Genomic DNA, 43,194 nt, shown 5'->3' on the forward strand with positions numbered 1-43,194 from the left:
CTCCCTCGCCGGATCGATCCTCAGCGCTCCGGTCAACGTGTGGGGAACCGCCGTGCTCGAGCCCAACCCGGAAACCGGCGGATCGCGGATGACACTGCAGGCGACCGTTCAGGTTCGGGTCCCGTTCATCGGCGGGAAGTTGGAGCGTCTGATCGGCAACGAACTCGGCAACCTGGTGGCCATCGAGCAGCGCTTCACCACCTCGTGGATCGCCAGCGGCTAGTGCAGTCGCTCTAAGCTGGCGGTCATGCGCATCGCGTTGGCCCAGATCCTCAGCGGCACCGATCCGGCCGCAAATCTGCAGCTGGTGCGCGAGTACACCGAGCGTGCCGCCGATGCCGGCGCCAAGCTGGTGGTGTTCCCGGAAGCCACGATGTGCCGATTCGGGGTCCCGCTGGCACCGATCGCCGAACCGCTCGACGGACCCTGGGCCAACGGTGTCCGGCAGATCGCGCGGGACGCCGGCATCACCGTGGTGGCCGGCATGTTCGCCCCGACCAGCGACGGGCGGGTCACCAACACGTTGATCGCGGCGGGCCCCGGCACGCCCAACGAACCGGACACCCGATACGACAAGATCCACCTCTACGACGCTTTCGGCTTCACCGAGTCGCGCAAGGTCGCGCCCGGCCGCGAACCGGTCGTCATCACCGTCGACGGGGTCGGAGTGGGGTTGACCACCTGTTATGACGTGCGGTTTCCGGCGCTGTACACCGAACTGGCCGACCGGGGAGCGCAATTGATCGTCGTGGCCGCATCCTGGGGCGCCGGGCCCGGCAAACTCGAGCAGTGGACGCTGCTCACCCGCGCGCGGGCGTTGGACTCGACCAGCTACGTCGCCGCGGCCGGTCAGGCCGACCCGGGCGACTCGGCCAACGGCAAGGGCGCGCCGACCGGTGTGGGTGGCAGCCTGATCGCCTCCCCGCTGGGCGAAGTGGTGGCATCGGCGGGATCCCAACCGGAACTGGTGGTTGCTGACCTGGCTCTGGATGCGGTGGATGCGGCGCGGAAGAACATTGCGGTGCTGCGCAACCGCTCAAGCTTTGTTCAGCTTGATAGGGCAGAATCACCTGGGTGACGACTCCGCAGGGACCACGAAACGAAGGCCCATCCGGTTGGGCGCGTCCGGGCGATCAAGGCCCGCTCGGCCGACCCCCGGCACCGGGCGCTGGTCCCCAGGGGGGACCGCTACATCCCGGCGGACCCCGGTACCAGCCGCCGCCCGGCCAGCCGCAACAGCCGGCACAGGAGCAGGCGGCGGCCAATGCGGACACCAGGCGCATTCACACGCCGCCACCCAACCTGGCGGGCGACCGCACCACACCGATCGGCCGACCCCAGGAAGACACGGGCGAGGTCAAGAAGAAAAAGCGTAGGCTGCGCGATCCGCTGTCGATCCTGCTCGTCTTGATCATCGTGTTCGCGCTGGTAGTCGCGGGGCTCATCGGCACCGAGCTGTACGTGCGGAACGAGGCCAACAACAAGATCGCGGCCGCGGCGGCTTGTGTGACGAAAGACCAGGCGACCGCCTCGTTCGGGGTGACGCCACTGGTGACGTGGCAGGTGCTCACCGACCACTACACCAACATCACGGTCGAGACGGCCGGGAACCAGATCCGCGACGCCAAGGGCATGAAGCTGCAGCTCAGCGTCCAGGACATCAAGCTGGACAAGACCTCCGACTCCAAGGGCACGATCGGCGCGATCGACGCCACCATCACCTGGACGTCGCAAGGCATCAAGGAGACCGTTCAGAACGCGATCCCGATTCTGGGCGAGTTCGTCACCAGCAGCGTCACCACCCATCCCCAGGATCAGACCGTTGAGCTCAAAGGTTTGCTGAACGACATCGTCGCCAAGCCGGTGGTGTCCGACGGCGGGTTCAGGCTGGAGATCGTCAGCTTCAACACGCTGGGCTTCTCATTGCCGAAGGAGTCCGTGCAGTCCTCGCTGGACGAGTACACCTCGGGCCTGACCAAGAAGTTCCCACTCGGCATTCGCGCCGACAGCGTGCAGGTCACCGACAGCGGCGTCACGAGTCACTTCTCCAGCCGCAACGCCACCATCCCGGCCGGCGAGACCGATCCCTGCTTCGCCGATCTGTGAGTTCAGCCGCGGCTGAGCCCATCCAGCACGACGCGGGTTCCCGATAGGCCCAACCGGGTGGCGCCCGCCTCCAGCATCGCCAGGGCGTCGGCGGCGGTCCGGATTCCGCCGCTGGCCTTGACGCCCAGCCGTCCGCCGACGGTCGCGGCCATTACCTCGACCGCCCGCACGCTCGCCCCGCCGGCGGGATGGAAACCGGTGGAGGTCTTCACGAAGTCGGCGCCCGCGTCCGCGGCGACCCGGCACACCTCGCTCAGCATCCGCTCGTCCGCGTGGGCCAACAGCGCAGCCGACTCCAGGATCACCTTCAGCACCGCGCCGTCCGCCGCGGCGCGCACCGCCGCGATGTCCGAGTGCACCGCATCCAGCGCGCCGGCCAACGCGGACCCGACGTCGATCACCATGTCGATCTCGACGGCGCCGGCGGCCACGGCCGTTGCGGCCTCCTGAGCCTTGATCGCCGACACGTGCTTGCCCGACGGGAAACCGGCTACCGCGGCAACCCGGACACCGCCGCTGGCGACGGCGACCGGCACCATCGACGGCGATACACAAACCGCGTACACGCCGAGTTCAGTGGCCTCACCCACCAGCGCCGTCACGTCGGCACGGGTGGCCTCCGGCTTGAGCAGGGTGTGGTCGACCAGCGCGGCCAGCTGCTGCCGAGTGGGACCGACCGGCATCAGAACGGTTCTTCCGGGCTGCCGGGATTGCACCATGTCGCGGCCATCTCGGCGTCGTCGACCACCGGGCGCCACGGCTCGAGATTCCAGCTGGTCTTCCCGGGCTGCACGGTCTCGGCGAACTGCCAGTGACAGACGAACTGCGCACGCATGCCGGGGGTGTCGCCGTCGGGGGCCTGCGACAACACCTCGGCCCAGGCCGCGTCGACGGCGTGGCCGCTACCGGCTTTGGACGCGAGGCGCCCCGAGGGGGTCGGGTAGACCCGCAAACTGGATCCGCGCCCCCAGGACACCCATTCGGTGTGGTCGACGTACGGCGGCGCGTATCCGGGCCCGGAAGAGCCCGCCGAGTCAGCCGCACCGGCATCGGCCAGGGCGGATGGGGCGCCCAGCATCGAGAGCAGCGCCATCGTCGGCGCCAACAGCAGGAGTTTCATCCGCTAGTGCGACTTGCCCTGCACTTCGAGAAGCTTCGGCCGCACGTCGACCAGATACACGCCCGTTGCGATGGCGGCGATTGCCACGCCCAGCACTCCGAACACGACGCCGAGGATCGACGCGAGCGCGACCGCGCCGCCGAGCATCGCCAACCACACTGGCTTGGTGAGCTTCTCGGCCGCGGTGTACGCGTCGGAGCGCTGCATTGCCGCATGCACGAACGCATACACCGCCGTCACCAAGACAGCGACCTGCAAGACGTAGAGGACGATAGTCACGGCGCGCACGCCCATAAGACTATGCGGGCCGCGCCAAAAACGTCGACTCCGGGGCGCCCCAGCTGGGGCGCCCCGGACCAAAAAGGAAGCACTCGACTCCGGGGCGCCCCAGCTGGGGCGACCCGGAGTCGAGCGGTTCGTTCTCAGATCCCCGAACTACTTCTGGGTGACCTTCTTGGCGGCAGCCTTCTTGGCCGGGGCCTTCTTGGCCGGGGCCTTCTTGGCGGGAGCCTTCTTGGCGGCCGGAGCCGGCGCAGCCTTCTTGGCCGGCGCGGCGGCCTCGGCCTTCTTCGGCAGCTCGATGCCGACCAGCTTGGCGGCCCGCTCGCCCACGGCGCGCGTCTGGGTCGCAACGGTGCCCAGCGCCTCCTGGGTCAGCTCGACAGCCTGGTCGACGTACCCCTCGGCACGCGCGGACGCGTCCTCGAACGTCGACTGGCTGCGGAGCCGCTCGAGAGCCGCCTCGCCACGCTCGACCAGTTCGTTGTACCGGCTGGTGGCAGCCTCCACGTAGCCCTCGGCGGCCTTGCGCAGCTCCTCGGCGGTGAAGCGCTCACGCAGCTCGCTGAACTGCTCGGGCAGGTCCTCCTGCAGCTTGGTCAGGCGAGCGCGGCTCTCCTCAACGCGGCTGCGGGTGTCGGTACGGGTCTCCTCGGCGCGCTCGCGCAGGTTGGTGCGGGTCTCTCCGGCGCGCTCACGCAGGGTCACGATCAGGTCGTTGACGGTGGCCAGAGCCAGGTCGGCCGCGCCGAGCGCAGCAAGGAGCGGAGCCTTGAGGTCCTCGATGTTCGTGTTCTCAGCCATGATGTTTCCTTTCTCTGTTTTCGATATCGGCGTTATTTCCTGAAAGGTGTGGAAGTTGGTGCAAGTGGCGGCTCCCTGAGGGAAGAGTCAAGACCCGCTGATTGACATTGCCTCGCGACTTGCAGAAAACCTCCTGATTAGCCGGGTCGCTTGATGGTCTGTAGTCGAACGTCGCGCGCTGCAAAACGATCGACCGATCAGCCTTCGATCTGTTCGGTGCCAGAATCGCCCTGGCACTCCGCACCGTTGGCCTCGTTCTGCTGCAGGAACGACTCGTAGGTGTCCAGCAGCACCTGCTTCTGGGTTTCGGTGATCGCCGTGTCGGTGACGATCGCGTCGCGCACCTGGCTGGAATCGCGCGGTTCGAGGATCCCGGCTTGCACGTAGAGAACCTCGGCCGAGACCCGCAGCGCCTTGGCGATCTGGCGCAAGACGTCGGCCGACGGCTTGCGCAGTCCGCGCTCAACCTGACTCAGATAAGGGTTGCTGACGCCCGACCTCTCGGCCAGCTGACGCATCGATACCTGTGCCGTCTCGCGCTGTGCCCTGATGAAGCTACCGATGTCAGAAGCCTTGGTGGACACCTTGGTGCCCAGCTTCTCCTCCGGCGGCATTGGTGCACTCCTCGTTGGTGGTTGTTTGCTTACGGCCACCAGGCTACGGAGGAGTGCTTGCTATTGCAAGCGCATGTTAGCACCGTCTCAGAACAGCAACTGGGCGATGGTGTAGATCGCCAGGCCCGCCAGCGCGCCGACGACGGTGCCGTTGATACGGATAAACTGCAGGTCACGGCCCACATGCAGCTCGATCCGACGGCTCGCCTCCTGGGCGTCCCACCGCTCGATGGTCTCGGTAATGATCGCTGTGATCTCTACCCCATATTGCGAAACCAGGTGCTGGGCACCGCGCACCATCCAGTTGTCGACCTTGTCGCGCAGGTCCGCGTCGTCGCGCAACGACTCACCAATCTGGATCACCGCGTCGCCGATGCGGCTGCGCAACGCGCTGGACGGGTCGTCCACTCCCTCCAGGACCAGACGCTTGAGCGTCTTCCACGCGGTCGCGGCCGCATTGGCCACCTCTTCGCGCGCCATCAACTGCTCCTTGACGGCGTCGGCGCGGGCGATGGTGTCCGGGTCGTTCTGCAGGTCGTCGGCGAACTCGAACAGGAACCGGGTTGCCGAGCGGCGCAGTTCGTGGTCGGGATTGCGACGCACCTTGTCGGTGAAGTCCATCAGCTCGCGGTGGATGCGATCCCCGACCAGATGATCGACAAACCGGGGGGACCACGTCGGCGAGTCGCGCTCCACGACCCGCTGAATCACCACGCCGGCGTTCAGCGACCACTGGAACGCCCGATCGGCCAGCAGCTGGATCAATGCCTCCTGGCGGTTCTCGGCCAGCAGGGTTTGCAGCACGCGGCCCACCGGCGGCCCCCACTGCGGTTCGGCGATGCGCCGCACGATCATCTTGTCGATCACCTGTTGGACGTCTTCGTCCCGCAGGAGTTCGACCAGCACCCGCAGCACCGTGGACGTCTCGGCAGCCACCCGCTGGGCGTGTGCGGGTTCGGCGAGCCACTTGCCCAGGCGGCTGGGCACTTCGGCATCGCGCAGCTTGGCCTCGACGACCTCGGGGGACAGGAAGTTCTCCCGCACGAAGGTGCCCAGACCCTCCCCGAGCTGGTCTTTCTTGCGCTTGATGATCGCGGTGTGCGGGATCGGGATGCCCAGCGGGTGCTTGAACAGGGCGGTGACGGCGAACCAGTCCGCCAGCGCACCCACCATGCCGGCCTCCGCCGCGGCGCCGACGTAGCCGACCCACGCCGGCGCGGTGCCGTACGCATTGGCCCACCGGCAAGCCAGAAACACCACGGTGGCGCCGACCAGGAAGCTCAGCGCCACCACCTTCATCCGGCGCAGTGCGGTCCTGCGCTCGGCGTCGGCTCCGGCGTCCGCCCCGGCGAAAGACTCCGCCAGCGAGGGCCGGTTCTGACGCCCGCCAGGTGATCCTGCGCCGAGGCCGGGCCCCCGCGCCGGGCCCGGGGTATCGGCTCTGTGTGCCACCACACCATCATCCGTCATCGAAACCACCGGTTAGTGTTACCCACACTGTTCAGAAGCACTCACGCGCTCGTTGCGATCGGCACAGAGCGCCCCTGCAAGCCGTAGTATCGATGCGTCTATGTAGTGAATGGGAATCGCGACAGTGGCACAACACATGCCGGCTCAGACCGCCAAGACCGATGGTCGAAAGCGGCGTTGGCACCAACACAAGGTGGACCGGCGCAACGAGTTGGTGGACGGCACGATAGAGGCGATCCGCCGCCAGAGCCGTTTTTTGAGCATGGACGAGATAGCCGCGGAGATCGGCGTATCCAAGACCGTGCTCTACCGCTACTTCGTCGACAAGAACGACCTGACCACCGCGGTGATGATGCGGTTCGCTCAGACCACCCTGATCCCCAACATGGCCGCGGCGCTGTCGTCGAACCTGGACGGCTATGACCTGACCCGCGAGGTCATCCGGGTCTACGTCGAAACCATGGCCGCCGAGCCGGAGCCGTACGGCTTCGTGATGGCCAACAGTTCGGGCAGCAAGAGCAAGGTGATCGCGGACTCCGAGCGGATCATCGCGCGGATGATCGCGGTGATGCTGCGCCGCCGCATGCAGGAGGCGGGCCTGGACACCGGCGGCGTTGAGCCCTGGGCCTACCTGATCGTCGGCGGGGTTCAGCTGGCCACCCACTCCTGGATGTCGAATCCGAGAATGAGCAGCGACGAACTGATCGACTATCTGACGATGCTGAGCTGGAGCGCGCTGTGCGGGATCGTCGAAGCGGGCGGATCGCTGGAGAAGTTTCGGGCACAGCCGCATCCGTCGCCGATCGTGCCGGCCTGGGAGCAACAACGGGAGGGTTAGCGCCCCCGCCCGTCGTGTGACATTTGCCATGGCGCTCAGGACCGCCTCCTGGCCTGTTTCCGCCGTGTAACGCCAGCCCACCGGCTTGGACGCCGACTCTCTGTGAATGCCCTGGCAGGCGGGGCCACGATGACGAGGGGGACGCGCTCATCCGCAGCGGCTAGCATGCATGGAATGCACCGAGCGGTGCGCGGCATCCGATGTTCGTGAGCGCGCTCCCGGGTAAACAGAAAGGCTGAAATCGTTATGGCCGTGCAGCTCACGCCGCATTTCGGCAACGTACAGGCGCATTACGACCTGTCCGATGAATTCTTCCGGCTGTTCCTCGACCCGACCCAGACCTACAGCTGCGCGTACTTCGAACGCGACGACATGACCCTGGAAGAGGCGCAGCTGGCCAAGATCGACCTGGCCTTGGGCAAGCTGAACCTCGAGCCGGGCATGACGCTCTTGGACATCGGCTGTGGCTGGGGCGCCACCATGCGCCGCGCCATCGAGAAGTACGACGTGAACGTTATCGGCCTCACCCTGTCCGAGAACCAGGCCACGCACGTCCAGCAGACTTTCGATGCGCTCGACACTCCGCGCACGACCCGGGTGTTGCTGGAGGGCTGGGAGAAATTCCACGAGCCGGTTGACCGGATCGTCAGCATCGGGGCGTTCGAGCACTTCGGCCGGCAGCAGCTACCCCCGGTTTTTCAAGATGGCCCACGAGGTGCTGCCCAGCGACGGCGTGATGCTGCTGCACAGCATCGTGCGTCCCACCTTCAAGGAAGCGCGGGCCAAGGGCCTGTCACTGACCCACGAAATCGTGCACTTCAGCCAGTTCATCCTGGCCGAGATCTTCCCGGGCGGTTACCTGCCGACCGTGCCGGTGGTCGAAGAGCACTCGGCGTCAGCGGGTTTCACGTTGCAGCGAATCCAGTCGTTGCAACTGCACTACGCGCGGACCTTGGAGATCTGGGCCGCCGCGCTGGAAGCCAAGCGGGACCAGGCGATCGCCATCCAGTCAGAGAAGATCTACGACCGGTACATGAAGTACCTGACCGGCTGCGCGAAGCTCTTCCGCGAGGGCTACACCGACGTCTGCCAGTTCACCCTGGCCAAATAGGCGCTTCAATCGCTCTCAGTAGGTGTAGAAACCCTGGCCGGATTTCTTGCCCAGCAAACCTGCCTCGACCATGCGTAGCAGCAGCGGCGGTGGTCCGTAGTGCGGTTCCTTGAACTCTTCGTAGAGCTTGTCCGCAATCAGCTTGAGGGTGTCGAGCCCGACGAGGTCGGACAGCTTCAGCGGCCCCATCGGGTGTGAAAGCCCCGCCACCACAGCCTTGTCGACGTCTTCGACGGTAGCGAAGCCCGCCTCGACCATCCGGATCGCCGAGAGCAGGTAGGGCACCAGCAGCGCGTTGACCACAAAACCCGATCGATCCGAACAACGGACGACCTGTTTGCCGAGCACCTCACTCGCAAACCGCTCGACGCGCGCGGCAGCGGCCTCGTCGGTGACCAGCGTGCTGACCAGTTCGACCAGCGGCAGCACTGGGACGGGATTGAAGAAGTGCAGACCCAGCACCCGCTTCGGGTTCTGGGTGGCGGCGGCGATCTTCATGATCGGGATGCTGGAGGTGTTCGAGGCGAGCACCGCGTCGGGGTCGGTGATCACCCGGTCGAGTTCGGCGAACAACCCCGCCTTGACCGACTCGTCCTCGATGACCGCCTCGATCACGAGCTGCCGGTCGGCCAGGTCAGCGAGGTCGGTGGTGAAGGTCAGCAGGCTCAGCGCGCTGTCGCGCTCCCGCTCGGTGACCTTGCCGGCGCTGACACCGCGCTCCAGTGACTTGGTGATGCGGTTGCGCCCCGCGGTAACCAGGGCCTCGGTGGTCTCGAACACCGTCACCTCGACGCCCGCACGCACCGACACCTCGGCGATGCCCGAGCCCATCTGTCCCGCACCGATCACGCCGACCCGCTGAATTGCTGTGTCGCTCACTGCTTTTCTCGATTCTGCATGTTTCGAATTGTGTTGCACCGCAATAGGCCCCGCCCAGGGTTGCTGGGCGGGGCCTATGCTACTTCAGCGCTGGCCGAGGGTCGCCCGGCGCGGCACTGGCCTTTCACGCGCGAGCAGACACAGAATCGCAGCAATCGGGCTGCGAGAGTGCGACTCTGCGTCTGCTCGGCAACTAACTCAGTGGAACTGGCCCTCTTCGGTCGAACCGGCCAGAGCCGTGGTCGACGAGGTCGGGTCCACCGTGGTGGCGATGCGGTCGAAGTAACCCGCACCCACCTCGCGCTGGTGCTTGGTGGCGGTGTAGCCACGGCTCTCGGCGGCGAACTCGCGCTCCTGCAGCTCGACGTAGGCGCTCATCTGCTTGCGGGCGTAGCCGTGGGCCAGATCGAACATCGAGTAGTTCAGGGCGTGGAAGCCGGCCAGCGTGATGAACTGGAACTTGAAGCCCATCGCACCGAGCTCCTTCTGGAACTTCGCGATGGTGTCGTCGTCGAGGTGCTTCTTCCAGTTGAACGACGGCGAGCAGTTGTAGGCCAGCAGCTGGTCCGGGAACTCGCTCTTGACGCCCTCGGCGAACTTCTTGGCCAGCTCCAGGTCCGGAGTACCGGTCTCCATCCAGATCAGGTCGGAGTACGGCGCGTAGGCCTTGGCGCGGGCGATGCAGGGCTCGAGGCCGTTCTTGACCCGGTAGAAGCCCTCGCTGGTGCGCTCGCCGGTGATGAACGGGCGGTCCCGCTCGTCGACGTCGGAGGTGATCAGCGTGGCGGCCTCGGCGTCGGTACGGGCGATGACGACGGTGGGAACACCGGCGACGTCGGCGGCGAGCCGGGCGGAGGTCAGGGTGCGGATGTGCTGCTGGGTGGGGATGAGCACCTTGCCACCGAGGTGGCCACACTTCTTCTCCGACGCGAGCTGGTCTTCCCAGTGCGAACCGGCGACACCGGCGGCGATCATCGCCTTCTGCAGCTCGTAGACATTGAGCGCGCCACCGAAGCCGGCCTCACCGTCGGCGACGATCGGGGCCAGCCAGTTGTCGACCGAGGTGTCACCCTCGACCTTGGCGATCTCGTCGGCGCGCAGCAGCGCGTTGTTGATGCGGCGGACGACCTGCGGCACCGAGTTGGCCGGGTACAGGCTCTGGTCGGGGTAGGTGTGGCCGGACAGGTTGGCGTCGCCGGCGACCTGCCAACCGGACAGGTAGATCGCCTTCAGGCCGGCACGCACTTGCTGGACGGCCATGTTGCCGGTCAGCGCGCCCAGCGCGTTGACGAAGTCCATCTCGTGCAGCTGCTCCCAGAGCACCTCGGCGCCGCGGCGGGCCAGGGTGTGCTCCTCGACGACGTGACCCTGCAGCGCGACGACGTCCTGCGGCGTGTAGGTGCGGGTGACGCCCTTCCAGCGGGGGTTGTGGTCCCAGTCGTGCTGAATCGCCTCAGCGCTCTTCGGGGTGCCAACTTCGGACATGGCTGCTCCTAACAGTAATTCCGTACTGAATTGCGGATGGCCACCGCCATCCGGGAGGGGGAAGCTTCAGGCTCAACTTCCCTCTGAACTTCACTGGTGTGCTAACACGACCTTGGCACAGTGCATTCCCGCTGGTCTACCCATTTAACTTGCGAATTTAGTTATGACTTGTGGTCATTTTGCGAATCTTGCGAAGACCGCGTTTTACTTAACCGTTTCAGAAGCTACCCACTGGTAACAAAAATCCGCAGGTCAGCGGGGATTTAACGGGACAATCGTACGGTTAGAGCGAGAACAGCGCGGCAACGGCCTTCGTCTCGTCGCCGACGGCATATGTGAGCGTTGTAACAGTGCGATCGGCCAGGCCGGGTCCGAACTTCTCGGTCGAGCCGGCCGGGTGAATGTGGGAGATGATCTCCAACTTGTCGCCGAGCGCCACCGGCGCCTCGTGCTCGATGGTCACCCGCAGGGGTGCGTCCAGCAGCTCGGGGTGCGAGGCGAGGTAGTCCTCGACCACGCTCCAATAGACAGAGTTGTTCATGTGGTCGAACAGGTCGATGTCGGTGACGCGCACGGGAAACTCATGAATCTCGGTGGCGTCATCGCGGCCGCCGGGTTTCAGGTAACCCTTCCAGCGCAGCCGGTCCACCGAGGTGGTCTTGTGCAGACCCGCGAGGAAGTCATCGGCGATACGCGAGGGCATCTGGGTCTCACGGTTGATGTTGATCCAGAACGCCTCGGACTCGATCAGCCCGCCTTTGCGGCCGTCAATCCGGACCCGCATCTCACACCAGCGGTTGGAGGTGCCCGAGCACCAACGCCGGCAGCGCAGCATGTCCTGGAACTCGATGGGGCGGATCAGGTCGACCATGGTGCGGCGCACGATCCACAACGGGTGGGTTTCCTCGAAACCCATCTCCCGCAGTTGGTCCTGGCCGATGTCCTGGATGTGCCGGCATGCCGCGTCGAGTCGCAGCCTGCCGGTGCGGTCGATGTCGCCGACCCGCAGCGGCCATTCACGGTCGAAGACGTCGGGGTGACCGTCGGGCACCGGCATTAACTTCTTGTCCAGGCTCACGGCGCTGCTCCCCGTTTCCTCCTCGTGTGAACCCCCGGTTTACCCGGAGTCCTCGATGCGAATCATGCCAACGACAGCCCGCAAAAACCAAACGCCATGCCAGTCCCCTGGGCCTGCCAAGTCTGCGAAGCGCGCCTTCGCAAACCCCGGTAAGCTGCGTAAAGTGTCCAAGACGTTCGTGGGAGCACGCGTCCGCCAGCTGCGCAGCGAGCGCGGGTTCAGCCAGGCGGCGCTGGCGCAGATGCTGGACATCTCGCCGAGTTATCTCAACCAGATCGAGCACGACGTCCGCCCCCTGACGGTGGCCGTGTTGCTGCGGATCACCGAGGTGTTCGGCGTCGACGCGACGTTCTTCGCCTCCCAGGACGACACCCGTCTGGTCGCCGAACTCCGCGAAGTGACGATGGACCGCGACCTGGACATCGATGTCGACCCCGCCGAGATCGCCGAGATGGTCAACGCCCACCCGGCGTTGGCGCGGGCCGTCGTCAACCTGCACCGGCGCTACCGGATCACCACGGCGCAGCTGGCCGCGGCCACCGAGGAGCGCTACTTCGATGGCAGCAGTGGCAGCGGGTCCATCACCATGCCGCACGAAGAGGTGCGTGACTATTTCTACGAACGCCAGAACTACCTGCATCAGCTCGACACCGCGGCCGAAGAGCTGACCGTGAAGATGCGGCTGCATCACACCGACCTGGCGCAGGAGCTGACCCGCAGACTCACCGAGGTGCATGGGGTGCACATCACCCGGCGCATCGACCTGGGCGACAAAGTGCTGCACCGGTTCGACCCCGCTACCAAGACGCTGGAGATCAGCAACCATCTGGCCTGGGGACAGCAGGTGTTCAAGATGGCCGCCGAGTTGGCGTATCTGGAATTCGGCGACCTGATCGACGGCCTGGTCGAGGAGGGCAAATTCACCAGCGACGAATCCCGCAAGCTGGCCCGGCTGGGACTCGCCAACTACTTTGCCGCGGCCACGGTGCTGCCCTACCGGCAATTCCACGACGTCGCCGAGAACTTCCGGTACGACGTCGAGCGCCTGTCGGCGTTCTATGCGGTGAGCTACGAGACCATCGCGCACCGGCTTTCGACGCTGCAGCGGCCCTCGATGCGAGGTGTGCCGCTGTCCTTCGTCCGGGTCGACCGGGCCGGGAACATGTCAAAGAGGCAGTCCGCCACCGGTTTTCACTTCTCTTCCACGGGCGGCACTTGCCCACTGTGGAACGTCTACGAAACCTTTGCCAACCCCGGCAAGATCCTGGTACAGATCGCGCAGATGCCTGACGGGCGCAATTACATGTGGGTGGCCCGCACCGTCGAACGGCGCGCGGCCCGGTATGGTCAGCCCGGAAAAACCTTCGCGATCGGGCTCGGCTGCGAACTGCGCCACGCGCACCGACTCGTCTACTCGGAAGGACTCGACTTGTCGGGTGACATTGCGACACCGATCGGCGCGGGTTGCCGAGTCTGCGAACGCGACAACTGTCCACAGCGCGCCTTTCCCGCACTCGGGCGCGCGCTCGATATCGACGAGCACCGCAGCACGGTGTCGCCCTACCTGGTGCGCCAGGCATGAGTGGCAACGAGGTCGCGCGCATCCCGTCGGGCCGGTTCCGTCAACTCGGGCCGATCAACTGGGTGGTCGCCAAGCTGGCCGCCCGCAAGGTGCGCGCACCCGAGATGCACCTGTTCACCACCCTGGGTTCGCGCCAGTCGCTGTTCTGGACCTGGGCGGTCTACTCCGGACGCCTGATGCGGGGCCGGTTGCCGACGATCGACAGTGAATTGGTGATCCTGCGGGTGGCGCACCTGCGGTCCTGCGAGTACGAGCTGCAGCACCATCGTGGGATGGCGCTGAAGGCGGGACTGGATGCGCAGACGCAGGCCGCGATCTTCGCCTGGCCGGACGCACCGGACGGCGACGGTCCGCGGCGGGTGCTCAGTGCGCGCCAGAAGGCGCTGTTGCAGGCGACCGACGAGCTGATCCAGAACCGCACCATCACCGACGCGACCTGGCGCGAGCTGGCCAGTCACCTCAACCGAGCGCGATTGATCGAATTCTGTTTGCTCGCAACCCAGTACGACGGCCTGGCGGCCACCATCTCCGCGCTGGCGATACCGCTGGACAACCCGCAGTAGCGGCACGCCGGGCGTGCAGCGCTGAGGTACTTCAGAGGTAGAGGTTGGCCAGCACCGCCAACGTCAGTGCAACGGGAGCAATGGGCAGACCGAACGCGAACGCCGACCACCCGTACTTTCGGCGCCAGCGCATCAACAGACCGCCGGTCACCGCGCCGACCGCCAGCGCCACCGACAGCACCAGCACCGCCACGCTCCACTTGCTCACCGTGGTGACGTCGTCACCGATGGTGATGGCCGCCAGCCAGAAGACGTACCCGGCGATCAGCCCGCCGATCGCACCGATAACGGTCTCGGTCCGCATGCGCTAGAAGTTGATCATGTGACCGACCAGGCCGTGGAAGCACTCCTGCAGCGCCTCGGACATGGTCGGGTGCGTGTGCACGTTGCGGGCGAGTTCGGTTGCGGTGAGGTCCCACTTCTGGGCGAGGGTGAGCTCCGGCAACAGCTCGGACACGTCGTGCCCGACCAGGTGCCCGCCGATCAGTTCGCCGTACTTGGCGTCGGCGATGAGTTTGACGAAGCCGCTGGGGTCCCCGACGCCATGTGCCTTGGCGTTGGCGGTGAACGGGAACTTGGCGACCACCACGTCGTAACCCTCGTCGCGGGCCTGCTGCTCGGTGAGGCCGAAGCTGGCCACGTTGGGCTGGCAGAACGTGGCGCGCGGCATCATGCGGTAGTCGCCGAGCGCCAAAGTCTCTGCGCCGGCGATGGTTTCGGCGGCCACCACGCCCTGGGCCTCGGCCACGTGCGCGAGCTGCAATTTGGCGGTGACATCGCCGATGGCGTAGATGTGCGAGACGCTGGTCTGCATGTAGTCGGTGATGCCGATGGCCTTGCGGTCGGTCAGCTCGACGCCCGCCTTGTCCAGACCGTAGCCCTCGACATTGGGCGCAAACCCGATGGCCTGCAACACCTTTTCGGCCTTGAGCTCCTCGGACTTACCGTCCTTGCTGACGCTGACGGTGACCCCGCCTTCGCTAGAGCCGTTGTCGGTAATCGAATCGACCTTGGTGCCGGTCAGGATCTTGACGCCGAGTTTCTTGAACGCCTTCTCGATCTCCTTGGACGCGTCGGCGTCCTCGTTGGGCAGCGCGCGGGGCAGGAACTCGACGATGGTGACGTCGACGCCGTAGTTCTTCAGCACGTAGCCGAACTCCATGCCGATGGCGCCGGCGCCGGCGATGATGATCGACTTCGGCAGCTCCCGGGTCAGGATGAGCTTCTCGTAGGTCACCACGTTCTCCGACAGTGACGTGCCGGGGACGAGGCGGGTGCTGCTGCCGGTGGCGATGATGGCGTGGTCGAACGTGACCTCTTCGGTCCCGCCGTCATCGTTGAGTTCCACCGCCAGCGTGTGCGAATCGGTGAAGCGGCCGTAGCCGTGAATCTCGGTGATCTTGTTCTTCTTCATCAGGAAGTGCACGCCGGCCACCCGGCCCTCGGCCACCTTGCGGCTGCGGTCGTAGGCCACTCCGAAGTCGAAGGTGGCCTCACCGCTGATGCCGAAGACCTTGGCTTCCTTGGTGAAGATGTGCGCCAGTTCGGCGTTGCGCAGCAACGCCTTCGACGGGATGCAGCCGACGTTGAGGCAGACCCCGCCCCAATATTTCGGCTCGACGATTGCGGTGTTCAGCCCGAGCTGTGCGGCACGAATGGCCGCCACATATCCGCCGGGACCTGCTCCGAGTACGACGACGTCATAGTGAGAAGTCACCAGTTCACCCTAGTAGGGCGCGCGTTCGCCCTAATAGGGGAGGACACCCATCAAACACGGTGTCGTCACCCGCTCGCAGTAATAGGACCCGTACAGCGGCGCCGCCGCGGCCACGGACGCGAACGGCGCCGACATCACGGCGATCGACAGCGCGGCAATCAGCGGTTTACCTCTGACCATCGCCAGGACCGGTCCCGCCACCGAGCAGGCCGTGACGTAAACGAACACCGCAAACACCGGCGGCGTCTTGTCGATGGTGTGGTACCACCAGTAGTACAAACTCAGCCCGAACACCGCGGCGAAGAACCACACGCCCAACAGCACCAACACCAACTTCCACCACTTCAGGTAGAGGTACCGGCCCGGCACGGCCACAGGTCCCGGCGCCTCGGCCGTCGCGTCCGGCGCTACCGCGGCGGCCACGGGCGCGGGCTGTTCCTGCGGCACCGGCTCGGCCTTCTTGGCCGGCTCGTCCAGGCCGGGCAACGGGAGAACGGGCTGGGAGTCCGTGTCGTCGAAGTTCGGCACGAACGGCACCGAGGGCTCACCGGCGTCGTACTCGGCCGATAGCGGCACCTCGCCGCTGTCGAAGTCCGGCACGAAGGGTTCGGTTCCCGGGCTCGAGACGCGTTCGTCGTCCGCCTTCTCGTCAGCCACCGGCAACCACCCGCAACGCGACCAGCATGCCCAGCCAACCGGGCGCCAACGCAAGGATCCCCGCGCCGAGCATCGTCACCCACCGGCGTCCGGAAAACAGGATCACCGACAACCCGATCAGACTCGGGATCCCCACGACCAGGGCGATTGCCACGTCCGGGCGCATCCGGTGGACCAGCAGGCTGGACACCACGCCGAGTAGCTGCCCGACCGCACTCCCGATAAGCAGGGCGCTGGCCAGCAGCCACGCACGCGGAAGCGGAATCACGGTTTACGACTTTACTGAGTCTCCGCTACGGGATCGGGCACGTTCCCGGCGCGTCCTGCGCGTCCCGCGGATCCACCACGAAGCCGCGTACCGAGGGTCGCTCACCGCGTTCGTACGCCGCTCCGGTGATCACCGGAGCGACCTGAACCAGCTCCTTCTCGGCGTCGCTGTAGACCCGCCCCCGGCTGAGAAACCGCACCCCTTCGGGCGCCTCGAGGCTGAACCCGCCACCGCGTCCGGGCACCATGTCGATGACCAGTTGGGTGTGCTTCCACGTCTGGTACTGCGGACCCGAGATCCACACGGGCACACCCTCCTCCCCCACGTCGAGCACGCCCAACAGGACGTCGCGGTCGCCGACCAGAAAGTCGCCGCGCGGGTAACACATCGGCGAAGACCCGTCGCAGCAACCGCCGGACTGGTGGAACATCACCGGGCCGTGCCGCTCCTGCAGGCGAGTCAGCAGCGCGGCCGCCTCGGTGGTGATGAGTGCTCCGGGCGGAGCTTCCATCAGAAGAATCCCAGCGCCTTGTCGGAGTAGGAGGTCAGCAGGTTCTTGGTTTGCTGGTAGTGCTCGAGCGCCATCTTGTGGCCTTCGCGACCGAAGCCCGACTGCTTGTAGCCACCGAAGGCCGAGTGCGGCGGATAGACGTGGTAACAGTTCACCCACACCCGTCCGGCCTTGATCTCCCGGCCGGCCCGGTAGGCGGTGTTGCCGTCCCGGCTCCACACCCCCGCGCCCAGGCCGTACAGGGTGTCGTTGGCGATGCCCATTGCGTCGGCGTAGGTGTCAAACGGCGTCACCGCCACCACCGGGCCGAAGATCTCCTCCTGGAAGATCCGCATCTTGTTGTTGCCGGTGAAGATCGTCGGCTGCACGTAGTAGCCGCCGGACAAGTCACCGCCCAGCTCGGCGCGCTCGCCGCCGGTGATGATCTTCGCGCCCTCGCCCTTGCCGATCTCGATGTAGGACAAGATCTTTTCCAGCTGGTCGTTGGACGCCTGCGACCCAAGCATGGTCTCGGTGTCCAGCGGGTCGCCCTGGCGCACCGCTTTGGTGCGGATCGCGGCCAGTTCCAAGAACTCGTCGTGAATGTCGGACTGGATCAGGCTGCGCGACGGGCACGTGCACACCTCGCCCTGGTTGAGGGCGAACATCGTGAAGCCTTCCAGCGCCTTGTCCTGGAAGTCGTCGTTGGCGGCCATCACGTCCGAGAAGAAGATGTTCGGGCTCTTGCCGCCAAGCTCCAGGGTGACCGGGATCAGGTTCTGCGAGGCGTACTGCATGATCAGTCGACCCGTGGTCGTCTCCCCGGTGAAAGCGATCTTGGCGATCCGGTCGCTGGAGGCCAACGGTTTCCCGGCTTCGGCGCCGAACCCGTTGACGATGTTGACGACGCCGGGCGGCAGCAGATCACCGATCAGGGACATCAAAAACAGGATCGAGGCCGGGGTCTGTTCGGCCGGTTTGAGCACGATCGCGTTGCCGGCCGCCAATGCCGGTGCCAGCTTCCAGGCGCCCATCAGGATCGGGAAGTTCCACGGGATGATCTGCCCGACGACGCCGAGTGGTTCGTGGAAGTGGTAGGCCACCGTGTCCTCGTCGATTTGGGACAGCGCGCCCTCCTGGGCGCGGATCGCCGCGGCGAAGTACCGGAAATGGTCGGCGGCCAACGGGATGTCGGCGGCGATGGCCTCGCGAACGGGTTTGCCGTTGTCCCAGACCTCCGCGACGGCCAGCGCGTGCGCGTTCGCGTCGATGCGGTCCGCGATCTTGTTCAGGATGGCCGCGCGCTCCGCGGGCGAGGTCTTGCCCCACGCGGGCGCGGCGGCGTGTGCGGCGTCGAGCGCCTTCTCGATGTCGGTCTCGTCGGAGCGTGGGATCTCGCAGAACGGTTGACCGGTGACCGGTGTCGGGTTCTCGAAGTAGCGGCCCGCCGCGGGCGCAACCCACTCGCCACCGATGAAGTTCCCGTACCGCGATTCGTACGACATCAGGGCTCCGGAAGCTCCCGGACGTGCAAAAACAGGCATCTCTCGGCTCCTCTTATGGTTCATGTAATACAGCTCACAGTACCGCTGGGACCACAATGGCAGCTATGGCATCTGAGGCTGAAGACCCGTACCTGTGGCTCGAGGACGTCACCGGCGACGAGGCACTCGACTGGGTGCGCGCCCGCAACGAGCCGACCAAGGCGCAATTCTGCGACGACGACTTCGAGACGATGCGCGTGCAGGCTCTGGAGGTGCTCGACACCGACGCCCGGATTCCTTACGTGCGCCGGCGCGGCGAGTATCTGTACGACTTCTGGCGCGACGCCACCAACCCGCGCGGGCTGTGGCGGCGTACCACGCTGGAGAGCTATCGCACCGATTCCCCGGACTGGGACGTCCTGATCGATGTGGACGAACTGGGCCGCACCGACGGCACGAACTGGGTGTGGGCCGGCGCCGACGTGCTCGAGCCGGAGCTCACCCGCGCGCTGATCAGCCTGTCGCCCGGCGGGTCGGACGCGGTGATCGTGCGTGAATTCGACATGCAGACACGCAAATTCGTCGCCGACGGGTTCGAATTGCCGGAAGCCAAATCGCAGATCGGCTGGGACGACCCGGACACCGTGCTGGTGGGCACCGACTTCGGGCCGGACTCGCTGACCGAGTCCGGTTACCCGCGCATCCTCAAACGGTGGCGCCGCGGCACACCTCTGACAGACGCAGAGACGATCTTCGAGGGGCAACGCACCGATGTCAGCGCCGGCGGTTCCACTGACCGCACACCGGGATTCGAACGCACCTTCGTCGGGCGCTCGCTGGACTTCTGGAACCGGCAGCGATACGAGCTGCGGGGCACGGAACTGGTTTCCATCGATGTGCCGACCGACGCCAGCAGCATCTCGGTGCACCGCGAGTGGCTCCTGATCGATCTGCGCACGGACTGGTCCGTCGGGGGGACGACATATCGCGCCGGTTCCCTGCTGGCCGCCGACTACGACGAATTCCTCAGTGGCGCAAGGGATTTACAGGTTGTATTCGAGCCGAACGAACACACCTGCCTGTACCACTACGCATGGACCGAAGACCGGTTGCTGCTCGTTTCCCTGGCCGATGTGGCCAGCCGGGTCGAGATCGTCACGCCCGGGACGTGGCGGCGCGAACCCGTCCAGGGCCTGCCCGAGTCGACCAACACCGTGGTGGTCGCCGCCGACGACACCGGCGAGGAGTTCTTCCTGGACTCCAGCGGGTTCACCGCCCCGTCCCGCCTGCTGCGTGGCACGGGTTCGGGAGCGCCGGAGCAGATCAAATCCGCGCCGTCGTTCTTCGATGCCGAAAACATCTCGGTGACACAACATTTCGTGGAATCGAAGGACGGTACGTCGATCCCGTATTTCGTGGTGCGCCCCGATGACAGTCAGGGGCCGACCCCCACCCTGCTCTACGGTTACGGCGGGTTCGAGACGTCGAACACGCCGGGTTACAGCGGTGTGCTGGGCCGGTTGTGGCTGGCGCGCGGCGGCACCTACGTGCTGGCCAACATCCGCGGCGGGGGTGAGTACGGACCGGGCTGGCACACCCAGGCGATGCGTGAGGGCCGGCACAAGGTGGCCGAGGACTTCGCCGCCGTGGCAGACGATCTGGTGGCGCGCGGGATCACCACTGTCGACCAACTCGGCGCCCAGGGCGGCAGCAACGGTGGCCTGCTGATGGGCATCATGCTGACCAAATATCCGGAGAAGTTCGGCGCGCTGGTCTGCAGTGTGCCGCTGCTCGACATGAAGCGCTACCACCTGTTGCTGGCCGGGGCTTCCTGGGTGGCGGAGTACGGCGACCCCGACAACCCCGACGACTGGGCGTTCATCTCCGAATACTCGCCATACCAGAATATTTCGGGTGATCGGAAGTACCCGCCGATATTGATGACGACGTCCACGCGTGACGACCGGGTGCATCCGGGGCATGCCCGCAAAATGACCGTCGCGCTGGAAGCGCTCGGCCAACCGGTCTGGTACTACGAGAACATCGAGGGCGGCCACGGCGGTGCGGCCGACAATGAGCAACTCGCGTTCAAGTCGGCGTTGAGCTACTCGTTCCTGTGGCGGACGCTGGGCCGCCGGTCATAACCGTCGCGTGGTCAACCCGGCAATTGGCCATTCAGCCGCGCCTCGACCCGCTCGAGATCGGAAGCCGCATCGCTGTGGCCATATTCCGAAAGCACCCTGCCCAGTCCGGTCAGGGCCCGATCGAGGTCGGCGGTGAAGGGGTGCCTGGTTGCGGTCGGCAGCGCGTAACGCAGCTGCGTGGCCGCTTTGCGCTGGTCGTCCCCGGACAGCTGCGGGATGGCTTTGGCGAACACATCCAGCACCCGGGCACAGGTTTGATGCTGGCCTCCGTTGATCGCGCCGACCGCGATGCTCGACAACGCCGCAAGCACCTCGGGAATCGTGCGGTCGGTGTAGACGATCGGTAGCGGCTGTTCGCCGTTGCCGGTCCCGGCCGCCGATGCGGACTCGCGTGCCCAGCGGGCCAGCAGCACGTACAGGCCGTCGACGGTTACCAGGGCGGCCTCCGGATCCCGTTGCGTCGCAGCGGCCCATCCCATGCTGGCCAATTGGTGGACGCCGTAGGACGGCTCGCGGTCCAGCTGTCGCTCTCTGCCGCAGCGCAACGCACCCAGGACGGCATCGGCCAACCGGGCGCGTTCGCCGGCGTTCTCGGCCCGCACGGTGGCCAACTCCGACCCGGTGACGAAGTGGCTGCCCAGCCTGGCGATGAACTCGATCTCGGCTTCGCCCTGGGCGGCCTGGAGCGCGTGCCGCAGGGTGTCCAGGTGGATATCGACGAGATATCCGCTGCACTCCGACCGAACGGTAAGCGCGGGCAGGTGCTCGAGCTGTGGCTCGTGCCGCATCCGGCACAACCAGTTCAACTGCTGTGTGCGGGTGGCGATGGTGTGCTGCACGATGCGTTCGACCACCGAAGGCGGCCGCAACTGGTCGAGCACCAGGTAGCCGAACACCACCAGGCCCGTCAGCGCGAGCACGCTGAGCAGCAGGGCGGCGGCGGTGCTGAACACCGCATGCTCGGGATCGACGAGCGCGAGCACCACCACGTAATACGCCGAGAGACCGGCGAAATACCCGAAGAACGCTTGATTGACGCGGCGGCGCAGGAACTGCTCCACCACCACCCAGGTGAACACGTCTGCCATCCGGTGCACCAGGGTGAGCAGCAGCACGAAGGTGATGGTCATCAGCGTGAGCATCCCGGGCGCCACGGTGCGCAGCATCGACTGGTTCTCTTGCGGCGGCGCCAGTTTGGACAGCGCGTGTGCGGCGGGTTTGATCCATTCGGCATCGGAGCCGTCCAGCACGCTGGTGATCACCGCAAGCACAATGAAGCCGGCGATGATGGCCAGCGGCACCGATAAAAACTCTTGAAGCGCCCGCCGCAACCCGCTTTCGCGCCGCGGCCGCGCCGTTCCTGCCGTCGGGCGCATACCCGCTTACCTACCCGTTCGAGCCGGCGCCGAACCGATCGTGAGCGTCGCAACGTCTAGCCGCCGCGGACTTCGGGCACCCTAGGGTGATGTCCTCGCAGCTGCCCGGAGTCTTCCAGTCGTTCGCCCCAGCGCTCGACCGCTACGGCTACGCGGCGGTGGTCCTGCTGGTCGGCTTGGAGGGTATCGGCATTCCGTTGCCGGGCCAGATCATCCTGATCGCCGCGGGAATCTATGCCGGCGCCGGTGAATTGAGCCTGGCTCTGGTGTTGATCGCCGGTCTGCTGGCCGCCGTATGCGGCGACAACAGCGGCTACGCCATCGGGAGGTTCGGTGGCCGGGCGCTGGTGTTGCGGTTCGGTCGGTACGTATTTCTCACGGAGAAGCGCCTGGCGGCGACGGAACGCTTCTTCGGTCGACGCGGCGTGTTCGTCGTGCTCATCGGCCGGTTCGTGGACGGACTGCGGCAGGCGAGCGGAATCGTCTGCGGACTGGCCCGGATGCGGTGGCGGCGGTATCTGGCCTACAACGCACTGGGATCCACCGTTTGGGTGGTTGTATGGGTGTTCGCCGGCTATCTCGCCGGCAGTCACATCGCGGCGCTCTATGCAGTCGTCCATCATCACGCCAAGTACCTGCTGGTCGGTATGGCCGTGCTTATTGTGGCCGGGGTCGGCTGGGCGATCAGGCGCCGCGCCAACCGGCGGGCCGCTGCCGAGTGCTGACCTGCGGTGCTTGACACTCCCGGCCGCCACGGCTTCGCTTCGGGCTATGCCGACACCCGAATTCGAAACGCTGCTCTACCGCACGGCCGGCGCGGTAGCCACCATCACCCTCAACCGCCCAGAACAGCTCAACGCGATTGTTCCGCCCATGCCCGACGAGATCGAGGCAGCGATCGGGTTGGCGGACGGGGACGACAGCATCAAGGTCATCGTGCTGCGGGGCGCCGGTCGCGCGTTCTGCGCGGGCTACAACTTCGGCGAGGGCTTTCAGCATTGGGAAGACGTGATGAACACCGACGGACGCTGGGATCCGGGTAAGGATTTCTCGATGGTGACCGCCCGGACGGGTCCGCATCAGAAGTTCATGGCGATCTGGCGGGCCACCAAGCCCGTGATCGCCCAGGTGCACGGCTGGTGTGTGGGCGGCGGCAGTGACTATGCGTTGTGCGCTGACCTCGTCATCGCCAGCGAGGACGCCGTCATCGGCACCCCCTACAGCCGGATGTGGGGCGCCTATCTGACGGGGATGTGGATGTATCGGCTGAGCCTGGCCAAGGCCAAGTGGCATTCGCTGACCGGCCGACCGCTCACCGGCGTGCAGGCCGCCGAGATCGAGCTGATCAACGAGGCGGTCCCGTTCGAGCGGCTGGAGGCGCGGGTCGCCGAGATCGCCGGCGAACTGGCCCAGATCCCGTTGTCACAGCTGCGGGCGCAGAAGCTGATCGTCAACCAGGCCTACGAGAACATGGGCCTGGCCTCCACCCAGTTGCTGGGCGGCATCCTCGACGGGCTGATGCGCAACACCCCGGACGCGCTGGACTTCATCCGGACCGCGCAGCACGACGGCGTGCGCGCCGCCGTCGAGCGCCGGGATGGGCCGTTCGGGGATTACAGCCAGGCTCCCCCCGAGCTACGGCCGAACCCGTCACACTTGATAGTTCCTGATCGCGATGGGTAGTAAGATCGGCTAGGAATTCGCCTGGGAATTTTTCGCGACTCCGAAAGTGTTACGGTAATCAATATGTCTCGGCTAAGTAACTTCCTTCGTGCAGGTGCAGTTTTCTTTGCGCTCGCTATCGTCGCCGTGATCTTCGCGGGGTCCTTCCCGAAGGCGGCCATGGCCGATTCCACGGAGGATTTTCCGATCCCACGCCGGATGATCGCGACCACCTGCGACGCCGAGCAATACCTGGCGGCCGTGCGGGACACCAGCCCGGTGTACTACCAGCGGTACATGATCGACTACAACAACCACGCCAACCTGCAGGAAGCCACCGTCAACAAGGCGCACTGGTTCTTCTCGCTGTCGCCGGCGGAGCGCAGGGACTACTCCGAGAATTTCTATAACGGTGACCCACTGACGTTCGCCTGGGTCAACCACATGAAGATCTTCTTCAACAACAAGGGCGTCGTCGCCAAGGCCACCGACGTGTGCAACGGGTACCCGGCCGGCGACATGTCGGTCTGGAACTGGGCGTAGCGGCATCGTGCGCGCACGGTGGTTCGGCCGCATAGCAGCGATGGCGGCGATTGTCCCGATCTCGATCCTGATCGGAAGCGCCCCGGCCCACGCCGACAGCGACCTCGGTAAGCAGTGCTCGCCGGAAGGCGCGAAAGTCTGGGGCAAACCCGGCCCGATCTACTGTGAGCGACAGGCGGACGGGCAACTGCAATGGGTGTCCATTCCGGTCTCGGCCTTGTGCGTGGCGTTCTGCGTCAACAACCCCTAGCTCCCTAGCTGTCCGGCTTAAGAGTTCCTGAGAATCTGGGTCGGGTTAGAACCGTCGCAGTGCATCCCGTCGGGGACCTTCGCGCCGACGAATCAGACTGATAGCCAGGGAAATAAGGCCCATGTCGCGGGAAAAGTATGGTTTGCGCGCCGGGAAACGACACCTATACGGGGCCTGAGAAGATCACCCCGACCCTTGCCGCGGCGGGGTAAAGCTATCCATAATGGAACCTCCGGCCAGCCAAACATCCGCCAAGTGTGTGGGCGATGGATGCGACTGGTTCCGGAAAGCTGGAGGTCATCGCATGAGCCAAACTACTGGCAACGGGATCCCTGGCACGCTGGCGGCTCTCGACTGGCAAGCGATCGAGTGCCAATCAGAATTCGGCTGCAGCAACCGAGCGACGTTCATCGTCCACCGGCACGCGGTGGACGCATGCAACCACCCCCAGGTCGACCCGTTCGGGAACATCGTCGAGATTCTGTGCATCGCGTGCCTGTGGCGCGCCGAGGCCGAAGTGCTGGTGCAGCTGGGCCAACTCCGCCGGACGCCGGACGCCTCCTGCCTGACCTGCGGCGCGCCGGTTTCGGAGCTCAGCGACATCATGCGTGACGTCGCAGCTATCTAGCGCGTCAGAACTCAGTAGTGCGGCTGCGTGGCCGCGGCAGCCTTCGGCGGGTCCGAGTCCTCTCGCAGCAACGCACGGACGGCAGGTCGCGGTCCGAAGGGCCGCAGCATGGTGCTGGCCGGCCGTGGGCGCACGTGCTGCGGCCACCAGAACCAGCGCCCGAGCAAGGTGGCCAGCGACGGCGTCATGAACGACCGCACGATCAAGGTGTCGAACAACAGACCTAGCGCGATCGTCGTACCCACCTGGGCCATGACCTTCAACGGGCTGAAGGCGAACGTCGCCATGGTCGCAGCGAACACCAATCCTGCCGAGGTGACGACGGACCCCGAGCCGGCCATCGCGCGGATCGTCCCCGTTTTGAGCCCGGCGTGGACCTCCTCCTTCAACCGCGATATCAAGAGCAGGTTGTAGTCCGAGCCAACCGCCAGCAGCAGGATGATCGCCATCGCCAGGACCATCCAGTGCAACTTCATGCCAAGGATGTACTGCCATAGGAGCACGGAGAGCCCGAACGAGGCGCCCAGGGACAGCAACACCGTGCCGACGATCACGAAGGCCGCCACGACGCTTCGGGTGATCACCAGCATGATGATGAAAATCAGTGTGGCAGCAGAGATTCCGGCGATCAGCAGATCGATGTTGGAGCCGTCGTGCATGTCCTTGTACGTCGCGGCGGTGCCACCGAGGAAGATCTTGGCGCCTTCCCAGGGTGTGCCCTTGATCGCCTCGTGCACGGCCTGCTTGATCGGTTCGATGTTCTTGATGCCTTCAGGCGTCGCCGGGTCGCCTTCATGGGAGATGATCAACCGGACAGCGTGCCCATCCGGCGAGATGAACTGTTTGAGACCCCGCTCGAAATCCGGGCTCTGGAACGCCTCCGGCGGAAGGTAGAACGTGTCGTCGTTCTTGGCTCTATCGAACGCATCCCCCTGGGCGGTGGCGTTGTCGGCCTGAGCTCTCGCCTGCGCGTTCAGTCCCTCAGTGATCGCATAGTTCGACATGATGGTGTCGAGGTTGCGCTGCTGGCTCTCGATTTGCGGGGGTATCAAAGCCACCAGCTGGGGCTGAATAGCGTCCAGCCGGTCCAGATTCTGGCTCAGGCTCAGGATGTTCTGCGCCACTTGGTCGATACCGTCGAGCGCATTGAAGATGGACCGAAGCGCCCAGCAAATCGGGATGTCGTAGCAGTGCTTCTCCCAGTAGAAGTAGCTACGAATCGGCCGGAAGAAATCGTCGAAGGTGGCGATGTCGTCGCGCAACGCCTCGGTGATCTTCACAGTCTCTTTGGTGAGCTTGGTGGTTTCGTGCGTCGTGTTGCTGAGGTCCTGGGTGACCCGCATTTGCTCACGCAGCGTTGCCATCGTCTTGCGCAATTCGTCGGCCTGGTTCAACAGGTTTTTCGCCTGCTCGTCCTGGTAGTGCTGGGTCTGAAGCCGCGCTGCGGCCTGGGCGCCCATCTGAAAACCGAGGGTGCTGTGGTCGAGCGGCGTGCCCAACGGCCGGGTGATGGTCTGCACGCGGCCGATACCCGGGATGTGGAAGACCGCTTTGGCGACCTTGTCGAGGACGAGGAAGTCGGCCGGGTTACGCAAGTCGTGATCGGTCTCGATCATCAACAGTTCAGGATTGAGCCGCGCCTGGTCGAAGTGCCGGTCGGCGGCCGCGTAGCCGATGTTGGCCGGAGTGTCTCCCGGCAGGTAATGCCGGTTGTCGTAGTCCGTCTTGTAGCCGGGCAACGCGAGCAGACCAATCAGTGCGACCACGATGGTCACCGCGAAAACCGGTGCGGGCCAACGGACGATGGCGGTGCCGATGCGGCGCCAGCCCCGGGTCTGCAGCTTGCGCTTCGGGTCCATCAGCTTGAAAAACGAAGCCACCGTCAGCAACGCCGGGCCCAGTGTCAACGCCGCGAAGACCGCAACCAGCATGCCGACCGCACAAGGCACGCCGAGTGACTCGAAGTACGGCAACCGGCAGAAGCTCAGGCAGTACATGGCGCCGGCAATGGTCAGCCCCGACCCCAGCACGACATGCGCAGTGCTGTGGAACATGGTGTAGAACGCTTGCTCGCGGGTCTCGCCCAGACTGCGGGCCTCCTGATAACGGCCCACGACGAAGATCGCGTAGTCCGTGCCGGCGGCGATTGCCATCAGCACCAGCATGTTGTTGGCGAACGTGGAAAGGCCCATGACGCCGTAGTTGCCCAGCGTTGCGACGACCCCACGAGCCGCAGCCAACTCGATGAAGACCATGGCCAGCATGATCAGCACGGTGACTATCGAGCGGTAGACGATCAGCAACATCACGATGATCACCAAGATGGTGATCAGGGTGACCACCATGACGCCCTTCTCACCCGAATGGGATTGATCGGCGAACAGCGGACCCGCGCCGGTGACGTAAGCCTTGATTCCCGGCGGCGCGGGCACCGAGTCCACGATTTTGCGCAGGGCCTCCGAAGACTCGTTCGCCAGCCCGCCGCCCATGTTGCCGGCCAGGTAGACCTGCACGTACGCGGCCTTTTGATCGTGGCTCTGGGAGCCCGCCGCCGTCAGCGGATCACTCCAGAAATCCTGGACGTGCTGAACGTGCTTGTCTTTCTCTATGCGCCTGATGATCTCGTCGTAGTAGCGGTGCGCCTCGGCGCCGAGTGGCTTGTCGCCTTCCAGCAGGATCATGGCCGAGTTGTCGGAATCGAACTCTTTGAACGTCGATCCGACCCGCATCATCGACTGAAAGGACGGTGCGTCAGTCGGACTCATCGACACCGAGTGGGTTTTGGCGACGACCTCCAGCTGCGGGGACACGGTGTTGGTGATGAAGACGATCGCCAACCAGATGAGCACGATCGGCAGCGCCAACCGGTGAATCATCCGCGGCAGGAACGGCGGGATCAGCGGTTGGTCGACGCGTGGCGGGCTGGGATTGGCCTCGGTGGTCTCGCTCATGCCGTCTTGTCCAGGCAATAGACGAAGGCATTCACGGTTTCGTTGGGGGGCGACTGATTCGGGGCCTTGATGACGTCGCCGCGCCCGTCATTGTTGTTCACCAGGAACCGACAGGCTATCCAGCTACCGGTTCCCTGCGCCATCAGGTTGGCCGGAATCCCGGGCTTGGTTGACTTCAATTCGGTCTTCCACGGTAGGGGCACGTCGAGAGCCTGTTGAGGATGGGAGTTCTCGTCGAGGTAGTTGATTGTTGCCCTGCTCCCCGGTGGACCCCAGACTTCGAGCGTGATGGTCTTCGGGTTGAACTGGTCGATGACGTCACCGGATGAGCCGCCGCCGAAGGTGCCTTCCCGAACGCCGAATACATTGTGCAGCCGGTGGACGACGAATCCCGACAGCGCGACAACGGCCAGAATGGTCAGGATGAGCCAGAACCGGGTGACGAGCTTCGAAAGACCTTTGCGCTTGGGTCGCTGGGGGCTTGCTGCCGTCTTGCTTTCGGTATGAGCAGACTCCGGCAACGTCAACGGCTCGGTCCGTGGCTCAGTCGTCGTCATGGGTGCTTTCCTAACCATTACGAGAGCCGCCAACTAGTTAGCCTGGATGTCAACTTAGCTACCCTAACCTAATGCACAACCAAGTGCGACGTTGCGACGTGGTGCACAAAGGCTCTGTGTGACAAGCCCTTCGGCAAACGGTGTCCCGGTATCCGGATAGCACGCTCGTCATCGGGACCCCGGGATCGAACCGATGCAGGTAGCGCTGAGCACCCGCTTGAGCGCCGGGCCGAACTCGATGTTCCACTCGGGCGGAAGCACTTCGGGTTCCTCCTCGTAGACGTCCGAGATCTTCGCCGGCGGGTTGGCGATCTGCCAGAATGCGGCGGCCAGCGAGTAGGCGGCAATCAGGACGTCGAAGGATCCCGAGCGCCCCAGGACGGGAAGTGCCCGCTCAATGGCGTCGGCAATCGCGATCGCCGCTGCCGAAATCGTTCGCCGGATCTCGATGACTCGCTCGATTTCCACCTCGTGCTCGAGGTGCAGATGCAAATTGGCAAGCAGGTCACAGAACAGGGGGTCGGCGGCCAGTCCATTGGCGAGCACTTCGGCAACCTGGGCCGGGGAGAGATTGGGCTCGCTCAATTTCTCGCACACGGTGCTCGACCATTTGACCCAGCCCTCGGCGGCGAGATGCAGCAGGACCTCTTTGTGCGAGGTGAAGTAACGGCGCACGGCCGAATAGTGAATTCCGGCGCGACTGGCCACCGCCGTCAACGTCACCGAGGCGACCCCGGTTTCGATGGCGAGTTCGCGTGCGGCCTCGACGAGTGCGGCCGCGCGTTGACGCTTGTTCTCCTCCGTGCGAGCCCGCCGGAATGCAAGTTGCGCCACTGGCCGAGGATAACGCACAGTATGTGATTTGCATAACGCACAGGGTGTGATTTGTGCTGGTAGGGCGACTTCGGACGCTTCTTTTACGCACGTGATATGCGTTACACTCGTCGAGCAGGACGAAGGAGTCGGGGGACGGGCCCGGTAGCCATGATTTACTTAGGTAAGGCTTGGTTTGTGTCACCGTCGAGGGCGGCCGATTCGAGGTGACTCAAAAGGACCTGGCGCGGGTGCGAATACCGCGATCCCTGAACGAGTTCGGACCTGCGCACACGGGTTCCGTCCGCCGAAGTTTTGCCGACCGATGAAAGGACCTGCGATCTTCAAGGTGCTGGCGCGGGCGTGGATCCCCCTGGTGGTCCTGGCGGTGGTGATCGTCGGGGGATTCACCGTGCACCGGGTCCGCGGCTTCTTCGGCTCCGAAAAGCGCGAGTCCTACGCCGACAGCAATCTTGACAACAGCAAGCCCTTCAATCCCAAGGAACTCACCTACGAGATCTTCGGGCCGCCCGGGACGGTTGCCGATATCAGCTACTTCGATGTGAATTCCGACCCGGTGCGGGTCGACGGAGCCGTGCTGCCCTGGACGCTGCATGTCACGACGAATTTAGCGGCCGTGATGGGAAATATTGTGGCGCAAGGCAATAGCAACAGCATCGGTTGCCGGATCACCGTGGATGGCGTGGTGAAGGCGGAACGCGTTTCCAACGAGGTCAATGCCTATACCTATTGTCTGGTGAAATCCGCGTGAGCGTCCAATACGCCAACGATCCCGAGAACATCCGTACGCACACCGAAAGGCCGCTCGCCGCAAGGCTTATCCATTCGCTGGCGGTGCCCATCATTCTGGCCTGGCTGGCGTTGTGCGTCATTCTGAGCGTCTTCGTCCCCTCCCTGGAGGTGGTCGGGCAGGAACGCTCGGTATCCCTGAGCCCGCAGGAAGCGCCGTCCTTCGAGGCAATGGCCAGGATCGGCAAGGTGTTCCAAGAGGGGAACTCCGACAGCCAGGCGATGCTGATCCTGGAGGGCAAGGACCGTCTCGGCGACGAGGCGCACCGGTACTACGACAATCTGATTCGTAAGTTGCGGGCGGACAAGCACGTCCAGAGCGTTCAGGACTTCTGGGGTGATCCGCTCACGGCGGCGGGCGCCCAGAGCAACGACGGCAAGGCCGCATACGTCCAGTTGGCGCTGGCCGGCAACCAGGGTGAGCCGCTGGCCAACGAATCCATCGATGCCGTTCGCAAGATCGTCAAGGAGACGCAGGCTCCGCCGGGCATCACCACCTACGTCACCGGGGCCGCCGCGCTCGCTTCGGACATGCACACCGCGGGTGACAAGTCCATGGTCAAGATCACCGCCACCACCGTCGCGGTGATCTTCGTGATGTTGATGTTCGTCTACCGCTCGGTCATCACCGTCATCGTGCTGCTGCTGACGGTCGGCGTGGAATTGACCGTGGCGCGCGGCGTCGTCGCGGTGCTGGGGCACAGCGGGGCGATCGGACTTTCCACCTTCGCGGTGAGCCTGCTGACGTCGTTGGCCATCGCCGCGGGCACCGACTACGGCATCTTCATCTTCGGCCGATATCAGGAGGCCCGTCAGGCCGGCGAGGACCGCGAGACCGCGTTCTACACCATGTACCGCGGTGTCGCCCACGTCATCCTGGGCTCCGGGCTGACGATCGCCGGCGCCACCTTCTGCCTCAAGTTCGCCCGGATGCCGTACTTTGAAACGCTCGGCATCCCCTGTGCGGTGGGGATGTTCGCCGCGGTGGTGGTGGCGTTGACGCTGGGTCCCGCGGCACTGGTCGTCGGGAGCCGTTTCGGACTCTTCGATCCCAAGCGGCTGCTCAAGGTGCGCGGCTGGCGGCGGGTCGGCACGGTGGTCGTGCGCTGGCCACTGCCGGTGCTGGCCGCGACGCTGGCCATCGCACTGGTCGGGTTGCTGGCGCTGCCGGGCTACCGGACCAATTACAACGACCGGGCGTATCTACCAACCGACATTCCCGCCAACGAAGGGTTCGCGGCCGCGGACCGCCACTTCTCCCAAGCCCGGATGAAGCCCGAGATCGTGATGATCGAATCCGATCACGATCTGCGCAATCCCGCGGACTTCCTGGTCCTGGACAAACTGGCCAAGAGCATCTTCCGGGTCCCGGGCATCTCCCGCGTGCAGGCGATCACCAGGCCGGACGGGACCGCCATGGAGCACACCTCGATACCGTTCCAGATCAGCATGCAGAACGCCGGTCAGGTCCAGACCATGAAGTACCAACGGGACCGAATGGACGACATGCTCAAGCAGGCCGATGAGATGGCGAAGACGACGGCGCTGATGAAGCGCATGTACGCCCTGATGACACAGCTCGTCGACAACACCCACAAGATGGTCCAGGACACGGTGGAGATGCAGGAGATCACCACCGAACTACGGGACCACATCGCCGATTTCGACGATTTCTGGCGGCCGGTCCGGTCCTACTTCTATTGGGAGAAGCACTGCTACGACATCCCGATCTGCTGGTCGTTCCGGTCGATATTCGACGCGTTGGACGGGCTGGACCAGATCGACGAGAGACTGAACGTCCTGGTTGCCGACATCAAGAATCTGGACCGGCTGATGCCGCAGATGGTCGCCACCTTCCCGCCGATGATCGAAACGATGGAAAACATGCGGACCATGATGCTGACCATGTACAGCACCATGAACGGCATCTATAGCCAGATGGACGAGATGACCGAGAACGCCAACGCCATGGGCAAGGCGTTCGACGCCGCCAAGAACGACGATTCGTTCTACCTGCCCCCGGAAGTGTTCAAGAACAAGGACTTTCAGCGCGCGATGAAGTCCTTCCTGTCCCCCGACGGGCACGCGGCACGGTTCATCGTGCTGCACCGCGGAGACCCGCAATCCGCCGACGGCATCGCCAGCATCAACAAGATCCGCACCGCCACCGAGGAGGCCCTGAAAGGCACTCCGCTGGAAGACTCCAAGATCTACGTGGCCGGCACCGCTGCGGTGTTCAAGGACATCTCCGAGGGCGCCAACTGGGATCTGCTGATCGCGGGCATCGCCTCGCTGTGCCTGATCTTCATCATCATGCTGATCCTGACCCGCGCGTTCATCGCCGCCGCCGTCATCGTGGGCACGGTGGCGCTGTCCCTGGGCGCCTCGTTCGGGTTGTCGGTGTTGTTCTGGCAGCACATCCTGGCCATCGACCTGCACTACATGGTGATGGCGATGTCGGTGATCGTGCTGCTGGCCGTGGGTTCCGACTACAACCTGCTGCTGGTTTCCCGGTTCAAGGAGGAGATCCACGCCGGCCTGAAGACCGGCATCATCCGCTCGATGGGCGGCACGGGCAAGGTGGTGACCAACGCGGGCCTGGTGTTCGCCTTCACCATGGCGTCGATGGCGGTCAGCGACCTGCGGGTGGTCGGCCAGATCGGAACCACGATCGGCCTGGGCCTGCTGTTCGACACGTTGATTGTGCGTTCGTTCATGACCCCCTCGATTGCGGCGTTGCTGGGCCGCTGGTTCTGGTGGCCGATGCGGGTGCGTTCCCGTCCGGCCCCCAGCCCCGCGCTGCCTCGCGACGATCAGCCCACCGATCGGATGATGGCGCTCAGCAGCGAACGCTGACACCCGGCGCCCGACCATCCGGACGGCCGGTCGCTCCGAATACCGGGTATGCAGCAGACAGCGGCGCCGGTGGTGTACCGGACCATCATCAGGCACGCGCGCCGAGTCCTGCTGCACGGGGCTCCAGTGGTGCGGCGATGAGTCGAGCTAGGCTACCGAGCGATGGATGGACCCCTGCAGACCAGCAGCGACCTGGACGCCTTGCTGCGCCGGGTCGCCCGCGGGGACAACGCCGCGTTCGCCGCGTTCTACGACCAGACCAAGACCCGGGTGTACGGACTGGTGACCAGGGTGTTGCGTGATGGCGGGTACAGCGAGGAGACCACCCAGGAGATCTACCTCGAGGTGTGGCGCACGGCGGCCGACTTCGATTCGGCCAGGGGCTCCGCGCTGGCTTGGCTGTTGACCATGGCGCATCGGCGCGCCATCGACCGGGTACGCAGTGAGCAGGCCGGCAGTCAACGCGAAACACGTTATGGCGTAACCAATCTGGAGCCCGCCGCCGACGTGGTCGCGGACTCGGCGATCGCCGGCGACGAGCGGCGCCGCGTGCTGCAATGCCTGGAAGGGCTGACCGACACGCAGCGCCAGTGCATCGAGATGGCCTATTACGGCGGGCTCACGTACACCGAAGTGTCGCAGCGGCTCGCCGCGAACCTGTCGACGATCAAGTCGCGCATGCGCGATGCGCTTCGTGGCCTACGCAACTGTCTGGACGTCGCATGACTGCTCCCGATCACTTCGAGTTGCTCGAGCTCGCCACGCCGTACGCGCTGCACGCCATGTCCGACGCCGAACGCGCGGATATCGACGCTCGGCTCGCGGCGGCACCCGGCCCGGTCGCGGCTGCCTTCCGCGACGAGGTGCGCGCCGTCCGCGAGACGATGGCCCTGGTGGCCTCGACCAACGCCGCCGAGCCGCCGGACCGGCTGCGAGCGGCCGTCCTGGCCGGAGCCGCTTCCACGAAGCCCGACGCCGGCCGCCAAAGTCGTTGGCGCAATACCATTCTCGCGGCCGCTGCGGCGGTCGTGATCGGGCTGGGCGCGTTCGGACTCGGCACGTTGACCCGGCCGCCAGACAAACAGACGATGGCCGAGCAGGTGCTGACGGCACCGGATGTGCGCACGGTCTCCCGGCCGCTGGGTCCCGGGACGGCGACGGTCATGTTCTCCCGGGACCGCAATGCCGCCGTTCTGGTGATGAACAACGTCCCACCGCCCGCGCCGGGCACGGTGTACCAGATGTGGCTGGTAGGAGCCAACGGCCCGACGTCGGCCGGCACCATGGGCACCACCGCGGTGTCACCGTCGACGAAGGCGATGCTCGACGACCTGGGCAGCGCCACGGGCCTGGCGTTCACCGTCGAACCCGGCACCGGATCGGCACAGCCCACCGGCACCATGCTGGCCGAGCTGCCGCTCAGCTAGTACGGCGTCCGGCGAGACCGCCCATCGCGGCCCCCAGCACGCCGAGCAGCACCAGACCCACGCCCGCACCCAGGGTCAGGTTGAGCCAGAGATGCAGGCTGCTCTCGGCGTGCCCGACCATCACGTCGGCGACCCGGCGGATGTCGCCGGTGGTCCGGTTGAGCGCCACATTGATGTAGCGGCCGGCCATCTCCAGGCCTGCCCAGCCGGCCGCTCCCACGAGCAACGCCGAGATACCCAGACCGGTGAGCGCCTTGCCCCGGCGTCGCGCCAGGACCAACGTCAGCAACCCGGACACCGCGCACACAGCGGCAGCGCCGTGGCTCAGCCGCGGACCCCACGCGGCCCACGGGTGCAGTTCGCCCTGCCGCAGCGGTTGGGCATCGGTCACGGTCAGCGGGACCGTCAAGGTATCGGGCACGGTGACGCGGTAACCGTTCAACGTCTCCTGGAGCGAACTGTCTTTGAGCATCGGCGCCACGTCGATGACCAGCTGGTCGCCGCCGGCGCGCGGAGCGCTGAACAACCAGCCGTGCGCCGCCCGGTTCACCTGAGCGAACAGCGGCGGGAACGCCGGGCCGGTGGTGAAGGCGTTCGCGACGAAGCGGATCCGGGAGCTGTCCACCGACGCGGTGCCGCCGCTGCGCTCGGCGATGAGGGCCGTCGCCCGGGCGGTCAGTTCTGCCGCCATGGCCGCTTGAAGATTCGGATCCTGCGCGGCACGTTCGGCCAGTCGCGCATAGCCGTCCTCGTCGACCACGTTGTACTGCGCCCACACCGCGGGGACGGCGACGGCCAGCGCAACGGTGGCGGCCAGCCAGCAGACCAGGGCCCCGAGGAAGCGCACGCGAAGGAATCTACTGTGCGATGCCCCGCAGGTACGCCGCCTGCCCGAGGTGCTGCGCGCAGTCGTCGATGATGCTGATCAGCCGCGCGCTCGCCGTCACCGGCGGATCCCAGTTGGTGTCGACGACGCGCGCGAGTTCGTCCGGGGTGACCCCGGCGACGTACTCCAGCGTGAACTCATGCACTGCGCGGTAGTACCCGGCCAGTAGGTCGGCGGGGGCGTGCACCTTGGCCACGTCCTCGGGACTGTGCCCGTAACCGGTGTCGTTGCGGGGCAGGTCGAGCCCGAACCGATCCACCCAGCCGTCGCGGATCCACACCTGCTCGACGCCGGCGATGTCGGCCAGCTGAGCGTCCTGCACCCGCGCGCTGTGCCACACCAGCCAGGCGATGCTGTTGGCATTCGGCGCCGGACGGTAGTCGGCAACCGCGTCGCTAAGGCCGTCGGTGACCTCGTCGGCGTGCTCGATCAATCGGGTGAACGCGTCGCGCAGCAGTTCCTGGGCGGCAGCGGAATCAGAGGTGGCCATCTACCCGACCCTACGGGCCGCCGTGCCAGACCGCTTCGACGTTGTTGCCGTCGGGGTCGCGCACGAAGGCGCCGAAGTAGCCCGGGTGGTATTCCGGCCAGAGCCGTGGTGCATGCAGTGATTCGGCACCTAGTCCGACGGCCGCATCGTGGAAGGCCCGCACCGCGTCCTCGCCGGCCGCCTGGAACGCGACGTGGACTTCCCGGTTGGGTCCCATGCCCGTTCCGTCGGCGATCCAGAACGCCGGGTGCCCGTCGCGGCCGTAGCCGATGGCTTCGCCGAAATCGAGCTGCCGGGTATAACCGAGCACGCCGAGCACGGTGTCGTAGAAGTGCTGGGATTTGCGGTAGTCGGCGCAGTTGATACCGAGGTGATCGATCACAGCGCCGATCCTGGCACGACCCACCGACACGGTCGTAGATTGTTTAGGTGAACTATGACCTTTTCATCCGTAACGGCACCATCGTCGACGGGTCGGGGGGTGAGCCGTACGTCGGTGACGTCGCCGTGAAAGACGGTGTCATCGCGGCGGTGGGCACCGTGAGCGGCGAGGCGGCCCGGGAAATCGATGCGACCGGCCTGCTGGTCACGCCGGGCTTCGTCGATCTGCACACCCACTACGACGGTCAGGCCATCTGGTCGGACCGGCTGACCCCGTCCTCGGCGCACGGGGTTACCACGGTGGTGATGGGCAACTGCGGAGTCGGCTTCGCGCCGTGCCGTCAGGAAGACCACGCCGTGCTCGTCGACGTGATGGCCGGCGTGGAGGACATTCCCGGCGTCGTGATGACCGACGGTCTGCCGTGGACGTGGGAGACCTTCCCGGAGTTCATGGATGCGCTGGAGGCGGGCAAACGCGACATCGACGTCGCCGCGTATCTGCCGCATTCGCCGCTGCGGGTCTTCGTGATGGGCCAGCGCGGCGCGGACCGCGAACCGGCGACGCCGGAGGATCTGGCGACGATGCGGCGACTGGCCCGGGAGGCCATCGAGGTCGGGGCACTGGGCTTCGCGTCGTCCCGGTTGACCATCCACAAGACCGAGAGCGGTGCCGCGATCCCCAGCTACGACGCCGCCCGCGAGGAGATCGAAGAGATCGCCCGCGGGGTGGCCGACGGTGGCGGCGGACTGTTGCAGTTCGTGCCGGACATTCCTGCCGGGGGCTACCAGCCGGTGTTGCAGACGGTGTTCGACGTCGCCGAGGACGTGGGGCTGCCGGTGACGTTCACGCTCATCGTCGGCAACACCGGGGATCCGTTCTGGCCGGACGCGATCACGATGGTCGAGAAGGCAAACGCCGCCGGCGGGGACATCACCGCGCAGCTGTTGCCTCGTCCGATCGGGTTGATCATCGGCCTGCAACTGTCCGCCAACCCGTTCGTGCTCTATCCGAGCTACCGGGAGATCGCGGACCTGCCGTTGGCTGAGCGTGTTGCCGAGATGCGCAAACCGGAGGTCCGGGCGCGCATCCTGGCCGACAAGCCCGGTACGGGGCATCCGATCCTCTACGTCGCCCAGGCCTGGGACTGGATCTTCCCGCTCGGCGACAATCCGAACTACGAGCCGTCGCCCTCGGACAGCATCGGCGCCCGGGCTCGCGCCCGCGGGGTCAGCCCGCTCGAGGAGGCATACGACCGTCTCCTCGACGACGACGGCCGGGCCATGCTGATGGTGGCCATGAGCAACCTGGAGAACAACTCGCTGGATACCGTCGGCAACCTTTTGCACCGCGACGATGTGGTGCTGGGCCTGGGCGACGGCGGAGCGCACTACGGCATGATCTGCGATGCCAGCTACTCCACGTACTTCCTGGCGCACTGGGCGCGGGACCGCAAATCAGGGCGGTTCACTGTCAGCGAAGCCGTCCGCGAACTGACCGCCGTGCCGGCACGCGTGGCGGGGCTCTTCGACCGCGGCCGGATCGGCGTCGGCTACAAAGCGGATCTGAACGTGATCGACCACGCCGCCCTGCGACTACACAAGCCGATCATCATCCATGACCTGCCCGCCGGCGGGCGCAGGCTGGACCAGAGGGCCGACGGGTACGTGGCCACGGTGGTGTCCGGCGAAGTCATCGCGGAGCGCGGCGTGCCCACCGCCGCCCGTCCCGGTCGACTCGTTCGGGGTCGGCAGGCCGCACCCGTGCCGGTCTGAGGTTTCTAAGGCGGGGGTCCGCGCTCCTTAGAATTAGCTGCACCGGGATATCCAATCCGCCCACGTTAACGGCCGTCGGCGGGTAGGTTGAGTTGGTGACAAGCCCGCATTTCGCGTGGTTGCCGCCAGAAATCAACTCGGCACTGATGTTCGCCGGTCCCGGCGCGGGACCGCTACTGGCGGCTGCCTCAGCGTGGAGCGGTTTGGCCGAGGAATTGGCTTCGGCGGTGTCATCTTTCGGCCAGGTTACCGAGGAATTGACAAACGGGTCCTGGCAGGGCGCGTCGGCCGCGGCCATGATGGTCGTCGCCACGCAATACATGGGCTGGCTGAGCGCGGCGGCGGTGCAGGCGGAGCAGGCCGCCGCACAGGCGACGGCGACGGCGTCGGCTTTCGAAGCCGCCGTGGCCGCGACCGTGCAGCCCGCGGTCGTCGCAGCAAACCGTGGCCTGGTGCAAATGTTGGCATCGACCAACTTCTTCGGCATGAACTGGCCGGCGATCATGGACACCGAATCCGCCTACGAGCAAATGTGGGCGCTGGACGTGGCCGCGATGGCGAACTACCACTTCGACGCATCGGCGGCGGCCGCCCAGCTGGCGCCATGGCAGCAGGTGCTGCGCAACCTCGGCATCGACATCGGCAAGAACGGGCAGATCAACTTCGGCTTCGGCAACACCGGCAGCGGCAATATCGGTAACTACAACGTCGGCAACAACAACCTCGGCAGCGGCAATACCGGTAGCAGCAACATCGGTAGCGGCAACACCGGCAGCGGCAATATCGGCATCGGGAACACCGGCAACAACAACCTCGGGTTCGGCAACCTCGGAAGCAACAACCTGGGCTTTGCCAACACCGGCAGCGATGCGTTCGGATTCGGGCTGACGGGCGACAACAAGTTCGGCTTCGGCGGGTTCAACTCCGGCAGCGGCAATACCGGCTTCGGGAATTCCGGCACCGGCAACACCGGGTTCTTCAACTCCGGCGACGGCAACATGGGCGTCGGCAACTCCGGTTCGTTGAACTCCGGGCTGGGCAACTCCGGATCTATCCACGGCGGCCTGGGTGGCGCCATGAACTACTGGCGTTCAGGATTAACCGACGGGCTGGGCAACATGGTCGGCGCCGAGGGCCTGGCCAATTCGGCGCATTACGCGACCGGCGGGTTGGGCACGGCCGCGCTGAGCTCTGGACTGTTGGGGTCGGCCCTGGCCAACACGGGCGGACTGCACTCGGGCCTGGTGGGCGCGCTGAACTCCGGGCTGAACACCGCACCGGCCGTCGCCCCGGCCGCCGCCACAGGGCCCGTCGTCGACACCGGCGGCCCAGGGTCCGTGACAGCCAACCCGACCAGCACTGCCGCGGCCAACGCCGGGTTGCGGACCTCCCCAGGGGCTCCGGTCACCGGCTTTGTCAGCCCCGCCAGCGCTGATCAGGGCGTGCGGACAACCCTCGGCCGCGATCCTGGTCTCGGCAACCCGAACCTGCCGAATTCGGGCATCCCGAAGTCCAACTTCTACCCGGACACCGAACGCGACACGGGTGATCAGAGCCGGATCATCAAGTTCCCGATCCGGTCGGAGTAACCCGCAGCCTATTCTCGGCTCATGGGTGCGAAAACCGCGAAAAAGGTGGACCTCGAGCGGCTGGCGGCAGCACTGCCCGACTTCCCGTTCGGCTATCTGGTCAGCGTCGACGACGACTACCGCGTGCACACCGTGACGGTCGAGCCGACCATGCGGGGGGCCGTGCTGGATGTGGGGATGGTCGGCGGGGGAACCCGCAGGAACCTGGCTCGTCGCGGCTCGGTGACCGTGCTGTGGCCGCCGGCTGAACCGGGCGGTTACTCGCTGATCGTCGACGGCACCGCCGAGGTCTCCGACGACGACCCCGACGCCGACACCGCCCACTGCGTGGTCGTGCCTACCCGCGCGCTACTGCACCGCAATGCCGACGCCCCATCGGTGGCCAAGGGGTGCCTGCACGACTGCGTGGTGTTCTCGGTGCCGGCTCAGTGAGCCGGGTACAACCACTCGCTCCGCCCTGGAGTGAAGAAGACGCCGCCGGCATCAACAGCTGGGGGCACCCGGACCGGACCTACGAGCCACTGCTGTTGGTGCGTTGCCTGCAGCGCCATCCCACGCTGGCCGCCCGGCTACGCAAGCTTGGCGAATCGCTGTACGTTGCCGCGCTGCTGCCGGCCCGGACGCGCACGATCGCGATCCTGCGGCTCTGCGCGCTGGTGGGTTGTGCCTACGAATGGGGTGGCCAGGCGGCGTTCTGGGGACCGATCGCGGGAGTCACTTTCGACGAGTGCGACGCGCTGGTCACCGGCGGAGCGGACGACCCGCGGTGGAGCCCAGACGAGCGGACACTGATCGGTGCGGTGGACGAGTTGGAGCGCACCGGGTCGTGGTCGGAGGCGACCTGGTTGGCGCTGGGGCGCTTCCTCAGCGACGAGCAACGGATCGAATTGCTCACGGCCGTCGGCTGGTACCGCACCATCTGCACGCTGTGCAACGCGCTGGCACTGCCGCCGGAGGGCTGGATGCGGCGCTGGCCGGGTTCAGCTGACTGAGAGGTCCCTTTTGAGACCCGGGTGCTGGTTCTTCAGCAGCGGCAGTAGCAGCCGTCGCGGCATGTACTGAAACAGCCGCGCGCTGATGTGGCTGGGCAGCCCGGGGAGCACCGTGCCCTTGTCGGTGTCGAGTGCGTCAACTCCGGCGCGCGCCACCTCCCGCGACGGCATCCACATGAATTTGGGAAATGCGTCGGCGAACGTCTTCTCATCCATGCCGGCCTTCACCAGGAACTCGGTGCGAACCGGCCCCGGGCACAGCAGCGCAACGGTGATGCCGGTGCCCGCGAGCTCACCGCGCAGGCCCTCGGTGTAGGAGTGCACGAACGCCTTGCTGGCGGCGTAGCCGACCTGCCCGGGGAACGGGTGGAAGCCGGCGGTGGAGCCGACGTTGAGGATTGCGCCGCGGCCGCGCGGCACCATCCGTTGGACGGCCCGGGTACACAGGTCGACGACCGCCTCGACATTGACGCGCACCTGCGCGATCTCGTTGTCGACTTCCGTCTTCGTCACCGACCCGATGGTGCCGAGGCCCGCGTTGTTGACCAGGATGTCGACGGTCAGCCCGCGGCTCTCGATGTCGTCGAGCAGCTGGGCGCGGGCGGCGGAATCGGAGATATCACAGCTGATGACCTCGACGCGGACATGCGTGTCGAGTTCGCCGGCCAGCTCACGCAGCCGGTCTTCCCGGCGGGCGACCAGCGTGACGCCGTAGCCCCGGTGCGCGAACTCGCGTGCGATGTCGGCGCCGATGCCCGAGGACGCGCCGGTGACGACAGCGGTAGTGGTGGGTGAGGGTGAGGGAAGGGTCACGCAGTTGACACTACGTCGCCGAACGTGGGCCTTATGCACCGGAACTGGCCGGCCGCGGGGCCATAGGCCTCACGTTCGGCGAGGCCGTTGGCGCTCCACACCCCAAGATTCGTCCACAGGGCTCACGTATTATCGGCTTCCTGCGCCGGTGTGCGTCGGTTTCGGTCGGGGTAGCCGCTGAACATGCCGCCATGGACGTGTTCCGGGGCAGCGAAGCGGTCAGGCGCGGTGCGGTAACCCGTAAACAACTCCGCACGCGGTATCGGGTTTTGTTTCGCGATGTGTATATCCGCAGGGACGCGAGACTGACGGCCGCCGACAAGGCACGCGCGGCATGGCTGTCTACCGGTGCCACACTCGCCGGCATGTCGGCCGCCGCGGTGCTGGGAACGAAGTGGCTCGACGACACCGCGCCCGCCGAGATCGTGCGCCCAAACCGGCATAGTCAGCGGGGAATCGTGTCGCACAGCTACCGGTTAGCGCAGGACGAGGTGCGGTTGTTCCGCGGAATCCCGGTCACGACACCAGCCCGCACCGCATTTGACATAGGGTGCCGTCTGCCCGTCCCCGAGTCAGTACCAATACTCGACGCATTGCTGAATGCGACCGGCATCGAACCCGCGGACGTTGCTGCCGTGGCAGACGTCCACCCCGGGACCCGTGGAATCCGTCGCCTCCGATCCGCACTGGATCTTGTCGACGGCGGGGCGGAGTCACCGCAAGAGACCCGGGTGCGATTGCTGCTGGTCGGCGCGGGACTGCCAAGGCCCCAGACGCAGATCGAGTTTCGAAACCTGCACAGGAAGCGGATTCGGGTCGACATGGGGTGGCGCGAGTGGAAGGTCGCGGTCGAATACGACGGCATACAGCATTGGGATGACCCCGAGCAACGAGCCTGGGACATCGAACGAATCGCCCTCCTGGAAGCGGCGGGTTGGATCGTAATCCGGGTCAGCGCCGCAATGCTGAAACGGCCGCACGTAATCGTCGAACGCGTGCGGTCCAGGCTCGCCGAACGTGGCGCTTATGGCCCTCGGGACGCGAGTTTGGGTATTTAGGATTCACGTTCGGCGCACACGAAAAAGCCCGGCCCCTCGAGAGGGACCGGGCTTCTTCAGTGCTCGGGACTTTTCCGCTCTTGGACTTAGAAGTCCATACCGCCCATGCCACCGGTCGGGTCGCCCGCGGGAGCGGCCGCCTTCTCCGGCTTGTCGGCAACAACGGCCTCGGTGGTCAGGAACAGGCCCGCGATGGACGCGGCGTTCTGCAGCGCCGAACGAGTCACCTTGACCGGGTCGGCAACGCCGGCCTTCAGCAGGTCCTCGTACTCACCGGTGGCAGCGTTCAGGCCGGTCCCGGCGTCGGAGTTGCGCACCTTCTCGGCCACCACACCAGGCTCCAGCCCGGAGTTGAAGGCGATCTGCTTCAGCGGAGCCTCGAGCGCCACGCGCACGATGTTGGCACCGGTCGCCTCGTCGCCCTTGAGGTCCAGCTCGGCCAGAGCCGGAGCCGCCTGCAGCAGGGCCACGCCGCCGCCGGCGACGATGCCCTCTTCGACGGCCGCCTTGGCGTTGCGGACAGCGTCCTCGATGCGGTGCTTGCGCTCCTTGAGCTCCACCTCGGTGGCAGCGCCGGCCTTGATCACCGCAACACCGCCGGCCAGCTTGGCCAGGCGCTCCTGCAGCTTCTCGCGGTCGTAGTCGGAGTC

At 65.8% G+C, this 43,194-nt stretch carries 45 protein-coding genes and 1 pseudogene (1 of these 46 only partly in view); 22 read left to right on the forward strand and 24 right to left on the reverse strand.

Annotation, left to right across the window (positions count from 1 at the left end; genetic code table 11):
- The 3 genes in view from A9X01_RS14275 to A9X01_RS14285 are tightly spaced (at most 24 nt apart) and all read left to right on the forward strand, a layout consistent with a single transcriptional unit that may run on beyond the window.
- Window positions 1-223: the 3' portion of a DUF2505 domain-containing protein gene (locus A9X01_RS14275; protein ID WP_065121398.1), read on the forward strand. The gene continues 284 nt to the left of window position 1, outside the view; 223 of the gene's 507 nt are visible here — the last part of the coding sequence; its start codon lies off the left edge, out of view; the stop codon is at window positions 221-223.
- Between the two features lie 24 nt (window positions 224-247).
- Entirely contained in the window at window positions 248-1,078 is an 831-nt protein-coding gene (locus A9X01_RS14280) for a carbon-nitrogen hydrolase family protein (protein WP_065121399.1), read from the forward strand.
- The gene (locus tag A9X01_RS14285) at window positions 1,075-2,106 is read left to right on the forward strand and encodes an LmeA family phospholipid-binding protein (RefSeq protein ID WP_065121400.1); all 1,032 of its coding nucleotides are present in this window, start codon (window positions 1,075-1,077) and stop codon (window positions 2,104-2,106) included. The genes A9X01_RS14280 and A9X01_RS14285 overlap by 4 nt, the downstream gene beginning before the upstream one ends.
- A 2-nt stretch (window positions 2,107-2,108) precedes the next feature.
- On the opposite strand, the gene deoC is transcribed toward A9X01_RS14285, so the two are convergent.
- The 6 genes from deoC to A9X01_RS14315 form a co-directional block, all read right to left on the reverse strand.
- The gene (gene deoC, locus A9X01_RS14290; RefSeq protein ID WP_065121401.1) at window positions 2,109-2,789 is read right to left on the reverse strand and encodes a deoxyribose-phosphate aldolase; all 681 of its coding nucleotides are present in this window, start codon (window positions 2,787-2,789) and stop codon (window positions 2,109-2,111) included.
- Window positions 2,789-3,226, reverse strand: a complete 438-nt coding sequence (locus A9X01_RS14295; protein ID WP_065121402.1) for a DUF2599 domain-containing protein — start codon at window positions 3,224-3,226, stop codon at window positions 2,789-2,791. Before A9X01_RS14295 ends, deoC begins: the two co-directional genes overlap by 1 nt.
- 3 nt (window positions 3,227-3,229) lie before the next feature.
- Window positions 3,230-3,520, reverse strand: a complete 291-nt coding sequence (locus A9X01_RS14300; protein WP_065121403.1) for a DUF2516 family protein — start codon at window positions 3,518-3,520, stop codon at window positions 3,230-3,232.
- Window positions 3,521-3,661: 141 nt separating this feature from the next.
- Window positions 3,662-4,309, reverse strand: a complete 648-nt coding sequence (gene hbhA, locus A9X01_RS14305; RefSeq protein ID WP_065121404.1) for a heparin-binding hemagglutinin HbhA — start codon at window positions 4,307-4,309, stop codon at window positions 3,662-3,664.
- 197 nt (window positions 4,310-4,506) lie between these two features.
- Window positions 4,507-4,923: a helix-turn-helix domain-containing protein gene (locus A9X01_RS14310; RefSeq protein WP_065034542.1), complete on the reverse strand. Its 417-nt coding sequence runs from the start codon at window positions 4,921-4,923 to the stop codon at window positions 4,507-4,509.
- Window positions 4,924-5,010: 87 nt separating this feature from the next.
- Window positions 5,011-6,378: a DUF445 domain-containing protein gene (locus A9X01_RS14315; protein WP_436405266.1), complete on the reverse strand. Its 1,368-nt coding sequence runs from the start codon at window positions 6,376-6,378 to the stop codon at window positions 5,011-5,013.
- 139 nt (window positions 6,379-6,517) lie between these two features.
- On the opposite strand from A9X01_RS14315, the gene A9X01_RS14320 reads away from it, so the two are divergent.
- Together A9X01_RS14320 and pcaA are read left to right on the forward strand one after the other, a co-directional pair.
- Window positions 6,518-7,231, forward strand: coding sequence for a TetR/AcrR family transcriptional regulator (locus tag A9X01_RS14320; RefSeq protein WP_065121447.1), 714 nt, complete (start codon window positions 6,518-6,520; stop codon window positions 7,229-7,231).
- Between the two features lie 246 nt (window positions 7,232-7,477).
- Window positions 7,478-8,342 (forward strand): annotated as a pseudogene (pcaA, locus tag A9X01_RS14325) (cyclopropane mycolic acid synthase PcaA).
- Window positions 8,343-8,357: 15 nt separating this feature from the next.
- On the opposite strand, the gene A9X01_RS14330 reads toward pcaA, so the two are convergent.
- From A9X01_RS14330 to A9X01_RS14340, 3 genes are all read right to left on the reverse strand, one after another.
- Window positions 8,358-9,221, reverse strand: a complete 864-nt coding sequence (locus A9X01_RS14330; protein ID WP_065121405.1) for a 3-hydroxybutyryl-CoA dehydrogenase — start codon at window positions 9,219-9,221, stop codon at window positions 8,358-8,360.
- 198 nt (window positions 9,222-9,419) lie between these two features.
- On the reverse strand, window positions 9,420-10,706 hold the full coding sequence (gene aceA, locus A9X01_RS14335) for an isocitrate lyase (protein WP_036352141.1): 1,287 nt from the start codon (window positions 10,704-10,706) through the stop codon (window positions 9,420-9,422).
- Between the two features lie 283 nt (window positions 10,707-10,989).
- Window positions 10,990-11,784 (reverse strand): acyl-[acyl-carrier-protein] thioesterase, encoded by a 795-nt coding sequence (locus A9X01_RS14340; RefSeq protein WP_065121406.1) that lies wholly within the window; start codon window positions 11,782-11,784, stop codon window positions 10,990-10,992.
- Between the two features lie 163 nt (window positions 11,785-11,947).
- On the opposite strand from A9X01_RS14340, the gene ramB reads away from it, so the two are divergent.
- Together ramB and A9X01_RS14350 are read left to right on the forward strand one after the other, a co-directional pair.
- Window positions 11,948-13,366 (forward strand): acetate metabolism transcriptional regulator RamB, encoded by a 1,419-nt coding sequence (gene ramB / locus A9X01_RS14345; RefSeq protein WP_065121407.1) that lies wholly within the window; start codon window positions 11,948-11,950, stop codon window positions 13,364-13,366.
- Window positions 13,363-13,929, forward strand: a complete 567-nt coding sequence (locus A9X01_RS14350) for a carboxymuconolactone decarboxylase family protein (RefSeq protein WP_065121408.1) — start codon at window positions 13,363-13,365, stop codon at window positions 13,927-13,929. The genes ramB and A9X01_RS14350 overlap by 4 nt, the downstream gene beginning before the upstream one ends.
- A 31-nt stretch (window positions 13,930-13,960) precedes the next feature.
- On the opposite strand, the gene A9X01_RS14355 is transcribed toward A9X01_RS14350, so the two are convergent.
- Genes A9X01_RS14355 through exaC form a run of 6 tightly spaced genes read right to left on the reverse strand, consistent with a single transcriptional unit; the run spans window position 13,961 to window position 18,605 of the window.
- On the reverse strand, window positions 13,961-14,233 hold the full coding sequence (locus A9X01_RS14355; protein ID WP_065121409.1) for a hypothetical protein: 273 nt from the start codon (window positions 14,231-14,233) through the stop codon (window positions 13,961-13,963).
- A gap of 3 nt (window positions 14,234-14,236) precedes the next feature.
- Window positions 14,237-15,646: a dihydrolipoyl dehydrogenase gene (gene lpdA, locus A9X01_RS14360; RefSeq protein WP_065121410.1), complete on the reverse strand. Its 1,410-nt coding sequence runs from the start codon at window positions 15,644-15,646 to the stop codon at window positions 14,237-14,239.
- Window positions 15,647-15,676: 30 nt separating this feature from the next.
- Window positions 15,677-16,303 carry a hypothetical protein gene (locus tag A9X01_RS14365; protein WP_065121411.1) on the reverse strand — a complete coding sequence of 209 codons (627 nt, stop codon included), beginning with the start codon at window positions 16,301-16,303 and terminating at the stop codon, window positions 15,677-15,679.
- Window positions 16,296-16,571 carry a putative holin gene (locus A9X01_RS14370; RefSeq protein ID WP_065121412.1) on the reverse strand — a complete coding sequence of 92 codons (276 nt, stop codon included), beginning with the start codon at window positions 16,569-16,571 and terminating at the stop codon, window positions 16,296-16,298. The genes A9X01_RS14365 and A9X01_RS14370 overlap by 8 nt, the downstream gene beginning before the upstream one ends.
- Before the next feature lie 25 nt (window positions 16,572-16,596).
- On the reverse strand, window positions 16,597-17,082 hold the full coding sequence (locus A9X01_RS14375; protein WP_065121413.1) for a DUF779 domain-containing protein: 486 nt from the start codon (window positions 17,080-17,082) through the stop codon (window positions 16,597-16,599).
- Complete coding sequence (gene exaC, locus A9X01_RS14380; RefSeq protein WP_065121414.1) at window positions 17,082-18,605, reverse strand: acetaldehyde dehydrogenase ExaC; 1,524 nt, start codon at window positions 18,603-18,605, stop codon at window positions 17,082-17,084. The genes A9X01_RS14375 and exaC overlap by 1 nt, the downstream gene beginning before the upstream one ends.
- A 56-nt stretch (window positions 18,606-18,661) precedes the next feature.
- Here exaC and A9X01_RS14385 point away from each other — a divergent pair, with 56 nt between their 5' ends.
- A complete protein-coding gene (locus A9X01_RS14385; RefSeq protein WP_065121415.1) occupies window positions 18,662-20,689 on the forward strand; it encodes a prolyl oligopeptidase family serine peptidase in 2,028 nt (675 codons plus the stop codon).
- Between the two features lie 11 nt (window positions 20,690-20,700).
- Here the strand turns inward: A9X01_RS14385 and A9X01_RS14390 are convergent, their stop codons facing one another.
- On the reverse strand, window positions 20,701-21,990 hold the full coding sequence (locus tag A9X01_RS14390; RefSeq protein ID WP_172832515.1) for a DUF2254 family protein: 1,290 nt from the start codon (window positions 21,988-21,990) through the stop codon (window positions 20,701-20,703).
- A gap of 164 nt (window positions 21,991-22,154) precedes the next feature.
- Between A9X01_RS14390 and A9X01_RS14395 the strand changes: the two genes are divergently transcribed.
- The 5 genes from A9X01_RS14395 to A9X01_RS14415 all read left to right on the forward strand — a co-directional run bounded on the left by A9X01_RS14395 (window position 22,155) and on the right by A9X01_RS14415 (window position 25,148).
- A complete protein-coding gene (locus A9X01_RS14395; protein WP_065121417.1) occupies window positions 22,155-22,790 on the forward strand; it encodes a DedA family protein in 636 nt (211 codons plus the stop codon).
- A gap of 46 nt (window positions 22,791-22,836) precedes the next feature.
- Window positions 22,837-23,748 carry a crotonase/enoyl-CoA hydratase family protein gene (locus tag A9X01_RS14400; protein ID WP_065121418.1) on the forward strand — a complete coding sequence of 304 codons (912 nt, stop codon included), beginning with the start codon at window positions 22,837-22,839 and terminating at the stop codon, window positions 23,746-23,748.
- A gap of 63 nt (window positions 23,749-23,811) precedes the next feature.
- Window positions 23,812-24,270, forward strand: coding sequence for a DUF5078 domain-containing protein (locus tag A9X01_RS14405; protein WP_065121419.1), 459 nt, complete (start codon window positions 23,812-23,814; stop codon window positions 24,268-24,270).
- Between the two features lie 40 nt (window positions 24,271-24,310).
- Window positions 24,311-24,520: a hypothetical protein gene (locus A9X01_RS14410; RefSeq protein WP_065034526.1), complete on the forward strand. Its 210-nt coding sequence runs from the start codon at window positions 24,311-24,313 to the stop codon at window positions 24,518-24,520.
- A gap of 304 nt (window positions 24,521-24,824) precedes the next feature.
- Complete coding sequence (locus tag A9X01_RS14415) at window positions 24,825-25,148, forward strand: hypothetical protein (protein ID WP_065121420.1); 324 nt, start codon at window positions 24,825-24,827, stop codon at window positions 25,146-25,148.
- Window positions 25,149-25,159: 11 nt separating this feature from the next.
- On the opposite strand, the gene A9X01_RS14420 is transcribed toward A9X01_RS14415, so the two are convergent.
- The 3 genes from A9X01_RS14420 to A9X01_RS14430 all read right to left on the reverse strand — a co-directional run bounded on the left by A9X01_RS14420 (window position 25,160) and on the right by A9X01_RS14430 (window position 29,508).
- On the reverse strand, window positions 25,160-28,099 hold the full coding sequence (locus tag A9X01_RS14420) for an MMPL/RND family transporter (protein WP_065121421.1): 2,940 nt from the start codon (window positions 28,097-28,099) through the stop codon (window positions 25,160-25,162).
- Window positions 28,096-28,656 (reverse strand): MmpS family transport accessory protein, encoded by a 561-nt coding sequence (locus tag A9X01_RS14425; protein WP_065121422.1) that lies wholly within the window; start codon window positions 28,654-28,656, stop codon window positions 28,096-28,098. The genes A9X01_RS14420 and A9X01_RS14425 overlap by 4 nt, the downstream gene beginning before the upstream one ends.
- 168 nt (window positions 28,657-28,824) lie before the next feature.
- Window positions 28,825-29,508: a TetR/AcrR family transcriptional regulator gene (locus A9X01_RS14430; RefSeq protein ID WP_081282383.1), complete on the reverse strand. Its 684-nt coding sequence runs from the start codon at window positions 29,506-29,508 to the stop codon at window positions 28,825-28,827.
- 310 nt (window positions 29,509-29,818) lie between these two features.
- Between A9X01_RS14430 and A9X01_RS14435 the strand changes: the two genes are divergently transcribed.
- The 4 genes from A9X01_RS14435 to A9X01_RS14450 all read left to right on the forward strand — a co-directional run bounded on the left by A9X01_RS14435 (window position 29,819) and on the right by A9X01_RS14450 (window position 34,562).
- Window positions 29,819-30,241, forward strand: a complete 423-nt coding sequence (locus A9X01_RS14435) for an MmpS family transport accessory protein (protein ID WP_080696770.1) — start codon at window positions 29,819-29,821, stop codon at window positions 30,239-30,241.
- A complete protein-coding gene (locus A9X01_RS14440; RefSeq protein WP_065121424.1) occupies window positions 30,238-33,135 on the forward strand; it encodes an MMPL/RND family transporter in 2,898 nt (965 codons plus the stop codon). The genes A9X01_RS14435 and A9X01_RS14440 overlap by 4 nt, the downstream gene beginning before the upstream one ends.
- A gap of 162 nt (window positions 33,136-33,297) precedes the next feature.
- Complete coding sequence (locus A9X01_RS14445; RefSeq protein WP_065121425.1) at window positions 33,298-33,861, forward strand: sigma-70 family RNA polymerase sigma factor; 564 nt, start codon at window positions 33,298-33,300, stop codon at window positions 33,859-33,861.
- The gene (locus A9X01_RS14450; protein WP_065121426.1) at window positions 33,858-34,562 is read left to right on the forward strand and encodes an anti-sigma factor; all 705 of its coding nucleotides are present in this window, start codon (window positions 33,858-33,860) and stop codon (window positions 34,560-34,562) included. The genes A9X01_RS14445 and A9X01_RS14450 overlap by 4 nt, the downstream gene beginning before the upstream one ends.
- On the opposite strand, the gene A9X01_RS14455 is transcribed toward A9X01_RS14450, so the two are convergent.
- Genes A9X01_RS14455 through A9X01_RS14465 form a run of 3 tightly spaced genes read right to left on the reverse strand, consistent with a single transcriptional unit; the run spans window position 34,555 to window position 36,320 of the window.
- Entirely contained in the window at window positions 34,555-35,409 is an 855-nt protein-coding gene (locus tag A9X01_RS14455) for a hypothetical protein (RefSeq protein ID WP_065121427.1), read from the reverse strand. The two genes, A9X01_RS14450 and A9X01_RS14455, sit on opposite strands and share 8 nt — an antisense overlap.
- Before the next feature lie 10 nt (window positions 35,410-35,419).
- Window positions 35,420-35,938 carry a mycothiol transferase gene (locus A9X01_RS14460; RefSeq protein ID WP_065121428.1) on the reverse strand — a complete coding sequence of 173 codons (519 nt, stop codon included), beginning with the start codon at window positions 35,936-35,938 and terminating at the stop codon, window positions 35,420-35,422.
- A gap of 10 nt (window positions 35,939-35,948) precedes the next feature.
- Window positions 35,949-36,320, reverse strand: a complete 372-nt coding sequence (locus A9X01_RS14465; protein WP_065121448.1) for a VOC family protein — start codon at window positions 36,318-36,320, stop codon at window positions 35,949-35,951.
- 47 nt (window positions 36,321-36,367) lie between these two features.
- On the opposite strand from A9X01_RS14465, the gene A9X01_RS14470 reads away from it, so the two are divergent.
- From A9X01_RS14470 to A9X01_RS14485, 4 genes are all read left to right on the forward strand, one after another.
- Window positions 36,368-38,092: an N-acyl-D-amino-acid deacylase family protein gene (locus tag A9X01_RS14470; protein ID WP_065121429.1), complete on the forward strand. Its 1,725-nt coding sequence runs from the start codon at window positions 36,368-36,370 to the stop codon at window positions 38,090-38,092.
- 95 nt (window positions 38,093-38,187) lie between these two features.
- Window positions 38,188-39,681, forward strand: coding sequence for a PPE family protein (locus A9X01_RS14475; protein WP_065121449.1), 1,494 nt, complete (start codon window positions 38,188-38,190; stop codon window positions 39,679-39,681).
- Window positions 39,682-39,702: 21 nt separating this feature from the next.
- A complete protein-coding gene (locus A9X01_RS14480) occupies window positions 39,703-40,113 on the forward strand; it encodes a hypothetical protein (protein WP_065121430.1) in 411 nt (136 codons plus the stop codon).
- Entirely contained in the window at window positions 40,110-40,673 is a 564-nt protein-coding gene (locus A9X01_RS14485; protein ID WP_065121431.1) for a carboxymuconolactone decarboxylase family protein, read from the forward strand. Before A9X01_RS14480 ends, A9X01_RS14485 begins: the two co-directional genes overlap by 4 nt.
- On the opposite strand, the gene A9X01_RS14490 is transcribed toward A9X01_RS14485, so the two are convergent.
- The gene (locus tag A9X01_RS14490; RefSeq protein WP_065121432.1) at window positions 40,662-41,486 is read right to left on the reverse strand and encodes an SDR family NAD(P)-dependent oxidoreductase; all 825 of its coding nucleotides are present in this window, start codon (window positions 41,484-41,486) and stop codon (window positions 40,662-40,664) included. The two genes, A9X01_RS14485 and A9X01_RS14490, sit on opposite strands and share 12 nt — an antisense overlap.
- Window positions 41,487-41,677: 191 nt before the next feature.
- On the opposite strand from A9X01_RS14490, the gene A9X01_RS14495 reads away from it, so the two are divergent.
- Window positions 41,678-42,544 carry an endonuclease domain-containing protein gene (locus tag A9X01_RS14495; RefSeq protein ID WP_065121433.1) on the forward strand — a complete coding sequence of 289 codons (867 nt, stop codon included), beginning with the start codon at window positions 41,678-41,680 and terminating at the stop codon, window positions 42,542-42,544.
- 86 nt (window positions 42,545-42,630) lie between these two features.
- Here the strand turns inward: A9X01_RS14495 and A9X01_RS14500 are convergent.
- A partial coding sequence (locus tag A9X01_RS14500; RefSeq protein WP_301336935.1) for a TCP-1/cpn60 chaperonin family protein occupies window positions 42,631-43,194 on the reverse strand: 564 nt, incomplete at its 5' end.

This window comes from Mycobacterium asiaticum (assembly GCF_001668675.1).
GTDB lineage: Bacteria > Actinomycetota > Actinomycetes > Mycobacteriales > Mycobacteriaceae > Mycobacterium > Mycobacterium asiaticum_D.

Coding starts and splice junctions, on each gene's coding strand:
- A9X01_RS14280 (WP_065121399.1), top strand. CDS start 248: ATGCGCATCGCGTTGGCCCAGATCCTCAGCGGCACCGATCCGGCCGCA.
- deoC (WP_065121401.1), bottom strand. CDS start 2,789: ATGCCGGTCGGTCCCACTCGGCAGCAGCTGGCCGCGCTGGTCGACCAC.
- A9X01_RS14295 (WP_065121402.1), bottom strand. CDS start 3,226: ATGAAACTCCTGCTGTTGGCGCCGACGATGGCGCTGCTCTCGATGCTG.
- A9X01_RS14300 (WP_065121403.1), bottom strand. CDS start 3,520: ATGGGCGTGCGCGCCGTGACTATCGTCCTCTACGTCTTGCAGGTCGCT.
- hbhA (WP_065121404.1), bottom strand. CDS start 4,309: ATGGCTGAGAACACGAACATCGAGGACCTCAAGGCTCCGCTCCTTGCT.
- A9X01_RS14310 (WP_065034542.1), bottom strand. CDS start 4,923: ATGCCGCCGGAGGAGAAGCTGGGCACCAAGGTGTCCACCAAGGCTTCT.
- aceA (WP_036352141.1), bottom strand. CDS start 10,706: ATGTCCGAAGTTGGCACCCCGAAGAGCGCTGAGGCGATTCAGCACGAC.
- A9X01_RS14350 (WP_065121408.1), top strand. CDS start 13,363: ATGAGTGGCAACGAGGTCGCGCGCATCCCGTCGGGCCGGTTCCGTCAA.
- A9X01_RS14355 (WP_065121409.1), bottom strand. CDS start 14,233: ATGCGGACCGAGACCGTTATCGGTGCGATCGGCGGGCTGATCGCCGGG.
- A9X01_RS14375 (WP_065121413.1), bottom strand. CDS start 17,082: ATGGAAGCTCCGCCCGGAGCACTCATCACCACCGAGGCGGCCGCGCTG.
- exaC (WP_065121414.1), bottom strand. CDS start 18,605: ATGCCTGTTTTTGCACGTCCGGGAGCTTCCGGAGCCCTGATGTCGTAC.
- A9X01_RS14385 (WP_065121415.1), top strand. CDS start 18,662: ATGGCAGCTATGGCATCTGAGGCTGAAGACCCGTACCTGTGGCTCGAG.
- A9X01_RS14395 (WP_065121417.1), top strand. CDS start 22,155: ATGTCCTCGCAGCTGCCCGGAGTCTTCCAGTCGTTCGCCCCAGCGCTC.
- A9X01_RS14400 (WP_065121418.1), top strand. CDS start 22,837: ATGCCGACACCCGAATTCGAAACGCTGCTCTACCGCACGGCCGGCGCG.
- A9X01_RS14405 (WP_065121419.1), top strand. CDS start 23,812: ATGTCTCGGCTAAGTAACTTCCTTCGTGCAGGTGCAGTTTTCTTTGCG.
- A9X01_RS14410 (WP_065034526.1), top strand. CDS start 24,311: ATGGCGGCGATTGTCCCGATCTCGATCCTGATCGGAAGCGCCCCGGCC.
- A9X01_RS14415 (WP_065121420.1), top strand. CDS start 24,825: ATGAGCCAAACTACTGGCAACGGGATCCCTGGCACGCTGGCGGCTCTC.
- A9X01_RS14420 (WP_065121421.1), bottom strand. CDS start 28,099: ATGAGCGAGACCACCGAGGCCAATCCCAGCCCGCCACGCGTCGACCAA.
- A9X01_RS14425 (WP_065121422.1), bottom strand. CDS start 28,656: ATGACGACGACTGAGCCACGGACCGAGCCGTTGACGTTGCCGGAGTCT.
- A9X01_RS14445 (WP_065121425.1), top strand. CDS start 33,298: ATGGATGGACCCCTGCAGACCAGCAGCGACCTGGACGCCTTGCTGCGC.
- A9X01_RS14450 (WP_065121426.1), top strand. CDS start 33,858: ATGACTGCTCCCGATCACTTCGAGTTGCTCGAGCTCGCCACGCCGTAC.
- A9X01_RS14460 (WP_065121428.1), bottom strand. CDS start 35,938: ATGGCCACCTCTGATTCCGCTGCCGCCCAGGAACTGCTGCGCGACGCG.
- A9X01_RS14480 (WP_065121430.1), top strand. CDS start 39,703: ATGGGTGCGAAAACCGCGAAAAAGGTGGACCTCGAGCGGCTGGCGGCA.
- A9X01_RS14495 (WP_065121433.1), top strand. CDS start 41,678: ATGGACGTGTTCCGGGGCAGCGAAGCGGTCAGGCGCGGTGCGGTAACC.